This is a genomic window from Paenibacillus sp. MCAF9 (assembly GCF_052114265.1).
In the GTDB taxonomy this organism is placed as follows: Bacteria; Bacillota; Bacilli; order Paenibacillales; family Paenibacillaceae; genus Pristimantibacillus.
Map to the genome: position 1 here is coordinate 1 of NZ_JBFREL010000027.1, position 57,671 is coordinate 57,671.

General features: G+C 43.7%; 43 protein-coding genes and 1 riboswitch (1 of these 44 running past the window's edge). Of the genes, 9 read left to right on the top strand and 34 right to left on the bottom strand.

The features are described 5' to 3' along the window. Positions 1-174: 174 nt before the first annotated feature. From AB4Z45_RS26030 to AB4Z45_RS26075, 10 genes are all read right to left on the bottom strand, one after another. Complete coding sequence (locus AB4Z45_RS26030) at positions 175-1,131, bottom strand: alpha/beta fold hydrolase (protein WP_441912488.1); 957 nt, start codon at positions 1,129-1,131, stop codon at positions 175-177. A 145-nt stretch (positions 1,132-1,276) separates the two neighbouring features. Beyond that, positions 1,277-3,619, bottom strand: coding sequence for an FtsX-like permease family protein (locus tag AB4Z45_RS26035; RefSeq protein ID WP_441912489.1), 2,343 nt, complete (start codon positions 3,617-3,619; stop codon positions 1,277-1,279). A gap of 1 nt (position 3,620) precedes the next feature. Continuing rightward, a complete protein-coding gene (locus AB4Z45_RS26040) occupies positions 3,621-4,382 on the bottom strand; it encodes an ABC transporter ATP-binding protein (RefSeq protein WP_076270674.1) in 762 nt (253 codons plus the stop codon). 144 nt (positions 4,383-4,526) lie between these two features. Further along, positions 4,527-5,786 carry a HAMP domain-containing sensor histidine kinase gene (locus tag AB4Z45_RS26045; protein ID WP_441912490.1) on the bottom strand — a complete coding sequence of 420 codons (1,260 nt, stop codon included), beginning with the start codon at positions 5,784-5,786 and terminating at the stop codon, positions 4,527-4,529. After that, positions 5,783-6,466 (bottom strand): response regulator transcription factor, encoded by a 684-nt coding sequence (locus tag AB4Z45_RS26050; protein WP_441912491.1) that lies wholly within the window; start codon positions 6,464-6,466, stop codon positions 5,783-5,785. Before AB4Z45_RS26050 ends, AB4Z45_RS26045 begins: the two co-directional genes overlap by 4 nt. Positions 6,467-6,623: 157 nt before the next feature. Then, positions 6,624-7,439 carry an MBL fold metallo-hydrolase gene (locus AB4Z45_RS26055; RefSeq protein WP_441912492.1) on the bottom strand — a complete coding sequence of 272 codons (816 nt, stop codon included), beginning with the start codon at positions 7,437-7,439 and terminating at the stop codon, positions 6,624-6,626. A 13-nt stretch (positions 7,440-7,452) separates the two neighbouring features. After that, positions 7,453-7,965 (bottom strand): TlpA family protein disulfide reductase, encoded by a 513-nt coding sequence (locus AB4Z45_RS26060; protein WP_441912493.1) that lies wholly within the window; start codon positions 7,963-7,965, stop codon positions 7,453-7,455. A gap of 171 nt (positions 7,966-8,136) precedes the next feature. Then, entirely contained in the window at positions 8,137-8,670 is a 534-nt protein-coding gene (locus AB4Z45_RS26065) for a DUF1854 domain-containing protein (protein WP_441912494.1), read from the bottom strand. Continuing rightward, positions 8,667-10,859 carry an ABC transporter ATP-binding protein gene (locus AB4Z45_RS26070; RefSeq protein ID WP_441912495.1) on the bottom strand — a complete coding sequence of 731 codons (2,193 nt, stop codon included), beginning with the start codon at positions 10,857-10,859 and terminating at the stop codon, positions 8,667-8,669. The genes AB4Z45_RS26065 and AB4Z45_RS26070 overlap by 4 nt, the downstream gene beginning before the upstream one ends. A 178-nt stretch (positions 10,860-11,037) precedes the next feature. After that, entirely contained in the window at positions 11,038-12,246 is a 1,209-nt protein-coding gene (locus tag AB4Z45_RS26075; RefSeq protein ID WP_441912496.1) for an MFS transporter, read from the bottom strand. A gap of 196 nt (positions 12,247-12,442) precedes the next feature. Here AB4Z45_RS26075 and AB4Z45_RS26080 point away from each other — a divergent pair, with 196 nt between their 5' ends. Both AB4Z45_RS26080 and AB4Z45_RS26085 read left to right on the top strand, forming a co-directional pair. Further along, positions 12,443-13,039, top strand: coding sequence for a TetR/AcrR family transcriptional regulator (locus tag AB4Z45_RS26080; protein WP_441912497.1), 597 nt, complete (start codon positions 12,443-12,445; stop codon positions 13,037-13,039). 131 nt (positions 13,040-13,170) lie between these two features. Continuing rightward, positions 13,171-15,081, top strand: coding sequence for a beta-N-acetylhexosaminidase (locus tag AB4Z45_RS26085; RefSeq protein WP_441912498.1), 1,911 nt, complete (start codon positions 13,171-13,173; stop codon positions 15,079-15,081). 117 nt (positions 15,082-15,198) lie between these two features. Here AB4Z45_RS26085 and AB4Z45_RS26090 read toward each other — a convergent pair whose 3' ends face one another. The 10 genes from AB4Z45_RS26090 to AB4Z45_RS26135 all read right to left on the bottom strand — a co-directional run bounded on the left by AB4Z45_RS26090 (position 15,199) and on the right by AB4Z45_RS26135 (position 33,017). Next, positions 15,199-16,713 carry a CehA/McbA family metallohydrolase gene (locus AB4Z45_RS26090; protein ID WP_441912499.1) on the bottom strand — a complete coding sequence of 505 codons (1,515 nt, stop codon included), beginning with the start codon at positions 16,711-16,713 and terminating at the stop codon, positions 15,199-15,201. Positions 16,714-16,905: 192 nt separating this feature from the next. Then, positions 16,906-18,024, bottom strand: coding sequence for a glycoside hydrolase family 88 protein (locus AB4Z45_RS26095; protein WP_441912500.1), 1,119 nt, complete (start codon positions 18,022-18,024; stop codon positions 16,906-16,908). Positions 18,025-18,042: 18 nt separating this feature from the next. Continuing rightward, the gene (locus tag AB4Z45_RS26100; protein ID WP_441912501.1) at positions 18,043-19,449 is read right to left on the bottom strand and encodes an S-layer homology domain-containing protein; all 1,407 of its coding nucleotides are present in this window, start codon (positions 19,447-19,449) and stop codon (positions 18,043-18,045) included. Positions 19,450-19,461: 12 nt separating this feature from the next. Further along, the gene (locus tag AB4Z45_RS26105; protein WP_441912502.1) at positions 19,462-23,325 is read right to left on the bottom strand and encodes a polysaccharide lyase family 8 super-sandwich domain-containing protein; all 3,864 of its coding nucleotides are present in this window, start codon (positions 23,323-23,325) and stop codon (positions 19,462-19,464) included. A gap of 56 nt (positions 23,326-23,381) precedes the next feature. Beyond that, a complete protein-coding gene (locus tag AB4Z45_RS26110; protein ID WP_441912503.1) occupies positions 23,382-25,145 on the bottom strand; it encodes a glycoside hydrolase family 35 protein in 1,764 nt (587 codons plus the stop codon). A 48-nt stretch (positions 25,146-25,193) separates the two neighbouring features. Then, entirely contained in the window at positions 25,194-26,864 is a 1,671-nt protein-coding gene (locus tag AB4Z45_RS26115; RefSeq protein WP_441912504.1) for a DUF4091 domain-containing protein, read from the bottom strand. An 84-nt stretch (positions 26,865-26,948) separates the two neighbouring features. Then, positions 26,949-28,463 (bottom strand): extracellular solute-binding protein, encoded by a 1,515-nt coding sequence (locus AB4Z45_RS26120; protein ID WP_441912505.1) that lies wholly within the window; start codon positions 28,461-28,463, stop codon positions 26,949-26,951. 54 nt (positions 28,464-28,517) lie between these two features. Next, entirely contained in the window at positions 28,518-29,399 is an 882-nt protein-coding gene (locus tag AB4Z45_RS26125; protein WP_441912506.1) for a carbohydrate ABC transporter permease, read from the bottom strand. Next, positions 29,399-30,388 carry an ABC transporter permease gene (locus AB4Z45_RS26130; RefSeq protein ID WP_441912507.1) on the bottom strand — a complete coding sequence of 330 codons (990 nt, stop codon included), beginning with the start codon at positions 30,386-30,388 and terminating at the stop codon, positions 29,399-29,401. Before AB4Z45_RS26130 ends, AB4Z45_RS26125 begins: the two co-directional genes overlap by 1 nt. Positions 30,389-30,707: 319 nt before the next feature. Then, on the bottom strand, positions 30,708-33,017 hold the full coding sequence (locus AB4Z45_RS26135) for a helix-turn-helix domain-containing protein (RefSeq protein WP_441912508.1): 2,310 nt from the start codon (positions 33,015-33,017) through the stop codon (positions 30,708-30,710). Between the two features lie 264 nt (positions 33,018-33,281). Here AB4Z45_RS26135 and AB4Z45_RS26140 point away from each other — a divergent pair, with 264 nt between their 5' ends. Then, positions 33,282-33,932 (top strand): GDSL-type esterase/lipase family protein, encoded by a 651-nt coding sequence (locus AB4Z45_RS26140; protein ID WP_441912509.1) that lies wholly within the window; start codon positions 33,282-33,284, stop codon positions 33,930-33,932. A gap of 108 nt (positions 33,933-34,040) precedes the next feature. On the opposite strand, the gene AB4Z45_RS26145 is transcribed toward AB4Z45_RS26140, so the two are convergent. From AB4Z45_RS26145 to AB4Z45_RS26155, 3 genes are all read right to left on the bottom strand, one after another. Next, positions 34,041-35,765, bottom strand: coding sequence for a methyl-accepting chemotaxis protein (locus AB4Z45_RS26145; RefSeq protein ID WP_441912510.1), 1,725 nt, complete (start codon positions 35,763-35,765; stop codon positions 34,041-34,043). Beyond that, entirely contained in the window at positions 35,746-37,434 is a 1,689-nt protein-coding gene (locus AB4Z45_RS26150) for a pyridoxal phosphate-dependent decarboxylase family protein (RefSeq protein ID WP_441912511.1), read from the bottom strand. Before AB4Z45_RS26150 ends, AB4Z45_RS26145 begins: the two co-directional genes overlap by 20 nt. A 94-nt stretch (positions 37,435-37,528) precedes the next feature. After that, positions 37,529-37,614, bottom strand: a riboswitch (cyclic di-GMP riboswitch). Positions 37,615-37,848: 234 nt separating this feature from the next. Further along, on the bottom strand, positions 37,849-38,211 hold the full coding sequence (locus tag AB4Z45_RS26155; protein WP_441912512.1) for a DUF423 domain-containing protein: 363 nt from the start codon (positions 38,209-38,211) through the stop codon (positions 37,849-37,851). Positions 38,212-38,406: 195 nt separating this feature from the next. Between AB4Z45_RS26155 and AB4Z45_RS26160 the strand changes: the two genes are divergently transcribed. Beyond that, on the top strand, positions 38,407-39,687 hold the full coding sequence (locus tag AB4Z45_RS26160) for an MFS transporter (RefSeq protein WP_441912513.1): 1,281 nt from the start codon (positions 38,407-38,409) through the stop codon (positions 39,685-39,687). 119 nt (positions 39,688-39,806) lie between these two features. Here the strand turns inward: AB4Z45_RS26160 and AB4Z45_RS26165 are convergent, their stop codons facing one another. The 6 genes from AB4Z45_RS26165 to AB4Z45_RS26190 all read right to left on the bottom strand — a co-directional run bounded on the left by AB4Z45_RS26165 (position 39,807) and on the right by AB4Z45_RS26190 (position 48,283). Beyond that, positions 39,807-41,393: an ABC transporter substrate-binding protein gene (locus tag AB4Z45_RS26165; RefSeq protein ID WP_441912514.1), complete on the bottom strand. Its 1,587-nt coding sequence runs from the start codon at positions 41,391-41,393 to the stop codon at positions 39,807-39,809. A gap of 47 nt (positions 41,394-41,440) precedes the next feature. Next, entirely contained in the window at positions 41,441-42,373 is a 933-nt protein-coding gene (locus AB4Z45_RS26170; RefSeq protein ID WP_076270694.1) for a carbohydrate ABC transporter permease, read from the bottom strand. Between the two features lie 14 nt (positions 42,374-42,387). Continuing rightward, positions 42,388-43,308, bottom strand: a complete 921-nt coding sequence (locus AB4Z45_RS26175) for an ABC transporter permease (RefSeq protein ID WP_339206112.1) — start codon at positions 43,306-43,308, stop codon at positions 42,388-42,390. A 165-nt stretch (positions 43,309-43,473) separates the two neighbouring features. Further along, entirely contained in the window at positions 43,474-45,048 is a 1,575-nt protein-coding gene (locus AB4Z45_RS26180; RefSeq protein WP_441912515.1) for a response regulator, read from the bottom strand. A 28-nt stretch (positions 45,049-45,076) separates the two neighbouring features. Continuing rightward, on the bottom strand, positions 45,077-46,816 hold the full coding sequence (locus AB4Z45_RS26185; RefSeq protein ID WP_441912516.1) for a sensor histidine kinase: 1,740 nt from the start codon (positions 46,814-46,816) through the stop codon (positions 45,077-45,079). Between the two features lie 252 nt (positions 46,817-47,068). Then, complete coding sequence (locus tag AB4Z45_RS26190) at positions 47,069-48,283, bottom strand: MFS transporter (RefSeq protein WP_441912517.1); 1,215 nt, start codon at positions 48,281-48,283, stop codon at positions 47,069-47,071. 257 nt (positions 48,284-48,540) lie between these two features. Here AB4Z45_RS26190 and AB4Z45_RS26195 point away from each other — a divergent pair, with 257 nt between their 5' ends. Beyond that, complete coding sequence (locus AB4Z45_RS26195) at positions 48,541-49,170, top strand: YfbR-like 5'-deoxynucleotidase (protein WP_441912518.1); 630 nt, start codon at positions 48,541-48,543, stop codon at positions 49,168-49,170. 220 nt (positions 49,171-49,390) lie between these two features. Here the strand turns inward: AB4Z45_RS26195 and AB4Z45_RS26200 are convergent, their stop codons facing one another. From AB4Z45_RS26200 to AB4Z45_RS26215, 4 genes are all read right to left on the bottom strand, one after another. Then, positions 49,391-50,377: an NAD(P)H-binding protein gene (locus AB4Z45_RS26200; RefSeq protein ID WP_441912519.1), complete on the bottom strand. Its 987-nt coding sequence runs from the start codon at positions 50,375-50,377 to the stop codon at positions 49,391-49,393. Positions 50,378-50,610: 233 nt separating this feature from the next. Then, positions 50,611-51,129: a TetR/AcrR family transcriptional regulator gene (locus AB4Z45_RS26205; protein WP_441912520.1), complete on the bottom strand. Its 519-nt coding sequence runs from the start codon at positions 51,127-51,129 to the stop codon at positions 50,611-50,613. A 249-nt stretch (positions 51,130-51,378) separates the two neighbouring features. Beyond that, positions 51,379-51,600, bottom strand: a complete 222-nt coding sequence (locus AB4Z45_RS26210) for a hypothetical protein (RefSeq protein ID WP_441912521.1) — start codon at positions 51,598-51,600, stop codon at positions 51,379-51,381. Then, complete coding sequence (locus tag AB4Z45_RS26215) at positions 51,597-51,752, bottom strand: hypothetical protein (protein WP_441912522.1); 156 nt, start codon at positions 51,750-51,752, stop codon at positions 51,597-51,599. Before AB4Z45_RS26215 ends, AB4Z45_RS26210 begins: the two co-directional genes overlap by 4 nt. Before the next feature lie 118 nt (positions 51,753-51,870). Between AB4Z45_RS26215 and AB4Z45_RS26220 the strand changes: the two genes are divergently transcribed. Further along, the gene (locus AB4Z45_RS26220; RefSeq protein ID WP_441912523.1) at positions 51,871-53,799 is read left to right on the top strand and encodes an ABC transporter substrate-binding protein; all 1,929 of its coding nucleotides are present in this window, start codon (positions 51,871-51,873) and stop codon (positions 53,797-53,799) included. Positions 53,800-53,877: 78 nt separating this feature from the next. Here AB4Z45_RS26220 and AB4Z45_RS26225 read toward each other — a convergent pair whose 3' ends face one another. Then, on the bottom strand, positions 53,878-54,726 hold the full coding sequence (locus tag AB4Z45_RS26225) for a helix-turn-helix transcriptional regulator (protein ID WP_339206102.1): 849 nt from the start codon (positions 54,724-54,726) through the stop codon (positions 53,878-53,880). 247 nt (positions 54,727-54,973) lie between these two features. Between AB4Z45_RS26225 and AB4Z45_RS26230 the strand changes: the two genes are divergently transcribed. From AB4Z45_RS26230 to AB4Z45_RS26240, 3 genes are all read left to right on the top strand, one after another. Continuing rightward, a complete protein-coding gene (locus tag AB4Z45_RS26230) occupies positions 54,974-56,353 on the top strand; it encodes an ABC transporter substrate-binding protein (protein ID WP_441912524.1) in 1,380 nt (459 codons plus the stop codon). A 79-nt stretch (positions 56,354-56,432) separates the two neighbouring features. Continuing rightward, positions 56,433-57,332, top strand: a complete 900-nt coding sequence (locus AB4Z45_RS26235; protein WP_441912525.1) for a carbohydrate ABC transporter permease — start codon at positions 56,433-56,435, stop codon at positions 57,330-57,332. Positions 57,333-57,348: 16 nt separating this feature from the next. Beyond that, positions 57,349-57,671: the 5' end (the start) of a carbohydrate ABC transporter permease gene (locus AB4Z45_RS26240; RefSeq protein ID WP_076270706.1), read on the top strand. It continues 535 nt past the right edge of the window; 323 of the gene's 858 nt are visible here — the first part of the coding sequence; it begins with the start codon at positions 57,349-57,351; its stop codon lies off the right edge, out of view.

The following is a 57,671-nucleotide window of genomic DNA, read 5'->3' on the forward strand; positions in this document are numbered from 1 at the left end:
AAGTCTTTGCATCAGGGAAACATCCCGGGAAACATCCCCGTTTTCAAATGAAAGGACTTCAAATTCCACTGTATAGTGGAGCTTGAGGTCCTTTTTCTCGATGAAAATAAGTTCTAAGTAGTGCTCAAAAAATCGCAAAATGACTTTTGAGACAGCCCCTTTATTTCATTCCTATTAGTTCAAGAAAAATTGAATCGTACGATCCGATGAACCAGGCAAATGCTCATGCCCAAAGTCCGGATAGATGACTAACTGCTTAGGAGCAGTTATTTTGTTATAAGCTGCAAACTGTGTGGAAGGCGGACAAATGGTATCCATGAGGCCAACAAACATCAATACTTCGCCGCGAATTCGGTTTGCAAGAAATTGAATATCGATATAACCCAGCTTCTCAAAAATTTCATCCTCGCGCTCATGCAGCGGATCAAAATAACGGAAAAAGGTGCGAAGCTCCTGATACGCGTCCTTCGCCAAATCCATCTCCCACGTGCGTTTATAATCGCAAAGGAATGGGAACACAGGAGCAAGCTTCTTTACTCTCGGTTCAAGCGCCGCACAAGCAATCGTAAGCGCTCCGCCCTGCGAACCGCCAGCTGCATAAACACGTTCTGGATCAACCTCAGGCAAGCCCAGTGCGATGCCCGCCAATTGTGCAGTATCCAAATAGATATGACGGAACAACAGATTGTCCGGATGGTCATCTAATCCCCGAATAATATGACCCTGATGTGTATTTCCCTTCACATTGCCGGAATCCTCAGACTCCCCGCCTTGACCACGGCAATCCATAGCTAGAACGGAGAAGCCTAATGCGGCATAAGCCAGCTTGTCACTCCAATCGCCTGCATTTCCCGTATAGCCATGGAATAATACGACTGCCGGATGCGGCTCTGCCATATGTTTTGGCCGAACATATTTTGCATGGATACGAGCCCCGCGAACGCCCGTAAAGTAGAGATCGAAGCATTCCGCGTTCGGAGTCTGAAATGAGCTTGGAACGAGCTTAATTTGCGGATCTACAGCACGCATCTCAGCGATCGCACGATCCCAATAAGCATCAAAATCAGCAGGACGAGGATTAATTCCTTGGTACTCTTTTAACTTCTCAAGCGGCATGTCAACTAACGGCATTTACACTCATTCCTCTCAAATATAATCGATTTATTAAAGTAGGCGTTTAGCGTATGGTAGCATACAAATGACACCTGCAACAACACAAAAAAGCGACCTCGAAAGGCCGCCTGCAAAAGCTTTGATTAAAGCAATATCTTTATTCTCACTCTGTAATTAATTCATAGGCAGAAATTCCTTTGATCCGCCGCGACACAAGAATGGAAACAACATAAGACAACATAACAATTCCGAAACAAAGCGCAATAACAAGGGGCAATTTAATAATGAACTGAACGTTGTGAATTCCTGCTCCAGAGAGGAGCAAGGTCAGCATGGAATTGGTATACAGGCTGCCCAGCACACCGCCTATAACTACCCCTATAATGACAATTGGTACAAAGCTGAGCATGATTTGCGTCATTAGCTGGCTCGTCGTATATCCTGTTGCTTTAAATATTCCGAGCTCCCTCTTGCGCTTCAGAATCATCGTTTTAATAACAAGATAAAGAATGAGAACGACAACCAATACAGTGATCGCGAGAACAAGCACCATAACAGCAAACACCGCGGAAATATAAACGCTGCTTTGGCTGTTTATCGTCTCATCTACATCAACAAATTCCTCTACTGAGCTTCCGTATTGTACTTTACTATTTTTGATAAAGCTTGCATTATCGATACCATTTAAATAAACGTTGAGCATCTTGCCTGTATAATCTGGAATGAGGTGCCGAACACCATCCAAAGTCACAGATGATATTTGCCCCATATTGCTAATAGACTGGCTCAGACCGGTAATTAAAAAAGAATAACTGGCTTCCCCTAAATCTACTTTGACCGTATCCCCAATGTTTTTTTCAAGCAGCTGCGATACTGCCCACGAAACGACAATTTCGTTATCATATTGCGGATATCGTCCCTCATACACCATTTGGTTTTCCAACCCGCTGTAATCATCCGAAATCGTCATAGCAAACGGTTTATCGTCAACTTTCGCTATTAAATAGTCCAGTAATACCGTTTTTTCAACACCATCCATTTGCTTAATGGATGCAAACAGCGCCTCACTATCTACGTCCTCTTTAGCCTGAACATTGACATTCGAGGTTTCTGCACCAACGAGGTGAATAAAGGCTGTTTTATCTGTTGCTATATTGTAATAAAGAACGATAGCAAAAACAGAGGCAAAGGTAACGGCGGCAACGATAAATGTAATCATAATGTTCTGCCTGATGTTCATCACGATGGTTTTGCAAGCAAGCACAAAGCTTAATCCACCCTTGGCTTGATCTAGTGGGAAGCGATTTTTCTTAAAGCTATGAGTCACAATGCCTCCCCGCAGCGCCGCTATGGGATGCAGCTTTCTAATACGAATTGAAGCGAGAAGGGTTACGGTTACGACCAGCACAACTACAATTAGAATACTGGCTAAATTAATTACAGCATTAAAGCTTTGATTCCATAGCAGTCCAGACAGCGTAGAAATAATGCCTCCGAATACAGGCATAACGGTGTAAGTGACCGCCACCCCCATAATGCTTGCCAATAAGGTAATGATCATAAACTGCATCATAATAGATAAAATAATTTGCTGGCTCGTATAGCCCACTGCTTTCAGAACACCAATATTAACAAGGCCATCCTCAATACTATTAGTGACACGGAACTTAATAACAAGCAATGACACCACAACAATAACCGCTGCAAAAGCAACCATAATCATAGCGACCAGATTGATCGTCATCGTACTTATACCCTTCATCGTCATAACGTCTAATGAAGAATAAAAGGAGCTTGCCTCATTATGGGAAAAGGGAAATTGCTCTTCGTAATCTTTAAGCAGTTGAATCGATTGCTCGCTGTTTTTTAACTTGGCAGATAAGAAGGTGCCTTCCTCTTTGGGGCTGAGCTGGCTGAGCAGCTGCTCAAATTCCTTATCCGGCAAAAAATACTTCATCAACGTTATGTTGGTGGTGCCAAGCATCGTTGTCTCAAAAAAACCTGCAACCCGGTAACGATATTCCTTGTCCTGATAGGTAAAGACGAAGCTGTCAGCCAGCTTATACCCGCCGCTTACTTTAAAGCTGTAAGGGAGGTATATATCCGGCTCAGAGCTCAAGGCTATCTGCTCAATTAGTTTTAATGGTGCAATCGTGCGATCAGTATCCGCATTAAGGATAACAGCGGCATGGCTCATGTCACTATCCCCATAACGAAATTTGGCTGAACTCATCAACACCATGTTTTCGAGCTCATACTCACTCACATCAGAATAGTTTTTCAAAAAGTCGCCCTTGGCATTCGTATAGCTTGCACTGTCCATGATGATGTTTAAGTGAGGATCATGTAGTTCCGCCACCTTATCATCAAAAAACGTATTAATTTTGAAAATAACCGTCATTCCCACATTAAGCAGCAGCGCTGCGATAAATATCAAAATAAAAAGGGAAAATGCCGCGCTTTTGCCTTTTCTGATGTTGGCCCAGGCTAGGTTGACGATGTTCATCTCACCACCCCATTTCAGCCAAAAATGCTTTTAGCTGCTCATGCCGTTTATGGTTATTTTCCACATGGAACGGACTAAGCTGCAAATCCCCGAAAATAACGCCATCACGCAGGTAAAGGATTCTATTCCCTCTTAATGCGGTTTTCATATCATGTGTAACCATAACAATGCTTTGTCCGCTCTTATTAACCTCCGTCATGACATCCAGCACACTGTCGCTAGCAGCGGAATTAAGCGCGCCGGTTGGTTCATCTGCAAACACAATTTTGGGATCATTGATCAACGCGCGCACGATGCCAGCACGCTGCGCTTCTCCTCCGGAGAGCTGCTCCGGAAATTTACCCCATGAGGTTTCATTTAATCCCACTTGGGCAAGCAGTTTTTTTGCTTTGGCTACGATAGCCCGCTTGTTTTTGCTAACGAGCAGACCGCTTGCCAGCGCATTGTCCAGCACGCTCATATTGTCGAGCAAATAAACCTTTTGGAATACAAAGCCGCAATTGTTCCTTCGGAAAATCGCCAGCTGATCGTTATTTAGCTTCGAAATCTTTTTCTCCTCAAAATAAATTTCGCCTAATGTCGGTTTATCCATTCCAGAAAGCGCGTAGAGCAGGGTCGATTTGCCCGAACCCGAGCTTCCCATAATAACGGTAAAGTCACCCTCCATTAAACTAATGTCGAGGTTTTTTAGCACATGCTGCTGATTTCCCCCGCTTGAGAACGTTTTGCACAATTTTTCGGTTCTTAACATTTGGCTTGGCATAAATTAAATCTCCTTTATACTGCAGTTGTATGATAGCTTTGCTCTAGCCCTAAGCAAAAAAGACTGTAATGTAGCTTACAGTCCTATCATACAAAACCAATTCTTAGTTAAGCTTTGTTCAATCCTTAGCCAATTCTTAATTCTTTAAGCCAACTTAATTTTTAACGTCACGCTAAAACCATCTTCACGGTTATGGCAGGTTATATCGCCCTGCATGCTTTGCATCAAGTACTCGGATATGTATAGCCCAAGCCCTGATCCACTTCGTCCCTCTGCATTATTTCCTCGATAAAATTTATTGAACAAGAGCGGCAATTCATCCGGATGAATACCTTTCCCATAATCCATAATGCTTATTTCTAAATAGCTGTGTTTTATTGCGGATAAAATGGTAACAGAGGTGCCCGCATACTTGTAAGAGTTGCTCAAAATATTATCAAATACCTGCTGTAAACGCGATACATCCGTTAAGATTAGGCATGCAGGAACAGGCGCATAGCTGATTTGATCATCATAATTTACGTTAGCGATGATACCGTTTAAAACGCTGCTTTCTTCCTCCGTCACCGTTACTTTCAGCTCATTAAGCTCCTCTAACGTCGCCGTAAACATATCGCTCACCAATAGGTTGATCTGCTCTGCCTTTGAATAAATTGTCGTTAATTGCTTCGTAACTTTCTCATTGTCAGCTCGAAGCAGCATCAATTCGCTCACCGCTTTAATCGAGGCGACTGGTGTCTTAATGTCATGACTTAAGCTGGCTACAAGCTCCTTCTTGCTGCGGTTTGCCTCATATTCACTTTGCCTTGCTAGAGCCAGTTCCTCGCGCATAATGTCGAAGCTTTCTGTAAAAGCGCCAAACGGGTTGTTTTGACCCATTTTCAAAGGAATATCCAGATTCCCTCTCGCCACGTTAACTGCAAAGCTTTGCAGTTTATGAAATGGTTTGAAAACCTTATAATTTAAAAATAAAACATAGATGACACTCAGCAGCGCAAACATGGTAAAAGTGATAAAGAGCACGATAATAAGCTGCCGTTTCATTTGCTGAATTACTTTTTTATCATCGTTTAGCACAATAAGCTTGCCAACTAAAGTACCCTCTACCACGACATCTGCTATCGTATCTCTGTTTTTAATGGCATCATTAATGGTAGGAGATTGCCCCTCGAATGTTTGAAAGCGTACTTGGCCATGAGTATCGATAACGCTGAATGGCTGCTTTATCGTGCTGAAATCCGCTTGATCGATTTGCCCCCAGTGGCTCTCAAGCTTTTTTAGCACCTCATTTATAGCTACCATATCCACTTCGGTATCCGTCTTGCTATTCATAACGAGCCAAGAAGCTGCACTGCCTGTTGCAAATACAAAGAGGATAGTGATGAACAGCCACTTTATTCTCATAGCTTGTGATCTTCCAGGACGTATCCCGTCCCCCATACCGTTTTAATATATTGCGGCTGGTTGGGATTCGGTTCGACTTTCTCGCGCAAATGGCGAATATGTACATTAAGAGTTCCGTCTCCGGCAAAGGAGTCACCCCATACCTTGTCAAACAGCTCTTCTTTTGAAATGACTCTGTTTTTATTTTTCACCAAGTAACAGAGCAATTTATATTCCATCGTTTTGAGCTTCATATCTACACCGTTCACACGAACGCGGCAAAGATTGCAATCAATTTTCACTTCACCAAAGTCCAGCATTTCGGAAGGGCTTTGATTCCCGTATCTTTTGAGGACAGCCTTCACTTTCGCAAGCAGTACACTAAGCGTATAGGGCTTCTGGATATAATCGTCGCCGCCTATGTTAAGGGCTATAAGAATATCGTCATCACTGGACCGGGCGCTAATAAACAGAATCGGAATTTGTGTCGTTTGTCTAAGCTTCTTGCATAAATCAAACCCGGAGGTATGACCAAGATTAATGTCGAGAAGGATAAGCGATGTTTCATTTTCCCGTAAAAAGAGCTCACATTCCTCCGCACTTGTCACGTACGCCGATTTGACCTCAAACATATTAAAATATTCACTCGTCGTTTCTGCAAGAACCGTCTCGTCATCCACAATTAAGCAATCATAGTTCATATGCGTTCTCCATTAGTTGATAGAATAGTAAACATCAGTCACTTCCATAATATACTATGAAAAAGGAAGTTTAAACGTAAATAAACCAAAAACACCCTATCGCGCAGCACGCAAGCGGCTCCTCGTTAGGATGTTTTAATGTTCGTTGATTATGGTTTTACTGATATTCACGTTGTATAATCGATACATTTTCCTTGTGGCAATATTCCGTAAAAGTGGATAAGAAGGCATGCTCACGGTAGAGCGCAGCAAGAGCAGTCTCGTTATTTGCCATAACCGCCTCACAAAGGCGATTAAGATAATCCGATGCCATAGCCAAGCGTCTCTTCATCTCTAACGAGTCGGCTGTCGCTTTTCCGTGACCCGGTATAAGCAAGCGAACGGAATGCGTTGCAAAAATACGGCCAGCCTTCTCAAGGGTATGATTATACGCCTTCGCACTTTGATAAATAAAAGGCAGCTCGAAATCGGATAAATAGTCTCCTGCAATCATGATTCCTAACGGCTCGACGATCGTTATTAATCCATCCTCCGTATGACCCGGCGCAAGATAGAAAGTCATTGTCATATCTCCTACGTGCAGCTGCTGTCCATCCTCTTTAATTATGATATCAAGGTTCGGGAATGCGATAGGATAATTTCTTACAATATAGTTTTTACGATCAAAATCTCGAATCATTTCAAGCTTCTCTTCTTTTTGCGGATGATGCTGCAGCCCGGTACTGCCGATGGTTGTGGCATCAGGGAACGCTTGATAACCAATAATATGATCGAAATCTCCGTCAGTAAATAATAGATACAGAGCTCGATCACCTTTGATCTTATTTACATACTCTTTAATCGCCTCAACTTCTCCCGCAAGCCAGTTCGGATCTACGATGAGTACCATTTCCTCCGTCTGAATGACCGTCGCTGTCGTTTGATATAACTCACTTTGGAACACGGTTACATGTTCATTTTTATATTGAATCAAAAGTATCTCTCCTTTAGGTCTCGCCGAGAAGCTTCTTAAACGAAGCTTCTATTTCATCTTGGTCAAGCGATCCGATAATGTAATCAATGATTTCCCCGTCCGTATTCACAAAGCACAGAGCTGGGAAGCCATCTCCGCCATAGTACTTGTATACATCCCCCGTTTTATCCAGGAGGACCGGGTATGTAATTTGATGCTGCTCCACATAGCTTTTTACCTCTGATAATTCATCACGATTCGTAACATTTATACCGTATACATTAATTCTATCCTTATACTTTTCATGCAAAGCGACCATTTTTGGGGCATCCTCATTACAGTAAGGGCACCATGAAGTAAAAATGGATAAAACCGTTGGTTTCTCCGCAAAATCAACCGCCACTTCTTCCCCTGTGCTGAGCTCCGTCAAGGCGATGCTTGATAATTCGGTTTTGAGTTTGTTGAGATAGCTATACCCAAGATAGACCATCAAGCTAAACGCCGTAATAATAATTGTGCCTGTCGTTATTTTAACTACTTTGTTCATTTCCTCATGTTCCTTCCATTGATCATTGGAATAATGGTTGAATGTGGATATTCATTCTATCTTACGATGATTTTCACATGCAATCTACTTTTTTCTACACGAGCATCATAAGACAATACAAAAGTGCCGCCCTCTTTTTTAAAAAAGAGAGACAGCACTGTTTTCATTGCCTTATAAGACGTCCTTCAACTGACCGCGACTGTGGCCGTTTAACCTCTTCCAATCACGAACTTCACATCTTTTGCCGTTGATGTCGGTCAGAATAATTCGATTATTACTCGGGTATTGCATATGCTCATGCAAGTTCCGCATGACGATGCGGGTCGGTCCCAAATTCGTTTGCAGCTCCCAAATCCACATGTCGGCTTTTTGCTTAATGGAATCAATATGAGTTACAAGCGGAAGGAAATACCGAAGCTTCAGCTCCTTATCCATTTCGGTTCGGCTTTCTTTATCCAGCTGCTCAATATCCTGAATAACGCCGATCTCTTCACCCTTTGCATCGCGGACGGAAATATACTGGGTCGTGTATTGGAAAGGAAATATACGAAAGAGTATGATTTCTTCATAGGCCTTTCCTTCTAATACACCTTGAAAAACGCCGCCTTGGCTGCGGGAAAATGAGACCGCATTGGGTTCCAATAGATTAATCTCAAAAGGGTCCTTTGTGTTTATTTCAACACCAATGTCATTGGAATCAATCATGCATTTTCAACCCCCTTGATCTTGGACATTTCCTTTTGCGCCTCAACCAGCTTGTAGTATGCACCCTCGGAAGCCAGCAGCTCCTCATGTGTTCCTACTTCAACAATTTTGCCGTGATCCAGCACGACAAGCCGGTCTGCATTGCGCAAAGTCGACAATCGATGGGCAATCGCGAATGTTGTTCTTCCTTTAACCAGACGCGATATCGCTTCTTGAATTTGACGCTCCGTCACCGTATCTACGGAGGCTGTTGCTTCGTCCAGAATTAGAATTCGCGGATCATGAATAATGGCGCGAGCAATAGATACCCGCTGCTTTTCTCCACCAGATAGCTTGTGGCCGCGTTCACCAACTCTCGTGTCGTAGCCATCCGGCAGCTGAACGATGAAATCATGTGCATTAGCGATTTTGGCTGCGCGCATAATTTCCAGCTCTGTAGCGTCCGGTTTAGAGTAGGCAATATTTTCTGCTATCGTCCCGTCAAACAGAAACGTCTCCTGCAGCACGACGCCAATCTGCTTACGCAGGTCGTTCTGGCTAATATTGCGGATGTTCGTGCCGTCGATCGTAATCGTACCCTCATCCGAATCATAAAATCGGCAAATCATGTTAATAAACGTCGATTTTCCGGCACCGGAATGTCCGACTAATCCGATCATCTCGCCTGCAGCTACCTTTAAGTCTACGCTTTTGAGCACAGGGTGATGCTTTTCGTATCCATAAGTCACCTTTTTGAATTCAACCTCGCCTTTTACGCGGCCAATCTGTGCTGGGTTTACAGTATCGGGCACATCAGACGGGGTATCCATAATTTCAAATACGCGGTCGGCTGCCGAAATCGCATGCGTTGCCCAGTTGATCATTTGGCTTACCCACTGCAATGGTCCAAGAAGCATGCCCAAATAGGTAACTAGAGCGATCAAGGTACCGATAGATAGATTGCCCTGAAGCACGGTTTTGCCGCCAAAATACCAAATCAATAAGGTACCCGCTCCAGCGACTAAAGCGAAGACGGGGAACATGCCCTGCCACAGACCTTCAATTCGAATATTATGCCGAACAAGCTCCTTATTCGCTGCCGTATAACGTGACATTTCCGTCTTTTCCTGACCAAATGCCTTAACCACACGAATACCTTGCAAAGAATCCCCAACTAAAGCATTTAATCTGAAAATAGACCTCCACTGCTGATACCACCGCCGACCGATCATCGGCCATAATACACTGGACAAAATAATCATAAGCGGCATAGGCAGCATGGCGAGCAGCGTTAATTTCCAATCAAAGCTAAACATGATGATGAAAATCGCAATGACACGCAGCGACTCACCAGAGACCCATATGACACCATCGGTCATGAATTGCCGCATCGCCTCTGAATCATTGTTTACCCGTCCAATGAACTGCGAGGATTGCCTTCGGTCAAAGAAGGATAACGACAATCTCATCAAGGCATTATAGACATCGTGCCGAAGATCGCCCATTAATTTGGAACCGATCCACACGCCAATAATACCGCGCACGGTCTGCATGAGAGTGACTACCAGTGAGGTCGCTGCAAGGCCGATAACAATCCACAAAAGCGTGGAGCCCATATCCTTTGGAGTCAGCACATCATCCACAATCATTTTGGTCAAAAATGGCGGGATAAGCTCAACCAATGTTGTGAAAATCAACATAATCGCTGCCGCAACCATTTGCAGCTTGTAAGGCTTCGCGTAGCTCAGCATTCGAAACAGAACCTTGCCGTTGTTTTTACAAACGGGGCAAGCTTGAGAATCGTCCGGCAGCGGATTGCGGCATTTTGGACAGTTTCTCGGGAATTCTTTCTCAGAAACCGTTGGCCGCTCTTCGCCTTTTGCCACTGCGCCCATTAATTTAGAAGCGTATCCAAATATAGAAGTAAGCGATGCTGTGTAGCGTATAAGGATAATCGGACCGTTCTTGGTATCCGCTAGCAATGAGCCGCCGCCTACTCCGCCAACAGCCCGGGCATCTGTAATATCCGAAAATGCGAGTTTAGTCACCATTATCCCATCCGAACGCCACACCGATACTTCCTTTTCAGTCAGGACCAGCCATTCTTCCCCAAACTGACCATCATTCATTAAATCTGATACGGCATGAAACAGCGTTTTCTCTCTAAGTTGTGCTTCTATCGCTTTAGGAAGCTTATTCATAAAGGTCATATTGTTCCCCCTTTCGTTACCAACCTATTTACTCACATATCTCCATATGGGTAAAGATGGAAAATGACTATAACTGTTTATTACTGCCAGGCTGTCTTTATTACAGTACAAACAAAAGCCCACAACCTTATTTGGTCGTGGGTTAGTATTCATACTATAGCTCTAAGCATATAAACACTTATTGCTCAGAGCTCCTTACTGCGTAATTATATGCTGTCATCAGCGATTTATAACCAAAAGCCACAATAATCAGAGCGAGAATTCCTGCTGCTATTGCTACCGCGAATCCCGTTCGCGCACCAAAGTGATCCACCACCCAGCCGGCAACGGATGATCCTAAAGCAACCCCGATTCCCATGCCTGTAATTGCCCAAGTTATTCCTTCCGTCACTTTGGATTCGGGCACAATTTTCTCCACCAAGCCCATCGTAACAATAATAGTAGGAGCTACCGATATCCCAGCAAAAAATACAGCTACTGCTAGCTTCGTTATATTATCTACAAACAATAGCGGAAGCATCGTTGCCATGGTGACCGCGGCAGCCCACAAAAACTGGCGATAAAGTGGAGTTCTCAGCCTAAGTGCACCATAAACCAAGCCAGCTAAGCACGAGCCTAAAGCATAAACGGAAAGCACAATGCTAGCAGCTGCAGTATTTCCTTGATTTTCTGCAAAAGCTACACTAACAATATCCACGGTGCCAAAAATAGTGCCTAACGCAATGAGCGCAAACACCAACACCCGCAATGAGCCAATCATAATAACCGATCCTTTATGATCTGTATGCAGAGGACGGACAGCAGGTTCTGTACTCTTTTGCATCGTAAACAGGATAACCCCTATGGCTAAAAAAACGATGGCTAGCAGCGGACCCGCTTCGGGAAACAGCATAACGCTTAAACCGACCGAAATGATTGGGCCAATGATAAAGCAAAGCTCATCCATCACAGATTCAAAAGCAAACGCCGTTTGCAGCCTCGGGGAGCCCCGGTACAGCTCAGCCCAGCGTGCACGAACCATTGCCGGCATACTAGGCATGCAGCCTGCAATTAAGGCAAACAGGAATAGCGTCCAATCCGGCGCTTCATATCTTGTGCATAGCAGCAAGAAAACGATAGATACTACACTAATCCCTGTAAATGGGAGCAGGATACGGGATTGCCCCAACCGATCTACCATACGGGAAATTTGTGGAGCCATTAAAGCCGTTGATAAAGCAAAGGTAGCTGCTACAGCACCTGCTAGCCAGTATTCGCCACGCAGCTGCGACAACATGGTCACGATGCCAATGCCCATCATCGATATAGGCATACGAGCAACAAAACCTGCAGCTGAAAACCCTTTTGCTCCGGCAGCTTTAAATATCTCGCGGTACGAATTAGCCATGATGCACCTCCAAGCAGTAAACGATTCGTACTACACTGTTCATTCCTTTTCTCCCCTCATATGAAAAACTTTTTATTAAGACTCTGTTTGATTTGGGAGTCGAAATATGATTTGACATACGACATGTATGTGAATAATATAAATACATACGGCGCGTATGTCAATGACTAAAAAAAGAATGCAAGCAGGAGGAAACATGGCTCGCAAAACGAGATCAGAAATGATTGCAGAAACTCGAATCAAACTAGTGAATGCCGCTAGAGAAGCATTTGGCACGATTGGGTATGCAAACACATCGATGGATGAGCTTACAGCTTCAGCGGGGTTAACGCGCGGTGCGTTATATCATCATTTTGGCGACAAAAAAGGGTTATTAGAAGCAGTTGTCAACGAAATAGATGCTGAAATGGATAGCAGATTAGCCGAAATTTCAGATACAGCCGAAGGAAATTGGGAAGGGTTCGTCGGTCGCTGCCACGCATATCTTGCCATGGCGATTGAGCCGGAAATTCAGCGAATCGTTCTTAGAGATGCACCCTCGGCTCTTGGAAATGCTTATTCGCAATCATCTCAGTCCCAATGTCTCGCAACGATGGCTGATATGCTTCATCGTTTAATGATAGATCAAGTTATAAAAACGACAGATCATGAAGCTTTAGCGCGGTTATTAAATGGAGCGCTAATTAATACTGCGTTTTGGCTGGCCAACGCCGAAAACGCCGAGGATGGCTTGAGTAAGGCTTTGCAGAGTCTTTCCCTCGTGTTAAACGGCTTGCTTCTGAAAGATCGTTGATAACATATAAAAGCGTGATGCACCTCAAATGTGCGAATGAAGTCTAATTGCTTTCATCAAATGGTTGGAATAGCATTAAATTATATGTGGTTATCATCTTCACAAAATCCGAAATGCTGGAGGAAGATCATATGAAGTTACGTTTCGAGGGGCATTATGCGGAGCTAATGCCTGGTGTACAGCTGCTCATAAAGGAGCTGGGAATTGATTTGCAAGAGGACGGGCTGCCCGTTCATATCGAACCATCCGAAGGTGAACTGGAAGTTGGCCTTGAACAGGACAAGGCTTATATTCGTTATGGACAAAAACATCAATTTTTCCGCGGACTTGGCTTGCTCATTCAACATAGCCGCAAGAGCAGCACATTCCATGTTCGTGAGAAGCAGCAGTTCGATCAAATTGGACCTATGTTTGATCTTTCCCGCAATGCGGTGCTTACTTTAGACGGCTTTAAATCCATGCTGAATAAGATGGCTTTAATGGGAATGAACACGGTCATGCTATACATGGAGGATACATACGAAATTGAAGGCGAACCGTATTTTGGCTACATGCGGGGCCGTTATACGCATGCGGAGCTGAAGGAAATTGACGATTATGCCGACCAATTCGGTATCGAAGCTTTCCCAAGCATACAAACACTCGCGCATCTGGAGGAATTTCTAAAATGGGAGCCCATCAAGCATTACCGCGATACAAAAGGCGCCTTGCTCGTCGGTGACGAACGGACAGATAAGCTAATCGAAAAAATGATTGATGCTGCCAGCTCGCCGTTCCGCAGCCGCAAGCTTCATATCGGAATGGACGAAGCAGAGGAACTTGGCCGCGGCAAATATTTGGACTTGAATGGCTACGAAAGCCGCTTTAATATTATGACTTCACATTTGGAGAAGGTACTCGAGGTCGCTCGCAGCCGCGGCTTGAAACCAATGATGTGGAGCGATATGTTCCTCAAGCTCGCTTCCGGGAATGGCGATGAATATTACGATAAAGATACTTCCATTCCAGAGGAGATGGCAAGCCGCATTCCCAAAGATGTCGATATGGTGTATTGGGATTATGTACATTTGGAAGCTGAGGATTACGAGAGGGTTATCGCTAATCATCGACCGCTCGGCTGTAATTTAGTATTCGCAGGAGCCGTTTGGATTTTCAACACATTCGGCGTGAATTACGGCTTATCGCTGAACGCTTCAGATGTTGCGCTGCAAGTGTGCAAACAGCAAGGCATCCGTGAAGTATATGCGACCATGTGGGGCGACGACGGCAATGAGGGAAATCCATTCGCAGCGTTGCTTGGTCTGCAGCTTTATGCGGAGCACGCTTACTCCGAACAAAAGCCAACGCAAGAACAGCTGGCGGAACGAGTTAAGTTTTGTACTGGAATAGAAGCAGAAGCTTTCATGCAGTTGAAGGATCTCGACGAAATTCCAGGATCAGAGCCAAACAACAGCAAGCAAAGCAACCCTTCAAAGTTTCTACTATACCAAGATGTGCTGCTCGGGATGTTCGACAAGCAAATTGAAGGGCTGGATYTGGACAGTCACTATGCTAACTTAGAGCTGCAAATTCATAATAAACGCGATAAGGATGCTTCGCTTGATTATTTGTTCGAGGTGCCTGAGAAGCTGTGCGCCGTATTGAAGCTAAAGAGCGAAATCGGCATTACACTTAAGCAAGCTTATGATTCAAAGGATAATAATAAACTGAGACACATAGCCATGAATGAGCTGACCGCTATTGCAGAAGCAGTACGTGAGCTTCGAATAGCACATCGCTCGCAGTGGCTGCGCATGTTCAAGCCATTTGGTTGGGAAGTCATCGACATCCGTTATGGCGGAGTTATTAGTCGCTTGGATACTGCGTCCGTTAGAATTTTGGACTATGTGGAGGGACGAATTGCGAGGATCGAAGAGCTGGAACAGGAACGGTTGGTGTACAGCACAGTAAACCGCTTCAACCACAAAGGAGTAGGCTGGTGCAGCTATTATTATCGGATGGCATCGCCAAACGTTTTTTTCCATGTTTTGAACCCTTTTTAAGTGATGTGAACGAATCATTAGACTTAAAGCCCGTGAAACGACGCTGTCTACAAACATCGCCGTCACGGGCTTGTTTATTATGAAATGTATAAGTGCCAGCGTTTACGAAAGGCTGCCTTAACCCTCTTGTATCAAATTAGCGCTTGCCAAGAGCTCATTGTAAGTTGTAATCTGCGGCTCCTTAGAACCGTAATAGAATGGGTTCGTAAAGGCGAGCAGCATTCCCGCTTCATCGCGAATATCAAAGCGATACCAGTTATATGCGCCTTCTTCCCAAGGTATATTCCATTCCAGCGCCGCTGGCGCTTCTCCCGCAGCCGCCGCAGAAACTTCCTTCACGGATTCAGCAATACCATTGTGAATTAAGGTTACTCGAGCGAACACATCACTCGCTACACTTAATGTGCAGTTTACTTCATGGGATGCAGCCTCGCTTTTCCCCAAACTAAACGCATCAGACAAATTACAGCCGAATCGGTAATCGTGGCCGCTGACTTGAATCGACGCTTCAATCACGGGTCCGCGCGACACATAAACATGCCCATTTTTCACGCCTTCTAATACGTTGTCTGCACTTAAATCATTACACCACACATACGTGGAAGGGTCGCCAATTAAAGAAGGAATGGGGCTATCTTCATATTTATCTGTAGGCAGCATATGTGAGTCAGAACCGCCAATTCCCGTAATCCGATATCCATCATTCCAGCTTGCCGTCCATAGCTGCAATGCCTTCTCTGTAGCGACAGTGTTCGGAGAAAAGGTCGGATCATTCCATATTTCCATGGAGTGTAATCCCTTTAGCTGCGTCTCCCCATATAGCCATGCCCAAGGTGCCAGCATCGGATGATTTATGGAGCAGACCGCTCCAAGCTCCGCTGCTTCCTTCATCAATCGATCCATTCCATGCTGCGTCGTCAAGCCGCCGTCTTGTGCAGTCGCTCTCCAATCGATCCATTTCCTTAGACCAAGTGCATTCCAGTGCCCGTCACTAGCTGTGACCTCCACGCCGGGAATGACAAGTGCATTTCCTTTCGCCCATGATGTAGACAGTACATTGTGATCCGTCGCTACAAAGAAATCCAGACCCTGCTTTGCCGTTTGCTCACGGTTCATAAGCTGTGTCATTTTGCCATCGGACAATATGGTATGTGTGTGGAAATCACCTTTGTAATAGCGGCCCCCCGTCTTCCACACCTTCGCCCAGTCGTAGTTGTCCATCGTGACGCCAGCATTCAAGTTGCCAGTGCTCCAATATTCACGCTCGCCCTGCATCTGTGTCGATTCATATTCCGCCGGCAGAGCGCCATGTCCGAACTCCCATTCTGCTTCGAACATTCTGCCCTCTTCATTTGAAACCTCAAGCGTCCATACGCCTTGAACAATGGAACCCGGCATCGCTATGGGACTCGTAAATTCTACCTGTTTATGAACGACGATCAGCCGCTCGTTTCCACCATCTAGGAAGCAGAAGCGAATATTGTTCTCCGCATCGAATAAATGCAATCTTCCCCATGAATTTTCCTTCTCATACGTAAAGCGAATCGCAAGCCAGTCGTACTCTTCTTCAACTGCAATCGGAAAATAGCTGTTATTCTGCTCCAGCTTAACGGAAATTTTCCCTTTATTCATAGTTATTCACCTTCCATATCCTACTTTTATTCGTGTAATTCTGTAACTATCCAAGCGTGCCTATTAATGCCCGATTCCGCTTAAACCCGCCTATGCGAATCATGCCAAAAATAATAATCATTAAACCTGCCCATCCAAAAATAGAAAGGGACTCACTACAATTTTAAAATAGAGCCTGCTCTCTTACTCCATTTACTCGTACCAGTAACCTTTTATTCCTTTTTCCATCCGCATAAGTGCCTCAAGGTAAAAGTAGTCCCCCCAGATCATAAAATCATCCGGCGCTATATTGCCTCTTACATAATAAGAGCCATGCTTTAATAACCCTTCTGCCTCTTCTCCCATCGTGGAGTAATGACGAACAAGTGAGGTCATCGACAAATTCAGCTTCCGTTCAAATTCAGCGCGATCTGGATCGTTATCATCCAGATGGCTCATTAATTCCAGCAAGCCCGCGGCTGTAATCGCAGAGGCAGAGCTGTCACGGTACGTCCCTTCCTCGACCTGTACATCAAAGTCCCAGTAAGCTACATCATCCTCTGGCAGCTTTGAGAGGAAATAGGCTGCCATCCGTTTTGCTGTATCCAAATACGCCTTATTCCCGGTGTAGCGATAGGCAAGTGCAAAGCCATAAATACCCCATGCTTGACCGCGGGACCATGTCGATCCGTTCGTGTACCCTTGATGTGTTGCGCCGCCTAGCGCCTCACCGGTTTCTTCATTAAAGAGGAAGGTATGATAGGAGCTGTCGTCACCTCGCACAAGGTAGCGGCGGCTTTGATCTGCCTGCTTATTGGCAACCCTATAATAACGCTCATCGCCTGTTTGTTGATAAGCCCAGAATAACAATGGAAGATTCAAGAGGCAATCAATAATCATGCGCCCGCCATGCTTCTCGTCTCCAGCCAGTCCCCAAGCCTGAATGTATTGCCCTTTCTCTCTAAAGCGGCGCAAAAGCACATCTGCCGCCTGTAATGTCAGCTCTCTTGCTTCCTCATCCCGCTCCAAAATCCACTGTGCTTGCGAGGATAAGGTGTATAAGAAACCAATGTCATGATGATCGAGCACAATATGCTTTTCCATACGATGCTTGAAGCTCTTTACCGTGAGCCGAGCAGCGTCACGGTAAGCTTCATCTCCGGAATACTCGTAGCATAACCACAGCATTCCACTCCAAAATCCGTTTGTCCAATCTTCATTGTCATTGCGTTCATACTTGCCGTTGACACTGACATGCGGGAAGCGAACCCCAAAACGCTGGATGTTCTTTTTTGTCTTCTCCATTGCATCTTCAATTGCCGATTTCCACATGTCCTTCAATCCTCTCAGCTATCGATTTATCTGATCCAGCATTCTCTTCACGACAGCGGCTGCTTCCGCACGAGTCGCTAAAGCCGCAGGGTTAAACCTTTGCTGCTTGTCCCCTTGCAGCAATCTATTATTTACCGCTGCTGCTGCTTCCTTTACACTCCATGGCGCAATATTTTGGGAATCCGTAAACATATTAAGCTGAGCAGAATCTGCCCCCGTCATCCAGTCTGGTTGAATCTTACTCATGACGCGAGCAATCAGCACCGCCAATTCTTGGCGCGTAATGGTTTGCTCTGGCTTAAACGAGCCGTCTGCATAACCATTCATCAGTCCCGCCTCATGCACTCGAATAATATCATTCTCGTACCAACTGCCCTGCATGCCGCTTGCATCGGTGTACGTTAGATCTGAACCTTTCACACCAAGATCCAGCATACGAGCGATTATAGCAGCCATCTCTGCGCGAGTAATTTCCGCCTGAGGCGCGAAGGTATCTGCATTTTTTCCTTGCATAATAAACTTAGATGCCAAGTATTGTGCATCATCCTTGACCCAGTGCTTCCCAAGATCGGCAAATGTCTTGTTTGCTTCAACCAACAGGTAGGTTTCTCCTGGCAGGCCGTCAAAGGTTGCTTCTACACCGCTCCCAGCCGCTTTTAGCTTCATTGGAACTGGAACAAGCGCTTTGCGCTCCTTGTCATAACGCAGCCCCGCCAAATGAGCCGGATTTGCTTTCGTTTCTATCGTCCATTTCATTTCTAGCTTTCCAGCATTAATCAAGCTGCCGTACATTCGCTGCAAGGAGCCCGCCTCCACTACAACTTGGTCAGCGATATGAACGAGTGAAGCACCTAATTTTTTGGCATGGTCTGTAATCGTTGTAACTGCGTCTTCAGCAATAGGCTCCATTCCGACTCGCACACCATTTGCCTCTTGAAGATTAGCCATCTGCTTTAGTGGAAAAGTAATAAACATATTGGACCCGCTCACAATTAGCATAGCTTCACGGTTCCACTCCAGCAGCTTCGAAATGGCAGCGGAGGAGAGCTGAACGCTCTGGGCTCCATTCGGTATTGAAACTAAAATCTGCCCAGCCGCCAATTGCTCGTCTGTACTGACCATTTTTAATTCACTGCCAAGCATGCCTTGAACCCGTTCTTTTATCGTTATCTCATTTGAACCTGAACCTCCAGGTGCCGGGCTCGGCGTTGGATCAGGAGTCGGTGTTGGTGTTGGTGTCGGATCAGGCTTTGGCTCCGGATCTGGTTTTAATTCCGCCGCCTCAATTACAATAGTCGCCGTCGCTTGATACCCTCCATCGACAGAAGCTGCAATAATCTCCGCCTTGCCGGGCAGCACGCCTGTAACAACGGCTTGTCCATTATTAACTTGCATCGTTGCTAAGGCACGATGCTCATCGCTCATCGTCCAAACGATTTATTTGTTTTTTGCATGATCTGGTTTCACAGCCGCTTCAAGCTTCACTTGCTTACCCTGCTTTAGCGTTGCTTCCGGTGGTGTAACAGTGATCTCCGTCACCTTTGCACCCTCTAATGCCTTCATTTTCACTTCCATATATGGTGCAAACGCGGCGTTTTCTTTACTCTTAATCTGTGTATTCAAGCCTTTCACGCCTGGCTGCTCAATCAATGCTAAACTTAAACGCTGATCACGCAGCAGCTCCGCTTTTACGGTGTCTGCCAGCTCGTATTCACGCCATTTATCAACCTTTTGGAAAGCAATTGTGGAGATGGCATCACCATAAGCCGGTTGATTGCCCCACACCATCTCGGTCTCTTTCCAAGAATCGTCCTCAACGCGGTGAACACCGATCAAATTAGAATCGTATTTGGCATCGCCATCATTTATTTTTCCGTAGACCTTCAGCTTTACTGACTCCATATCACCAGAGATGCTGCTGAGGTCAAACTTCATGAAGGATCGTTGTGTATATCCCTCGCCATATTCACGCACTTCAACATAATCTTTGGAGCCATTATTCACATTGGCATGATTTGCTCCACTACGAACGAAGGTATCCTCCATCACCGGAATTTTAAAGGTTTTACCTTCTTCCGGCTGCATGGCTTCCATATTGATCGTTTGGCTCGGATCAACCTTCAACGTAATCGTATGGACTTTTCCTGCTGCTCCTTGCGTATGGATTGCCAAGCGAGTATACGGGAAAGTTTGTACGACTTGAATGCTCGGATCTTGTGCAATGATCTGCAATCCTATTTTACCGAGGTCAACCGTTACCATGCCCTGCTTCTGTGTAGGTTCAGCAATCGCAAGGGTAAGCTCACTGCCTTTTTCCTTCATCATCATGGAAATAGGTTTATCGGTCTTTACATACTGGAAAGCAGACGCCTCCCAGAAATTCAAACCTGTAACCTGCCGCTTCGTTTCTTTTACAGCATGAACCTTCTCCGTTTTAGCCAGTACTTGGATGTCTGGATTCGCTTCATATGCCGCCGTTTGCTCCGGCGTCTTGCCCGGGAGCAGCACATATTCATAAGTGCCAGCTGTCGGCAATATGCCATGCTCAATGGCAAGGCTTAAATAATTGCGCTTCACTACATCCGCTGGGCCGCCCTTATTAATTTCGCTCCAAGCTCCCTCGCGCGCTTCACGTTTGCCTGTCACTTTTTCACCCGAAGGGAATACGTATCCAATATCAGAACCGGCCGCGTTGCCCTCCATATGAGCCCATTTCACATCCGTCATTTGCTCCTGCCAGCCTAAGCTTGTTGGCATTTCATGACCGTTCACAATAAGCTTATTGGTACCCGCTTCGGTTAGCTGACGGTTCTCAACGATCGTTTCAGTCATGCTCGCCGTGTTGTTAACAATATCAGAGCCTATTGCAACCATTTCATCATCGAACAAGAACCATGATTTTTTTCCTTGCAAGGAGCTCCCTGTATTGCCTGCAAGCGAGAATTCCATACCTACAGCCCCATAGTAATCATCGATTACTGAGCCGCCAACCCAGTCCTTTCCATTCATATAATTGCCCCATTCTGCGGGCTCTCTGTAAGAACGATCCGTTGTTGTTCCGGGCAGCCTATAGCTATCAATCGTTGGCCAATAATGATCACTAAACTGCTTCAAGTCGCTATTGTACACATTTGTCATTCCGATTCCGGTGTACCAGCCCTTCTTATTCTCGCCATTGCCATATTCAAACGCTGCAATGCGATCCGAGAACATACTGATAGATAGCCCGAAGTCAGGACGAAGCTGAACCGCACGATCCATACCTGCGAACATTTGCGTATGCACCAGCTCGCCGCGAGGAGCAACGCTGTCATCCTGCATTAATTGCTTTAATAAATGAAGCTCATATAACGGCAATCCATCGTAATAGTTTTCAAATGTCGTGTCAGAACGTACCCATTCCTTCACCATACTTTTGGTTTCCTCTGCTATGGCAGGCGGGGCGGACTGAGCCAGTCGCAGCAATGTCATGATAATGGAGCGACCTGTAATATGATCAGAGTCGGCCGCACGAGAAATGCTTCTACCTTTAACTGAATCCAGAATCGCACCTTTATATAAAAGCGGTTCAAAAGAATTTTTTACCCAGCTATAAACATTGCTTGCATTCGGGTCTGAAATCGCCCACTCTGAATCTGCAAAAATATAAAATAAATCTGCCATACGTCCGAGCAATACCGCACCATAACCGCCGGTATACGCTATACTTGTATGTTGAACGAGGGAACCATCCTCATAAAGCCCATCCCCCTTCTTCACATACAAGAACTCATCCGCAATCGAATCGCGTCCCTGCATGACTTTAGCGGCATGTTGACCTACAATGCCACGCAGCGTCACAACGAGTGCTTTATCAAGCAGGTTTGCTCCTGTTTCAACCGTCGCTGAGTTCGCTACACGTTTCTTTGGGTCGGGCACGAACTTATCAATCGCTTCAATATATTTCGCAATCAAATCTGGCGGCATTGCATCATACATGAGCGACAGGATATTCATAATTTCCTGCGGTGTTCCGATCTCCCAATCCCACCAGTTTCCTGTAATCTTCTTGCTGGAATTGTATTGATACTTCAGCATCCATTCCATCGCCTGAATAATATCGTTTTTCAAGTCTTCATTTTGAAAAAGAGATGAGCCTTTCATCGAATAAGCCAACGAGAGATCTCGAATAATGCCGTACGCCCAGGAAATGCGCCACGAATCATTTTGAGTTTTGCTGATGACGTCTTCCCATAATGCCTCCGCATCAGCAGCTTTATTCAGCTTGTCCCATCTTCCGGTACCTTCTTTATTCGTCATTCGGTTTACTAAGGCTTCAACATTTGCAGCAAGCTCAGGATCATTCATATCGATCCCTTCTCCGCCAACCAGCTTTGCCGCCCATTTTTTGCGAAGCGTTTCATACGCTTTTTTCTGTGCTTCCGATTCTACCGTAACGAAGCTTTGTGCGGATACTCTACGATCGCTCGTCGCAGCTGTAATCACCGCCGTACCGTAATCATGAGCCGTTACTTCGCCATTTTGAACCGTTGCTACTAGCGAATTGGAGGAGCTCCAAATCAGTTCATTCATCGGTGCATTCGCAGGTGAAACAGTAGGAATCAGCTGGACTTTTTGCTCCTTATCCATGTTTACGTTTTGTGGGCTAAGCGCAATGGACGTAATATCTTTGAATGGAGTGAGCGTTACATCGTCAATCCATATAGTCCCTGTACCCGTCTCAAAAAATATTTCAACCTTAAAGCTAGCAATTTGCGGCTTATCTGAAACCTGCAGCAGCAGTTCATAAGAGGTCCAATCCGTTGTCCCTCTTACATAAGGAAGATAAGGACCGTCTTCAATCTTTTTCCCATCAGCACCGCAATACTGCGTACGAATATATACGCCTTTACTCACATTTTCCGGCAGCACTTGATTCGTCTTCATCCAAGCCTGCAGCTTATAGGTCTGCCCTGGTGTAATCGGAACAAGCGGATCAGGAACGACGTCTGTTCTAGCAAGCTTATCGTGCTTCACTTGCACTGATCGTGCTCCCGTGTGATAGACAGCCTCCGTAACGGATACATTCTGATTGCCTTCCATTGCGCGCCATACGCCCCAGCCCGTTGGTCTTCCTCCATCCTGCCAACCTTTATCCGGAATTAAGTCGCCTTCCTCAAAGCCGCCATTAGCAATCAAATTGACCATTATATTCGGACTCGCAACCGCTTGATCGCCAAGCATAGGCAGCCCTGCAAACAAAAGCTGAAATGCCATACAGCATACCACTACAATTGAAATAGACCTCTTCCTGATCTTCATGAATGAACCCTCTCCAATCTCCAGTTCATGATGGTATTACTTTGCAATACTTTGCACTACCCCAAATCAGGTGTATCTTGAAGCGTCACCTGCAGCGTCTTCGCTCCATGCAGCTCGAACACTACAATTTCATTTGCACCGGTACGAAGCAGCGAACCTGGAACATAAAGCGTCTTCTGCGGCCCTGCTTCCCAGTAACGTCCGAGGTTAAAGCCATTTACGAATACAATTCCTTTGGTCCAGCCTTCAAGTGCCAGGAAGGTATCTGCAATATCCGACTCCTGCTCAATGTGGAAGGAGCCTTGGTAGAAGGTTGGTCCATTTATGTCTTGTACTCGCTCTTCAGCAGCAGGCGCTTGCTCAAGTTGAGCAAGATTATGAAGCGGCAGCGAATGAATCGTCCAATCAAATAGAAATTGGAAGCCTAATCTCACCCCTTCAGTAATCCCTTTATAATCTCGCAAATACGGTCCATAGTTGGTTCTGCCCATATTCTCGACTAGAATACGAAGCTCTGCCCCGCCCTCCGGCACATCGAACTCGATTGGCTGTGGGTCCCAGCGCTCTATAACACCCTTATACTCTCCATCTAAAAATACGAGCGCGCGATCGTGAACCTCCTGCAAGACAAGTGAACAATGTAGTCTTGGGCCCGAAACCTTTGTTGTATATAAAATAAATCCATAATCCTGTCCGAGCTTCTCCATCGGTTCAGGGCAAGTGCGCTGCACCGGTGTCGACAGCAGCGGCAGCACATCGAACAGCGGCGCAACCGGCTTCATCTGAACAGCGCCATATGCCATTTTGCGAACAGGCTCCGGAAGCGGCATTAACGCCGTGCCAAAATGCTTTGCGATAAGCTCCCTTAACAGGACGTATTTCTCCGTAATATCCCCCCACTCCGTTAGTGGACTATCATAGTCGTAGCTCGTTACCGTCGGCTCATATTTCCCGTGGTTGTTGGCCCCACTATAGAATCCGAAATTCGTACCTCCATGGAACATATAGAAGTTAACCGATCCGCCAGCATTCAGCATATCCTCAAACACTTGCACCGCTTCCTGTGCATCCCGCGTATGATGCGGCTTGTTCCAGTGATCGAACCAACCATTCCAATACTCCATGCACATGAGCGGCTTGTCCGGCTGGACTTGCTTTAAGCTGTTAAAAGCTTCCTCTGTTCTCGAACCAAAGTTTACGGTTTCAAGAACACCAGGAATCATCCCGCCCTGCAGCATAAAATCTTCCGGGCCATCTGAGGTAAACAGCAGAACGTCCATTCCGCGCGAAATCATGCTTTCCTTGATATGCTCAAGATACTTTAGATCATTGCCATAGCTGCCGTACTCATTCTCAATTTGCATTGCAATAATTGGACCGCCGTTTGTACATAACAAAGGCTTCAGCATCGGCAGCAGCACATCATAATAAGCATCTACTTTTGATAAAAATAACTCGTCATAGCAGCGCAAGCGCATTTCATCCTCAGCAAGCAGCCAAGCCGGCATGCCGCCGAACTCCCACTCCGCACAAATGTAAGGGCTTGGACGTACAATGACATGCAATTCCAGCTCTGCTGCTATCTCGATAAACGCTACAATATCCGCCATTCCCGTGAAACAGAACTTACCTTCCTGCGGCTCGTGCATATTCCATGCGACATACGTTTCAACTGTATTAAAACCGCAGGCTTTCAGCTTAAGCAATCGATCCTTCCAATACTCCGGAATAACACGGAAATAATGAATCGCCCCCGACAAAATCGTTATTGGTTTATCCTCATAAAGAAATTGATTACCTTGCACTTTGAATGATGCCATGTCACTTACTCCTCTGCTTATGAACTTGGTGTATTTAACTTGCCATGTCTACTTCGAATTTGCATGCTCGCCAATTAGACGGTTAATTTCCTCACGCTTGCGGATATACCATTCCGTCTCACGCGGATATGCTTCAAAGGATAGTTCCTGCGCTAAGCCATCTTCGAGCAAAGCAATTACCGCTTCTCGTGAGGTACTCCGCTCTAGAAGCTCAAGCGCTCGCAGATCCTGCAGCGCTTCTGTAAGCACCTCCAGCCTGATTGACTCAATTGGCCCTTCAGCACCTGGATATACGAGAAATGCATCCCCCGCTGGAAAACCGCCGCCTGCATCGGTCACTTGGAACGGATTAATCGGATACTTCGAGAACTGCGCATACCAGAAGTTGTAGCCCCAATGCAAGAAACCTGCAAGCTTCAGCTTGTACAGCTGCATGCCTAATACACGATTGCGTGATGACGGCATATGGAGAAAGCGATTAGACACAAGCTTGTATTGGGCGCAGCAATAATACGACCATAATCCCTCTACCCCGTGTTCAAGAAACGGCTGAATCGCATTGCTAGCCGGAATGGGATGCTTAATTAGGCCACTTTCATAAAATTCATACTCTGAGAGTGCATCAATGATCGGAAATCCTTCCAAAATCGGTCCAATAAGCTCACTCGCTGCGCGATAGGTGCCCATGTCCGCAAGGTTTGGCTCATCCGACAGATGGAAATAAACCCGCTTCTCTAAACCGTTTTCTTTTATAAATGACACTAACTCGTGCAAAAATAACGTAAGAAATTCCGTGTACTCTGAATTCTTGGAATCCGTATCCCAGCCAAACAGCTGCTTCTCCTGACCATCAACTGTGGCGACTACCTTCGGTGCATGCTTGGCACCCCATTGCGTAAAGAGATGAGAGAACTCAAAATATTTCACGCCGCTGCGGTCACATAGTGCAATCCAGCGCTTTAATTTTTCAAAAGTAAATCGGTAATCATTTCCCACGCGTTCAACTTGAACGAGCTGCACGGTTGGGCGGTCTCCCCCAATTTCCGTGTCTAACGGAGGGGTAAACAAAGGGGTCAAAATCATATTCATTCCATGTTTCACAGCGGTTTGGATATATTGCTCAATCAAATGCCAATGGTACTCGCTAAATACGTCCGTCTTATAGTAGGTAGCCAAGCAGTCAACATGGAACCATTCGGTATGGATAAGCGACTGCTCCGGCAGTGCTGCCGCAATTACCTCCAGCGTAAATGTTTCCTCGCCTACTTGCTCGCCGCTATCATTGATGAGATAAATACGAATATCAAATAAACCTGCATTCGCATCCATCGGAACCTCGACAGTTATCCATAGAGAACGCCATTGGCTTGGATAACCGGTTAAACCGCGGCTTGCATCAAATGGGATTAACGCATCTGGATACAAGCCGGGCGTGCTTCTCAGCACATATTCATCCGCATCATGATAGCTCACCATATTGGCGGGTACCAGCTCTACCGTTCGTACGGTTAATGCTTGCTCAAGCTCGGATTCCACCCGAACCTGCAGCTGCCGCATAAGTACATCTGCCCGATATGCAACCTGGAACGAATAGGATTCACCAAGCAGTGCCGAGCCTCTAGTTACCGCAGCTGCATGCAGTTCTTCATCGGCAAATACTTTGATTAATGAACTGATACATCTCGTTTCCAGCTGCAAGGCTCCATTTAACTTTTCCACTTCATATTCCCCCTACATGATCTAATAAAAAAGATAAGCCCGGTAAACTCGACTGACCTATTCGAACTTACCGGGCTTATTTACTTACTTGCTTGCTAACGCTTTGTAAGAATCACTTGTTTCTTTCAGATGCTGCTGGAAGCTGGCGTCGGCTTTAAGCCCGCTAATAAACTTGTCCCAGTCCTCCATGCTTGCTTTGCGGATGACAACGTTTGTGTACATATCAACAAACTTCTTCTGCCAATCGCCGCCTTTTTCCATCCACACTTCAGTCGTTGGCAGCCCTGCAGCAGGATTCTTAATTGAGGATGCTGAGATGGTATCTACCAGCTGGCGGTTGTAATCTCTAACTTCTGCTGGCATGCCAGGTCCTTCAGCACGTTGATATTTGTTGAAATAACCGGAAATCCATTGCGCAGTCGTCGCTGTACCATAAGCTTTTTTCTTGCCTTCATCGGTTTGAACGATTGAACCATCTTCCGATACGGTATAGTCCTTGTCTTTAATACCATAGGTAACGAGATTGTAGCCTTCTTCAGTCGCCGTTTCGTTATAAACCTCAAGGATTTTCTTCAGCTTGTCTTCGCTTACCTTTTTGCTGACTAGGAACAATCCATAGTAGCCATATGCTTGTTCATTGTACTTTTTGCCGTCTGTGGCAGCTGGAATTTCATACGCCTTCAATTCTGCTTCAGGCTTCATTTTTTGCAGCTCTTGTCCGAAAATAAACGCTTCGTTAATATTGCCGAAGGAGATGCCCGCTTTGCCTTGAATCATCATTTCTTTTACTTGGCTTGGCTTCATTACTGGCAAGTCCGGCGTAATAAGACCATCGCCATACGCCTTGCTCCAGAATTCAAGCGCTTCTCTTGCTTTAGCTGTCAGCCAATATGGCTCAAGACCGCCTTCAGCCGTTTCCTTCCACGCTGTGCCTGCGCCAAACATCGTCATCATATAAGGACTGACACTCGCTTGCACCATACCAAAGGTATCGTTTTTACCGTTGCCGTCCGGATCATTTTTTGTAAAAGCTTCTAACACTTTGTAGAGCTCATCCATCGTCGTTGGTGCTTTCAATCCCACTTTATCAAGCCAATCTTGACGAATAATGAGAGATTCATGTCCATCCAATGGGCGAACACGCGGAATACCGTAGGATTTGCCCTTGAACTTAATGTTCTCAATGGCATTCTCCGGATAACCTGCTAGGTTCGGATAATCCTGCAAGAAAGGAGTCAAATCCCAGAATGCACCCTGCTCAATTGCGGTTGAAAATGCAGGATCATTGATATCCTCGATAAGAATGACATCCGGCAAGCTTTTTGAAGCAAGCAAAGCATTCAGCTTCTCTTTATAGCTATTAATCGGATAAAAATCGATGCTCAGCTTTACGTTTAGTTTTTCATTGAGCTGCTGAACACTTTCGAGATCACTGCTAGGAGATTCACCATAAGTCATCGTGCCGATATTAATATCAACCGGCTTTTGTTTACCCTCTTTGTTGCCGGCCGATTTAGCTTCGCCACCATTCGAACAGCCAATTAAACTTGTCGTAAGAACGAGCGTCAAAAGCGTCATGCCAAAGCTTCTTTTTTTCATTACTAAAACCCTCCCTTATTTGTAGTAAACCCCTATATAATGGTCGTTTGTCCGTTAACCCTTTACGGAACCAACCAGCATACCTTTTACAAAATACTTCTGCAGGAACGGATAAACCATAATGATAGGCAGAGACGCAACGACTACCGCCGCCATCTTGATCGTCTCTGGAGGGAGCATTTGCTCACTCTGCAGCATTGCCGCTACGGATGGGTCAGCTATATTGGTTGAAGCTTGAATCAGCATCATCTGCAGCACAACCTGCATCGGACGAAGTTCATCCGAGTTAATGTACAATACGCCGTTGAAGTACGTATTCCAGAAGCCTACTGCAAAGAATAACCCAAACGCAGCGACTGCTGGCATTGAGATAGGAAACATAATTCGAAAGAAAACCCCAATATCATTGCATCCATCGATCTTCGCTGCTTCCTCCAGCTCCTCCGGCAATTCCTGATAGAAATTTCTCATCAAAAATACGTACCAAGCGCTCGTAATAGCCGGTAAAATCAACGCCCACACGGTATCAATAAGTCCCAAGCTTTCAACCAAAAGGAAGTTCGGAATCATACCCGGGTTGAACAGCATCGTCATTAGAATCGCAACGAGGAAAAACTTTTTACCGAAAAATCGTCTCCGCGACAAGGCATAAGCCAAAGCGCTTGTAACGATAATACCGATTGCCGAACCCACAACAGCCAAGAAGCCGCTGACCCCTAATGAACGCATAAACATTGGGGTCGATAAAATGTACTTATAAGAGGAAAGGCTCCACTTCTCTGGAATTATAATTAACGACTTTCTCAAATACTCCGAAGGGTCTGTAAAGGAAACAACAATGACATATAGGAAAGGCAGCAGCGTGATGAGTCCAATTAGACCAAGCGCCGTATAAATAATGCCGTCTGTCACTTTATAACCGAGGGACTTATGCATTAGTACAGACCCTCCTCACCGAATTTTTTTGCTAAACGATTGGCTGTAACGACAAGGATAAGACCAACCACCGATTTAAATATGCCCACGACCGTCGCATAACTGAAACGACCATTTTGAATGCCTGTTCGGTATACATACGTATCGAATACATCAGCCACATGTGAAACGGGAGAACTCATCATCAAGTAAATTTGTTCAAACCCTACCTCCATTACTTGTCCAAGCCGCAAAATGAGCAATACAATAATTGTGCTCTTAATGCACGGTAGCGTAACATTCACGATTTGCTTCCAACGGTTTGCACCATCAATTTGCGCCGCCTCATACAAGTCTTGATTAATACCCGCAATGGCAGCGAGGAAAATAATTGTGCCCCAGCCTGCTTCTTTCCAAATACTCTGTGCAGTCAACAAACCCCAGAAGTAATTCGGCTCCGTCAAGAAACCGATCGGCTTGCCGCCTAATTCGACAATAATCTTGTTAATAATACCATCGCTTTGTCCGAGGATTATAAAGCAAATCCCTGCAATAATGACCCAAGACAAAAAGTGCGGTAAATAAATAATCGTTTGAATCGTTTTCTTAAATACCCGATTGTGAACCTCATTAATGAGAATAGCGAGAACAATGGGAATCGGGAAAAAGAAAACGATGTTCAGCAAGCTAATCGCCATCGTATTTCTAAATAAAAGCAGGAAGTCTGGATTCGAGAAAAACTCATTAAAATATTTGAATCCGACCCACTCGCTTTGCCAGAAGCCTAAGTATGGGGAATAGTTTTTAAAGGCTAACGCCAGGCCCCATATGGGCAAGTACTTGAAAATAAGAAAGAAGAGAATACCCGGAAGCGCTAATACGTACAAATATTTTTCTCGACCTAAAATGACTTTAAATTGAGACCATTTTGAATCTCTCGTTTTTTGCCACTTAGGTTCATGTCCTTGTGATAAACTTGCGTTCGCTAATTCAGGATTAGATTGCGGCAAGGGTTTCACCACCTCCAACAATTTTGTTTAAACTTGGCTGCTCATATGGTTTCATGTCTGCATCTTACAAGCCGAAGCTTCCGCCGGGCAATGACCAATTCTTATTCGCTCAGAACGACTGAGCAATAATTGAGAATCCCTTGCTGCTGCTGGGTTTGTGGCTGCTTCGAGTCTCATTAATTAATCTCTTTAACCCCTGCCAGATTATAAATTCGCACCCCATAAAATCAAAAAAAGGCTTGCAAGATGGAGAGGTTACAATTCTCTCACTCTTAGCAAAGCCTTTTTGATATAAGCCTATTCGATTTTGTAGGGCAATTTACTTGCGATGCATTTCTCGATATTGTCCCGGAGGCAATCCAACCTGCTTCTTAAATACACGAATGAAATTTTTAGGGTTGTAGCCTACCTGCTCTGCTATTTCATTCACCATCAAATCTGTTGCTTCCAGCAGCTCCTTAGCCTTCTCTACACGAACTTGTGTGAGGTACTCAATAAAGGAGATGTCCATTGTTCGCTTAAACAGCTTGCTTAAATATTGAGGAGTCAGATTGCAAATCTGTGCACACTGATCCAGAGAAATATCAAGATTATAATTTGCCGCAATATAGTCTGTAACTTTTTCGATAAGCTGCTCATACTCTTGATTCCGCTTGCCGCTCACGGACATCATGATGGGTTCAAATATACGATCTATCAGCCACTCATTAATGGAATGAATCGTTGTACATGATCTCATATCGAAATTGAGCTCACTAGCGGTTCTTCCAAACAGCTGCTCTGGACTCATGTTCATTAAATAGACGGTTCGTAAAGTCGTAGACAGCAATTGATCGTACGACATCCTAATAAGCTCGGGATTATGCACAGCAGATTGCACTTTATCGGAAAAAGCATTAAGCAAACGCTTTGTTTCAGCGAGATCACCAACCTGCAATGAATCGATAAGATGGTTCTCGATCTCTGCTGGATAACGATACATCATTGAAACCGCAAGCCCTTTGCTCTCAATAATCTGATTGCCGCCATTAATCATCCGCGAATAAATGGCAAGCTGCGCTTCACGATATAAATCGGGCAATTCCTCTACCTGCGAGGCTGCACGACTTAACCCAATCGTTGCTGGAGATTGCAGAAAATGAGTGATCTGCTGTCGTATTTTTTCAATGCCAAACTTCAGATGGTTTGACCATGCATTCATTTCTTCATCTTCAGTCCACAGCCAAACCACTACTTGATCATTTAATCCATTAATGACCAAGCCTTCTAGCTGCTGCTGCTCCAGCAATTCTGTCGTCATATTTTTTATAATAAACAGAATTAAATCTTTATCCGACTCTTGAAACTTGCCTGCGTCCGATAGGTGATCATATGAAATAATAAAGACAGCTGCGCATTGTGTCTCTGGAATAGCGTATCTGCGCAGAAGCTCATGCAAATGTTCACGTCGTTCATGACTAAATTGCCCTTCCAGTAGCCTTAAAGCAAACAACTCCCGAATAAGGGGAAACTGCTGATTGATTTGGCCTTCCAGCTGACTCGCCTTACTGTTAATTTCCTTCCACCGCTGCTGCACATAATTAAATTCGTCTGTCCCCATATCCGCTTGTTGATTATCACTAATATGAGAGACCAGCTTCCGGATCGGACTATATACCCTTTTCGTGCCGATCATCGCGAGCGCAATTCCCGCAGCAAGAACGACAAGCACGATGCCAATCGTTATGCCTGCAATCTTCCTTGCGCTGCTGTAAAGCTCCGCTGTTGGAATCATATCCACAAACAGCAGCTTCTTGATTGGAGATACCATAGAAGTAACTAAGTACTCCCGGCCCTGCCATTGATATATAAATTCTTGCTTGCCCTCATGTGCAACCGTTATCAGCTCAAACAAATCTTTAGGCACTTCAGATCCATTCATATGGAATACGAGCTGGCCGCCTTCATCGATTACAAACATATGCTGGCTCTTGTATTTCACAAATTTTGCAGTTAGAGATTCAAACGCTTTATTATCAATAATGACTTGAATAATACCGATCGGATCTTTTGTATGTAAAGGAATTGTACTCGTTAAGGTAATACCAGAATCGTACACTTGACCGCCTTGAAAATAACCAGCCTGCCAAACTAATTGCTGATTGTTTTCCAGCAGCTTCTCATACTTTTCCCGTTCCACTGCCGACTCCATTTTTTTGCCACCATAAGTAGACGAAATTAAGTAATTCTCGTCCAATGTATATAGCGAAATATCCTTAACAAGTGGGTTTCCGTTCATAAAAGCCAACATGTTCTGATAGATACTCGAATAAAAGCCGGAATAATTGGTACGTTTCATTTCCTTCAAGTCTGAAGTGAAGAACGAGCTCAGCTCCAGCTGAATTAAGTTATTCTCTACTCTTTCAAGCCCATTATCGATGGTCTCTGAAGCGTAGCTTAAGACCTGAGTAATGTCTTGGCTGGCATTATCTTTAGCCGTTTTGGAAGTTAAAATATAGCTGGTGATTCCAAGGATAATGATAGGAATGATTGATGATAATAACGTAAAAACAATCATTTTGCGATAAAATGATGGATACTTCAGAAAGCTTTTTCGATTAATTATTCGGTTACCTTCTATAAGCTTCATTCTGTCGACTCCTATGTTGATAGACTTTGCTCCTCAGCACAGCGTACAAATCATTTGAAATGAAGTCAATAATTATTAATGAATTTATCCAATTTACATGCTGCTGAACAAATGTCCACGCAAACAGCATAGCATTGCAATACTATAACTATAGAGATGCACTAGTGAATTAGAAGAATAAACGACTGTTGATTGTCAGTGTCAAACCTTTACTAGCCTATTTGCATTTTCTATATAATTAAGAATAGGGTGGGTGATATCGTTATGCTCTATACAGCTCTCGGAGATTCTATTACCTATGGGGAGAATGCCTCCTCACTCGCAAAAGCATATCCCCAACTAGCCGTTGCCGCTTTAAATTCACGCTCCCGTTCCCGCAGAGCAACTGGATATGTATTAGCTCGTCCGGGCTGGACCAGTCATGATCTATTAAACGCAGTCATCTGGAAGGGTTCGGCTGCTATTAGCAAATCCGATGTTGTTTCTGTTTGGATTGGAGGGGTAGATTTAGCAAACGCTGCTTTGTCTTCGATTAAGAACCAACAGCAAATAGCTATAAAACCGATCTTAACTCCCTACAGGCAAAATTTACGAGCCATTCTCGCTCATATAAAAAGCGTGAGTAACGCCCGTATTATTTGCTGCACGCAATATAATCCGTTTCCAAATAGTTCTCTAGCAGTTGCTGCTATCGACCAATTAAATTACACGACGATAGAGGTTGCCCAAAGCTATCATGCACAAATCGCTCCCGCTCATAGATGGTTTGAAGGAAAACAAGCCTCGCTAATCTATGGCTACCGTAATGGCAGATTAGAAGATGCATTAAGCGGTACTCTGCCTATCCATCCCAATGACCGTGGCCATCAAGTGATCGCAAACGGATTAATCCCCTATCTTGCTTCTCGGAAGTAGTCATCATGCATCACTCACAAAGGTTAATGATGGCTGCCACCGGTATAATTAAAGCGGGCTGGAGATATATAATCCCCAACCCGCTTCCTGTATACCGTTATTTCTATTTTATAATTTGTACTGTTTAACCGATTCATTAAGATCAACAGAAAGAGTCGAAAGTTGAACAATGACTGCTGATATTTCCTGCATGGAAGCACTTTGCTGCTGCGCAGCCGCAGCAACCTCTTCTGTCCCTGCAGCCTGTTCTTGTGTAATTCCGGATATTTGCTGCATAGAATCTGTTATTTTCATAAAGGATTCATCAACCTTGTCTAATGCACTGAACATATGGCTTGTATGCTCGGTAAACTCCGAAACCCCTCCATAAATTCCTTTGAAGTTATCATAAGTTCCTTGAATCCACGAATGCCCTTGTTCAACAGCCTTGCTGCCTTCCTCAATACATTTCATTACTAATAAACTATTTGTTTGAGTACTGGAAACAAGCTCTGCTACAGAAAGCGCCGCTTCAGCAGATTGTGCTGCAAGTTTTTTCACCTCACCGGCTACAACAGCAAAACCTCTGCCAACCTCTCCTGCACGAGCCGCTTCTATGGAAGCATTTAAAGCTAACAAATTCGTTTGATTGGATATTTCTGAAATGATAGTAATGATTTCATTTATTTCATTGGATCGTTGTCCTAATGTTATAGCAGCTTCTTGGGATTGCTGCATAGCTTGTTTGATGACAGTCATTTGTTCGAGAGTACGTCCTACTAAATCCTGTCCTTGCTCGGATTGGATATGAACGTCTGTAGCAATGACTTGAATCTCCTTCATACCGCTTGAGACATCTTTAATCTCGACATCGATATGATTAATATTTGTATGGCTGTGGGTGACGCTTTGCACAATTTCGTTAATGCCTTCTGTCATTCGGTTCGTTGATTCCGCAACTTGCTGCGCGCTGTTCGTTGATTCATTTACTGACTGTTTTAGATGCTGGCTTGTATCGGATATAAGATTAGATGAAGCAATGACTTGTTGAATTAATTGACTAAGACTATTAATCATTAAGCTAAATGATATCGATAATTTTCCGATTTCGTCCTTGCTATTAATAGCAAATGTCGTTTTCATATCGCCCGCAGCAATTTTGTTGGCTGCTACCATTAATTTGCGGAGCGGATTCGTAATAACTTTACTTATAACAATGGCAATTAAACTACCCACCACAAGTACGATGAGAGAAATAATAATCGTTGTTAAATTAGAGCTTGATGTTGTTTTTGGGACAACTGAAGCATCTAAATCTATCCCAAGAATACCATAGGCTTGACCAGACTCATCTGAGAGTGGGACAAATATAGATTTATGCGTTCCATACTCATCTTTGTAAATAGGGCTGATTACAGTTTTTTTTGAATCGATGGCTTGTTTCATTTCATCTGTAAATGGGTAAGGAGTGTTAAAATCATCTGGTACTCCTGATAGTACAAGAATACGCTCGTTATTCTGACTATTTGATAATATAAAAATATTTTCTAAGCTATGTACGTCTTGTAATTTTTCGAGTTCTTTCTTAATAATTGCATAATTAGGATCGTCTGTTGTTTGCAATTGCTTTTCTGAACCAGGGATTGCAGATAATGTATTGCTTGCAATTTGTATATCGGTTATAAGACGTTTATCGAATTGTTCTAATAGTTTCTCAGATAAATTCTGCTGGGTCATATAGCTGGATACTGCAAAGGCTGCACAGGTTATCACTTGCAATAAGAGAATACTGAGAGCAATTTTTACAGAAAGATGTTCTTTGTACCAATTAAAACTAAGTATAGATTTCTTCATGAGTGTACTCCTTTTTACTAATTCGCATATATTCCACGTAGGTTTCATCGATTTTTGCTTTTAGATAAGCGACGATTTTATCCACATCGGTTACTTGTGTATGCGGCGAAATAACAAATAATTTACTCGCATACAATGCTATTCTTTTGTTATCCAAGGTTGGGACATAAAGATGTTTTTTGGTATCGCCAAAGAACATTTCTCCGCGGTCTCTTCCAAGAATCTCAAACAATAGCTCATTTAATTTATTAATCTCTTCTACTTCAGCATAGCTCATGGAGCCGGCATATTCTTTTTCATAACCATTTTGTTTATCCTCATAAAGTCTAAAGAGTGTGACAATACCAGGGTTTAGATGATTTACAATAACGGCTTCAGGTATTTCTCTTTGCAAGGTCTTTCTGAATGTGACATTCACCTCAACAAATTGGGCAAGCAGCTTTTGATAGCCTTCTATTCCAAACGCTAATAGCGCGCTATAAATACTGATGGAACTTCCCATTCTTGAGCATTCAAGAGTATAGCTGGTGTGATATTGTCCATATCCACGGTGTCCAACATAAGGAGTTTCATCTGGATCCAAATCAAGAAGCTTTAAATCAGCAGCATTTTTTACTAAAAATAAGCTCGTTGAATAAGGCGTCTGTCCCAGTTTTTGAAAATCGAAACAAAGCGAGTCTGCTTTCATGAGATGCTGCATTCTCTCTTGAATCAACTTTAGAGCAACAAGCGTATCACTCTCAATGCTTAAAGGGTTTCCTTCAAAATCGTAATCATTATAAAATGCAAAAAAGCCACCTAAAGCTGAGTCGGCATGAATATGCGGTCTTTGAATGTTATGCTTCTGCGAGAGCAGCTCTGTCATTTTATAAATGTCATCTATGTTATCAATACCCATTGCATCAGTCGTACCCGTAGTAGCAACGACGTATATTGGGATGCCTCCGTGCATAATGACGTTTTCCATCTTTTCTTTCAAATCATTTACATCCATTGATGAATCTTCATTTGTTCTGATTTTAATTAAATGTTTGCTCCCTAGACCTGTAGCCTCAACTGATTTATAAAGGCTGTAATGGGCCGCTTCCGAACAAAAGGCATATAAATTTTGTGGAACCCCGTTTTGAGCTGCAGTAGGACAGGCTTTATTTATTGCCAGCCTTAAACCAGTGAATATAGCTCCTTGACCGCCCCATGTCGTATATCCGCCGCTTTCAGAAGGATTATAGCCTACGAGATCTGACATCATCGCCACGACTTTCACTTCAGCTTCCGCAGCCGCCGGACCATACACATCCCATAAATTATTGCCATTAACCATAAACGCTGCAATCATGCCAAGTACACCTGGAATACTAGCCATAGGTAAAATGTTTGTTAAAAAGTATTTTGTATGGTAAGGATGAGCATGAAGCAATTTTAAGAGTTCTTTATTGACTTCTTCTAATGGATTTCCCATTGCGGGAATTCTGCTTACCTCCGCTAGTTCTTTATAGAAATGAGGACCACGTTCTTTTTCTCCTTTAAGAAATACCGATTCCGGATCTTTTAATTCATCAACACCACTTACAATCTGTTCAATTAAATCTAACATGTAATTTCGTTGCGTTATGTTGCCGTCTTCACTTGGAAATAAACTTTTAATATTAGGCTGGTCTTTCCTATTCATGCTGTACCACTCTCCACCATTCATTTTTCTCTCTATTTTTTACAATCAAAAAGGCATACCTAAAAATAACCATAGGTATACCTTCTGCATATTAATTCGCAACTGGCTGACATTTCTTTGAAAGAAGTAGTCCCTATAGCTTTGCGTCACCACCTTTCGATGGTTTTGCCAATATTTAATTTGGACAAATTTTCAAACTTATTAGCAAACATTTACATCTATCGAAATCATTTTACTATTTTATTTTTCGGAGATCAATATAATTTTTGGTTAATTATGTCTTAAACTAATAGAGTTGCACCTATATTTTCAAAATCTTCATACTTTTCCATCACTATTTCATGTAAACATAAATAAATTCTTTACAATGGTCATAGAAGATAGATATTAAATATTAAAAGCTCAACAATTTCCCTAAAGAACACCTACAGCGACAAGCACCCAACCAATCATAAAAGAAAGCCCGCCTAGCGGTGTAATTGGACCAAAAAACCGAGCTTTAGCAACACTAAGTACATATAGGCTTCCCGAGAACAATATAATTCCCGCTACCAAAAACCAACCGCCCGTAATGATCATTTGAGCACCCGGATACTGACCCGCGAGCAGTCCAATCAGAATTAAACCTAATGCATGTGCGATGTGATACTGTACGCCGACCTCATAAACCTTCAGCTTGTCCGGTGTGATCTTACTTTTCAGTGCATGTGCGCCGAAAGCTCCAATTGCGACCGCGAGCACCATGAGAATACATCCGAGCATAATAAATGTTTGCATATCAACATCTCTCCTCATTTTATGAATTTGCAAGTTAAGCATATCATGATTGAACGGAGCAGGGAATTACTAGCAATACTCCAATACCATATATAAAATTACAATTTCAATTTTTTTCTCTACATAATAATTTCCGATTGATTTACTGTTGCCAGAGGAGTAATGTAGTTTGGTATAGCATCAGGAGGCATCTACGTGAAATTCATTCAATCTACCGCCACAGAGTGGCAGGGCTGGTCCCGCAATATTCGTTTATTTTTTCTAGCAAACATGTTATATCAAATCGGTACGGGCATGTTCTCGGTACTCTACAATTTGTACATTCACGAGCTCGGTTACCCCGATGCCATGAGCGGAAAAATTGTCAGTATGCAATCACTCGCAACAGCGTTATGTTTCATTCCCATTGGTTTATTCGGCGATCGCGCCAGCCGCAAGCGCTTGCTCGTCATTGGCGCTCTTTGCAGCGGTGTGGTACTCGCTGGACGCTCATTATTTGAAACAGAAAGCAGCTTACTTACAATGGCCGTTCTGACCGGCTTATTTGCTGCCATCTTTCAGGTGCTTGCCATTCCCTTTCTTGCCACAAACGTAGCTAAAGCAGATCGACTGCGCATTTTCAGTATTTTTTCAGCATTTGTTCTCGCTTCTCAGGTCGGCGGCAGCCTTGGCGGAGGCGTCATTGCAGATATTATGCAGGCGGCAGGACTAAGTAAGCTGCTCTCTTTCAAAATCGTTTTACTTGCAGGCAGTATAGCGACAATTGCAGCATTTCTACCTTTGCAAGCCATTAGGGAATCTGCGCGCAGCCAGAAGGAAAGTGTTGAAGCAACTAACGAGCAGCCTGCTTCGAACCAAACAGCTCACCCTAATAAAGAAATGTCATTTATTATTAAATTCGCCTCCATACAGCTTTTGATTGGTATCGGATCGGGCCTTGTTGTTCCTTATTTGAATTTGTATTTCACCAATCGGTTCTCGATATCGCTTAGTGCGATGAGCTTATTGCTTTCATTAGGTCAAGTCATGACCATAATCTCTATGCTCATTGGCCCGTCGCTTGCCAATCGAGTTGGACAAGTGAAAGCGATCGTTATTTTCCAAACCTTATCGCTGCCATTCCTGCTATTAACGGGTTTTACAAACCTGTTGCTCGTCGCTTCTATAAGCTTTCTATTCAGACAAGCGCTTATGAATGCGGCCAATCCGCTGCAATCGGCTATTTTGATCGACCGGGTTTCTGCAAAAAAACAAAGCCTAGCCAACTCCTGTATGCAGACTGCTTTTATGCTTGGATGGGCTACGATGGGACCCATTCATTCTCATCTCATTGCTACTTATGGCTACTACTGGGGATACGCCATCACGTTCAGCATAACTGGAGCACTGTATGTCACGGCATCTATGCTATTTTTTATGTTGTTTCGCGAGAAAAAAACGGCTGCCGCAGCAAAAACGCAATCAGCGTCTATTTGACGCAACAGCAGCTTTGACCGTTAGATATGAGTAGCTTATAAGATGAAAGCTTATAAAATCTTATATTTTAAACAGAAAATCAGCCCTCAGATACAATCTGGGGGCTGATTTTTTTTCAATTATTTTCGCGCTGCAAGGAATGCATCGACTTGGCTTTGTACCTCTGCAATGATCTTATCGATTCCAGCAGCCTTGATTTTTTTCTGCAAATCTTCCAAGCCTTTATCTACATCTTTAATCGCACCGTATTCGAGTGGAATCGCATAACGGAGCATGACGTTGCTCACATTAGCCACTTCTGTTTTCACTTTGCTGTTGTCGAATACAAAGGTTTCAAGCGGGTAGTGATATACCGTTGCTTCCCATGCTTTGCTCATGGCAGATGCCTCTTCTGGGAATGCCGCATCCGTACGATTGAGCGGCGAGTTAAAGCTCCAGTTGGAGAAGCCCGTATAATTGGCAGTCTTGTCTGTCGACTTAAGTTTATCGTCGCCATCAGCTACATAGTTCACGCCATCAATACCGTACATCATGAGATTATGAAGTTCTTTATCATTTTGCATCAAGTTAATGAACATCAGTGCACGTTCTGGATTTTTCGAAGTCGCATGAACCGATGTTCCGTTTTGCGTAGCAACGGCTTGAGACTTTTTCTTAGCAGGCGTAATATCGGCAAGCGCAGCTTGATATGGAGAGTTTTCTCTTTCCATCGCCGCCTTCAAGGAACCTAGCGTACCCATATTATGAGTAATCGACGCCGTTTTTCCTTCTTTAAAATCCTGCTGGTGATCGTTTTTGTTGTTTAATACGTTTTTTGACCAAGCATTTTGATCTGCAAGATCCTTATAGTAGTAGAGCAGCTGCTTGAACTCTTCTGTTTCATACACATTGAAGATTTTGCCCGTCTCATCTGTCAGCTTAAATCCGATAGGAAGATCGAAATCAAGCATATTCCACTCACTTTGCTGCTTAAGCAAAATACGATCTAAATTGTGGAGCTTCCAATCACCTGTTTCTGGCGTAAAGGGTACAATACCCTTCTCATTTTCAGAAACCGCCTTTAAGTAATTCGCGTAAGCTTCAGGACTGTCGATCGCAGGAAGATTATATTTCACACGCAAATCTTCGCGGTACAAGATGAGCTTCTCAACGGACTCCCCGCTGTTCTGAGGAACCATGTACAGCTTGCCGTCTACCTTTGCTTGATCCCAGCTGGATTTCGGCATGATTTCCCAAGTTTCCGGCATGTATTTAGACAGCATCTCATCTGTTAGCTCTAAAAATCCGCCCTTCAACGCCTGATCATTATATCCAGCCCAGTTCGCGGAATAAATTAAGTCAAATTCTTCGTTGGCTGCTAGTTTTAGTGGATACTTTTGAGCCCAATCGGACCAATCTAGAAATTCGCCCTCAATTGTCGCATTAATTTTTTCCTTCAGCTTCTTATTAATTTCAGCAAACACCGTATCATAATCTACCGGCTTCGGACCTACAAAAATCATTTTAAGCTTAACTTCCTTGGAAGTATCGATCCCCTCTTCTGCAGCGGCAGGCTGCTCAGTAGCAGGCTGTTCCGTAGCGGTCTCGGTTCCTTCATTCGCTGGTTTCGGAGATGTTACTTCTTTGTTGCTGTTGCCTGAGCATGCACTCAAAATGAAAACGAATGTTAGTACAAATGCCAGCCAAAGCGATTTTTTCTTAAACATGCTGGAGACCCCCAATTCATATATTGATAAACCAGGATTGCCTGGAACTATCCTTTTACAGCGCCAATCGTTAAACCTCTAACAAAATATTTTTGAACGAATGGATAAGCGATTAGAATGGGTCCGCTTGCTACGATCGTCATCGCCATCTTTAAACCCTCTGTCGGAAGGCTTGTCGTAACAACCGCGCCTGATCCCATCATTGCCTTGCGCATGCCGTCCATATTGCCTAACATTTTGTACAAATAGTACTGAAGCGGCATTAATTTCTCATTCGAAATAAATAACAGCGCATTATACCAATCATTCCAGTATCCGAGTGCCAAGAACAAACCTATTGTAGCCAAAGCTGGCTTGGACAGTGGAAGAATAAGTCGCATAAAGATTAGAAAATCGCCTGCGCCATCTATTTTTGCTGATTCCGTAATCGCTTCCGGTATACCGCTCATGAATGACTTCATCACGATAATGTAGAAAACATTGAACAACAGCGGGACAATTAAAGCTAGCGCGGTATCCTTCATATGGAGATAGTTGACGATGAGCAAATACCAAGGAACAAGTCCGCCGCTGAACAAAGTGGTGAAGAAGAAATAAAACGAAAAGTGATTACGCCATTTGAAATCCTTTCTACTTAGACAATAAGCAGTCATCGACGTTAGAAACAAACCAGCTATCGTGCCAATCGCGGTAACAGCTATTGTTACGATGTAAGCATTAATCATTTGATCCGGGTATTTGAAAAGTATTTTGTAAGCTTCCAATGAGAATTCGCTTGGGAAAAGCTGAAACCCGTCTACAACAATTTTGCTCTCATCCGTTAGGGATGACGATAAAATCAAAATAAATGGAACGATGCATAACAAGGCCAGCATCACAAGCGCGGTATAGCCAATCGCATAAAATAACCGTTGATCCACTTTTTTTATTTTAGCAGCCTTGACTGCTTTCTTATTTAAACTCAAGCCGGATGCATTCATGTCTTGACCCCCATTCAGAATAAAGCGCGATCCTTATCATATTTACGAACAGCATAGTTGACTAGCATGATTGTCGTGAAGCCAAGTATAGACTGATACACGCCTGCCGCTGCTGACATTCCGATCTCGTTGGTTGTGATAAGTGACCTAAATACGAAGGTATCGATGACATCTGTGGAGGAGAACAACACCCCGTTATTGCCAACCATGTTGTAGAACATGCCGAAATCGCCGCGGAAGATGTTGCCGACTGCCAATAAGACTAAAATAATAATGGTCGGATACAGATTCGGAATCGTGACTCGCATCATTCTTTGGAAAATATTAGCCCCATCAATTTCTGCAGCTTCATACATTTCCGTGTCAATGCTCGTAATAGCGGCCAAGTACATTACCGTACCATAACCAAGCATCTTCCAAGCGGAGACAAATACAAGTATAAACGGCCAATATTCAGGTGTATTATAAATGTCGACCGGCTCCATCCCAAAGCTCTTCAGCAGGACGTTCACCGTACCAATGTCGCTATTCAATAAGTTGTAGGCAATCGCTCCAACTACGACCCAAGAAATGAAGTATGGGAGAAAAATAACCGTTTGCGTAATTTTACGGAACCATTTGCCGCCAACTTCAAACAAAAATATGGCCGCGAACATTTGCAGTAAGTTGTTTACGACAATAAAAGCTATGTTGTACAATGCCGTATTTCTCGTTACCCGCCAAGCATCGCCCGATTCGAAGAAAAAGCGAATGTTGTCGAGGCCATTCCACGGACTTCCAAACACACCGCCCGCATAATCATAATGCTTAAAAGCAAGAATGATGCCGACCATCGGAATGTAGGCAAACAGGAGATAAAATAGAACGGCAGGCGCCAGCATGAAAAGGATTACTTTATACTTGTTCAGATCATTCCAAAATCGATGTCGAATCATCAACACTGCCCCTCTCTTCTCTATGTACACATATTATAAAAAGCAGCGGCAAATAAATTAATTATGTGAAACAACTAAAACCAATACTAAATCAACGATTTGAATATCTTTTGCAAAAAAAATAGCCCAACGCCTGCTTTCGACTTGAGCCTTAAATTATTTTCTTTAAATTTTATGCTTTTTTCGATATTCTCCAGGCGACAGCCCCATCGCATGCTTAAATTGTCTATTGAAATAAATAATATTTTTATAGCCGACCTGCTCGGCAATTTCATAAATCTTCTTTGCCGGGTCCTTTAATAGCTCGCACACCCGCTCCATTCGCAATTGATTGAGATAATCACTGAATAGTATGTTCGTCTCTGTTTTAAATAGCTGTCCCAAATAATTTGGTGTGAAATCGAAGTGGGCAGCAACCTCATTGAGCGTTATTTTCTGGTCCAATCGCTGCTCGATATAGGCTGTAATTTGATCAATCAGCTTGCGTTTCTGCCGCTGTTTCTTTAAATACAGCAGTTCAGATAGTTCAAAGAACCGTCTCCTTAGCCAAGAGAGGATATCATGCACCGTTTCAAATTCAAACAAAATAATCGGATGATGAGATTCCCATTTCAGCATTTCGTACATATGTTCATTCATTTGCTGCAAATCAGCATGAAGCTTGGAGGTAATACGAATAATGAGATCATAAATATCGTTTTTCTGGGTCAACGGTTTTTCACCGTTTAAGAGCTGAAGCAAACAGTCGTCAATGGTCGTCAGGTCATACTCCAGCATCGCTCGAAGCATAACATCAACAACCTCTTCAAAATTTGATGCGGCTGATTGTTTGGGGCTCCACTGGAAAGCGCCTTGAATGATTCGATTTTTGCCCATGATCCATTTGATGCTTAATCCTGCTTTCGCCTGCCGATAGGAGTCATGAAGCTTAGCAATATCATTCGTGTACATGCCCATTCCAATCGTAATGGAGCAAGAGAACGTCTCATTAAATTGCCGAACGAGTTGTTCCAGCAGCGTCGTCATGTATTCCTCTTGAACAGCAGCCAGCAGAACATAATGGTAGTCATAGCTTGTCATCATACTGCCCAAGTTGTTGTCCAAGGCAAAATTGCGAATAAAGAGGGTGATCTGATTCATAAACAATCGCCTCTCTTCCTCACTTTTCTCCTTAAGCTTCCATGCGAGATCATCAATCTCAATAATCGAGACAGAAGCCCCTTGCTGCAGCAGAGGCGATAAAATCGTATGAATATGTGCTTCAACCTGACCTGGCGTTGCTTCATTAAACCACCTAAGCAGCAGCTCCTGATTTACTAGCGATAAGGTTTCAGACAAGGCCATATTCTGCTGTCGTTCGTTCTCAATCTTAGAGCAAATGAGAATGAGCATGTCGTTGAGCTCACTATCATCTACAGGCTTAAGCAAATAACCGCTGGCATTCAGTTGAATGGCCTCTTTGGCATAACTGAAATCCTGATGTCCGCTTATAAAAATAATATGAACTTGAGGATTAATTTCCTTTGCCTTGCGAGCAAACTCCATTCCAGACATGATCGGCATTCGAATGTCGGACAAAATAAGATCGATGCGCTTCTGTTCCATTATCTTCAAAGCCGCAAATCCACTGATTGCCGTTCCTACATCTTGGAGGGATAGCTGTTCATTGCCTGCTACCCGGCGCCTTAACCACTCCAAATCAATTGCTTCATCATCTACCAATAGGATGCTGATATCCATGTCGGCACTCTCCTCCTCTGGCGCATCATTATGATAGCGGTTCCAAATCTTCAATGATTTCTTCATCGATCGGAAGAATAATTTGCACCGTCGTTCCTGCTCCATATATGCTGCCGATATGAATGCCAAAGTCATTACCGTATCTTAGCTTTATGCGTTCCTCCACATTTTTCAGACCGTATCGGTCCGAGTGGATCGTGCTCGCCAGCATTCTTTTCAACGTTTCCGGTCTCATGCCGATTCCGTTATCAATAATTTTCAGCTCAATATGGTTCCCGAGACGTTTCCCTGTAATACGAATAGCGATCGTTTCTCCAAACCAAGCATGTTTGAAAATATTTTCGACAAACGGCTGAAGAATCAGCTTAATAACCGGGATATGTGCGATCTCAGGCTCAATATCGAAATACACCTTAAAGGTATCTGCATACTTCACTCTTTGAATGTCTAGATAGGATTCCACCTGTTCAAGCTCTTTCTCAAGCGTGATATAGACATTGCCTCCATTTAGCGTAAGCCGATAAAACTTGGACAGCGCCTGCACCATCTTTGTTACTTTATCTACTTCCCCTAAGTTAGCCAAGCTGCCGATCGTTGAGAGCGTATTGTATAAAAAATGAGGGCTAATTTGCGCTTGGAGCACATCAAGCTCTGCCTGTTTTTTCTGAATGCCCTGCACATATACATTTTTGATGAGGTCCTGAATGCTGGTTGCCATCTGATTAAAAGAATCTGCAATATGAACAAATTCATCATTTCCTGTAAAACCAATCCGCTTATAAAAATTCCCTTCTTGAAACGATTGCACGAGCGTTACAATACGCTTCATCTTTTTCCCTGACAGACGGGCAACAATCACTCCGATAAACGCCATAACCAAGAAACTGATGAAGCAAACGGTACTTATCGCTTTTTTCATTCTGGTTGCATCTTTATTTAGATAGGAATGAGGAACCAACGTCTCGATCACAAAATTTGTTCCTGGAATCTCTTCCCTAACACTCAAATATGATTTCATGCTAGCCTTCTCATCTATGCTTCCTCGTTCATATAGATTAAGTCCAGAAGCCATATCAATTAATCGCAGGCTGATGCCCTCTTCGATTGGGAATGTATCGAAATTGCCTAACAATTCATCGAAACGAGCCGTAACGCGCAAATAGCCGATCGTAGACGAAATGCCGCTGGATGTGACTAATCTACGGAAATGAGAGATGTTGTTTAGTTTCTGGTCCGAATCGACCTGAATCCATAGATGGTCTTGGAATGTAGAGGAAATGGATTTAAACCATTCCGTATTCTCTATACTGTGATGAGATAACACATAATAATCACGCCTGCCAATCGGGGTGGCCATATCATCGCCCGAAACTTCAAGCATATTTTCGTTTACCGTATAGAGCGCCAGTCTAATATTGTTTCCATACAGCAGGAGAGGCGCCTTCATTTGCGGAATAATATCATCCCTCATTTTCAGCATCATATCGAGCTGGTCCCCTTCAAACTGAAGAGCGTTCTGAAAAGTAATACTGCTGAAAAGTGTACTGGACATTCGCTGGATCTCATCCAGCTGATATTCAATATTGCTCCTCGTCTGCTTCATAGCCGTACGAATATTCGTTTCCGCCATCTCTGTTCTCGACTCAATGAGCATCGTATAGGAGATGTATCCAATGACAGCGTCGGTCAGCAGCACAAGAATAAGATACGGAATCATCATTTTGTACGTAAACGGAATATACATTTTATTCGGAATGAATCTCTTCATTTTCTCCCGCCTTTAGCCCGTTCTACCCATAAATTAAAATGATAGTCTCATATTATTGTAATAAAAATCCATATAATTAATAAAGATATTACAGTATGCCTTCATTAAATACAATCGGTTGCAGAACGATAATAATAGAAAAATACAGGCTAATATCGCATAATGCCAAAAAAACCACAACACGATACGGTTGTGGTTTTTAAGTTCATTCTTCATTTTTTTCTTGCATTAAGCCTCACCTAATGGAGAGACTTATTTCGCTGCTATTACTACATGCAATCTTTTCAAAAAGTTGTTTAATTTTTCGGTACACAAGAGCATAGCAATCGCAAAAATAATAATAAACCATGGAAAAATACTAATCGTTGTATTGGTTGCAAGCAATCCTAGAAAAGGGGGCACTAGCGTACTGCCCGTATAGGCAGCAGCCATCTGAAAGCCCATAATAGACTGTGCGTTCTTTTTCCCGAATCGCGCAGGTGTTTCATGCAGCATACACGGAAATATCGGAGCTAATCCAAGCCCTACAATCATAAATCCGACAAGCGAGACGATAGTTGGTAACGGCAGCACTAGCACTACTGTTCCGATTAATGCGATCAGCTGGCCGTACCTAATCAGCATGCGACTGCTCATTTTAAATGTTATAAATCCAGTAATCATTCGACCAACTGTAATTCCGACAAAGAACCATGACACCCATTGCGCAGCTGTCGCTGCAGGCAAATCTTTAATATTTACAAGAAAGCTGCTTCCCCATAATCCCATGCTCGCTTCAATGCCGCAGTAAAATAAAAAGGTTAGCATCGCTAATTTGACCCCTTTTATTTGCCATGGCTTCTTATTTTCGGCGGCCTGCTCCAACTTCTGATCATGCAGCTCATTGTGAGCTTCAGCATTTATGACATGACTGCTTTTTGCAACTTTATCCCATAAAGGAAGAGAAACAAATAAAATGACGACTAAAATAAACTGAATCGCTGCAACCGTGAGATAACCGTCTCTCCAAAGGTTTTGCCCTGAGATAGACGAAGCCATAATAATTGGACCTAGCGTAGCTCCTACTCCCCAAAAACAGTGCAGCCAGCTCATATGATGAGCTTTGTAATGGGTAGCCACATAGTTGTTTAATCCAGCATCTACACTGCCCGCGCCAATACCTAACGGAATCGCAAAAATAATTAACCAAATAATTGAAGGAGACCATGAAAAACCAAGTAAAGCTCCTGCTGTCAGAATACAGCTCACAAGCGTTACCTTCCCCGTGCCAAAACGGTGCAGTACGGTACCACTTATCAAGCTCGAAACGATCGTGCTTGCTGCAATCACCATGGAAATGCTCCCAGCCGTTCCTAATGACGCATTCAAATCCATTCTCATCACAGGCCATGCCGATCCGAGCAAGGAATCCGGCAAACCTAAACTAATAAAAGCCAAATAAATAATAATTAAAAAGAACGTTGCCATCGTTATCTAATCTCCTTGGTGTTCGTCATCCATTTGTTTAAGAAGGCTTCTGCCGACTTATTAAAGATCTTTAATAAGTCATTTTGATAATAGCAGGATTACCTCGTACTGACAAGAGAATAAATCAGTGCTTGCCCTATTAGTTATTACATATATTACCTGATTCATTTTATCGTCCATTAACAAATGAGCTTTATACTAACTCTAATGCCTCGCATTGTACATCATCTTTGGGAAAAAGAAAGGAATAACATGCTATGGGAATTCATACGTACTTTCAATCGCTTAACGATCTCGAACGTATCATTCGTTGTCCAGGTAAATTTAAGTTTGAAGAGCACAGCGTATCCGCTCATTCTTGGAAGGTTGTTCAATACGCCAAAACATTAGCAGATATTGAAGAAACGAACGGCGTCACAATAAATTGGAAGAAGCTTTACGAAATTACGAGCAGCCATGATTATGGTGAAATATTTATTGGCGACATTAAAACACCAGTTAAGCATTACTCCTTAGAACTGCGTGGCATGCTGCAAAAGGTTGAGGAAGGCATGATCGCTCTTTTTATCGAGGAAAATATTCCTGAGGAATTTAAGCCTATTTTCCGCAGACAACTGCGTGAGGGCAAGGATGATTCCGTGGAAGGCCTAATTCTTGAAGTAGCTGATAAGCTTGATCAAGTTTACGAGGCGCTTACGGAATTGCAAAGAGGCAACACCGAAAAGGAATTTGTCGTTATGTACCGTGAAGCGCTCGTCAAAATCAAAAAAATAAAGCTGCATTGTGTAGATTATTTTTTAGAGCACATTTTACCAGACATCGTGAAAGAAAGCTCCAATTGTCCTGTCGATATTCAAAAGATTACAAAGGAAGCCTTAGAGCTGTAGCTGTAGCTTCAACTCCTGCTAAATCCCGTAATAAACCTCAGCAATACATCACCTTTTATATGCCTGTAGTCAAAGCTTGCAAAATGGCAACACGCCTCATTTATCACTAATCTTCCCTCCTTTTTTTAAATCAAACCCACTTTCCTTTCTGTTTTTAACTAAATACCGCGAACTGTGGTTATATAACACCACAATTCGCCGTATTTCATTCCGTACTTTTTTAGCCTCTACGCGATATTGCCTCTTTTACTTCATTCCGTTTCATAAGTGTATTAATTGTAGCCTTAATCCCTATCTCGTATGGTGTGGCAGGGATCGGTCCGACAAGCCGCTTATATTTTTCACCGCTTAACAAGAATGGTTCCTCAGTTAAATACAGCATCTCAACGACCTCTTTCATAACTGGGGAAAATAGACCGAGCAGTGATAAGCCCATTTTACCAAGCGGTATGACTGGTTTTGACGTACCTGCTGCCCTCTGCGCTATCTCTACAAAATCGCGGCCAGAGATGACGCCTGATGCTGGGATATGCCAGTTCTGCTCATAAGCATCCTCCCTAATGGCCAGCTCTACGATCATAATTGCCGCATCCGGCAAATAAACAAACTCACGAGCAACCTTCATCGTTCCAATAAATACGGAAGGTTTGCCAGCCGCAATTCCCTCTAAAGTGGATCCCAAATAGGATGCTTGGTTAGCAGATGGGCCATAATAGTCTGGTAAACGAACAATCATTTTATGCGCCTTATTCCACCGTGGGCTAAACACCATTTGCTCGTACTGCAGTCGAACCTTTCCTTTTTTAGTGTGCGGATTTTTAGGATGATCCTCAGTTGCCTGATTAGTCGTTTTTCTCCCATAAGGATAAATGCCATCCACAACGACGATTTTTGCACCAAGCTGATTAGCGGCCTCCATAACTGCCTCTCCCATAGGGATCAGCTTCGTATGCATGTCATTGTACGGCACATTCGCGCAGCTAAAAATAACCTCATGACCTTCGCATGCTGATATCAGCTCTTTGGTATTAAGAACATCTCCAACTTTAAGCGATAAATGCTCAGGATTACCCAAATCCATCGCAAGCTGTTTCAGCTTTTGATGAGACCGCCCGAATGCCGTAGTCTCGATTCCTCTCTTTAGAAGCTCCTCAACAATGGGAGCACCAGTACCTCCGGTAGCACCTAATACAATAGCTTTTTTCATTATTATTCACTCCTCAAATTTGTGATTGATCAATCACTAACAAACTGGCGTACGGACAATGCATTGACTTCAAAAACAAACAACAAATCAATTGTCTTGGCTAACTTCTAACACGGTCTGTATTTAGCTAGCCATGTCAGCCCTAATATGCCATTTTAAAGGTAATTTTGTTGATGTAAGTTGTTTATTGATTGATCAATTACATCAATATATTAAAGAGCCAAAAATCAGCTCTAATACATTAACTCCGGCAAGGATAGCGCCATCGAGACATTACACAGCATGCCTCTAGCCAAAAATATAACCGTTTTATCCTTCGGATTCTCAAGCCCAGCTTGCTGGAATGCGTTTAACACTAACTGCTGCACTTCACGGTATCCATTTCGCATAACCTCGACAATCGCTTCGTCTTTTATCGTCTGAGCCTGCATTAGAAGCAGCGTTTCATTCTGATACGATTTCATGACTTCTATATAAGCTTCAACAAGCTCCTTCTCAAGCTGATCAGGTCCCGCTGTCTCAATCACGCTGCCAAATGCATCTACGATGCGTGTCCATGAAACCTCCAAAGCTTCTTTCAACAGAATTTCCTTCGTTGCAAAAAAACGAAAAACATACGGCTGTGATATTTGAGCACGTTCAGCAACCTTTGCTGTTGTCGCGCGATAATATCCAATTTCAGCGAAAACTTCAATCGCAGCAGCAATAATATCTGTACGGCGATTAACGGACGCTGCTGTATTTTTTTCCATTGTATCTTCCACCTTTAAGTACTCACTTGTTAGTAATTGATCAATCACTAACTGAATTGATCATAACTTATCGCTTGAAGGAATGCAATAGCTTTTTAGCCATGCTGCAATTTAAACACATGAGTTCAATCAATTGAAATCGAAAAAACGAAGACAACAACTGCATATCCACTGTTATCTTCGTTTTTGAATATCCCATTATTGCTGCACCTTATTCCACAGGCCACAGGCAACCCACATTAACTACAATCACTTACCAACTAACCATTCTGCTATTTCTTCAGTCTGGAGTAGGATCGCTATGGGGTCCCAGTACCATGACCGGTCGCTTCCCCATATATACACCCTATCGTTCTTGACCGCATCAAGCGTATTCCAAATCGGATCAGCCTTGAGATCTACAAGGGTATGCGAATCGGAAGTCAGTATGTTCCTTACCGAGCAGCTTGCCGAAATAGGTAATTTCCTCATGAACGGTTTTCAACGATGCATAAGGTATGATAACCGTAGGTGCGTACGGAGTAGGCAGTTAACGATTCTTCGGCTTTCATATTGATGTGACGGACATCAAAAATGGTGCAAAAAGCATGATTCCATGACACCAAATGATCATGCAATTCCATTTTCAGAAACCTGCTTTCTCTATACGCGCTTAATGGGGTACGATATGATTATATATTATAAATGATATGTATTCTCACTAGTAAAATAATTCTATGTAATCCGTCACGGGGTGTGGTTATGGAATGGCATGAGACCATCACAATATGGAGCCAAATGCCGGTTAAAGTGCTTGATATTCGGCATTTGGCAATGAAGACAGGTGAGGAATTGCAAGCTTACCGCCTTCCAGCAAATGCTTTTATCTTCACTAACCAAGGTGAGGCTAAAATAAGTCTTGATAGAATGGCTGTCGAATCCGCTAATTCCCAGCTGCTGCACGGCGGCAAAGGCGCTACGCTGAATATCAGCTGTCTGAGCCGTCCTTTTGACTACTATCTTATTTTATATAAACCTATGCGCGGCTTATCTACTCAATCTACGCAAAGACAAGCTGAGCAGCATGCTCCATTTGGGCAGCAGTATACATTTAAAGCGAAACACCCCTTATCTTTGCTTGCTCTGCTAGAGTCTATGCAGCAGTATTGGAAGCTGAGTGAAGAGCTGGACCGGCTGCAGGTGACAGGCCTCTTCTACCAATTCGTGCATGAGCAGTTCCGCCAGTTGCGTATCGCTGATACTGAAGCTGCCTCGCCTGATCTGGCTGTACAGATCGCTAGTTATATTCATGCGCATTATCACGAAACGATCTCGATGGAGATGATCGCGAATATATTTCATTACAGTACACACTACCTCTCCAGGGTGTTTAAACGAAAATATGGATGCAGCCCTATGGAGTATCTCGTTCAGACACGTATGAATCAAGCTAAGTTTTTGCTAAATGAAACAGAGGTGACCATTCGTGATATCGCCTACAGTGTCGGATATGCAGATATGTATTATTTTAGCCGCCTTTTCAAAAAGCAGACTGGCGAGACACCAGCTCAGTTCAAAAAGCATAACCTCGGTTTAAAAAGTTCAGTTCGCACAAATTTTATGCCCGAATCGTTCATTGCTCCCTCCCTAGAAGAAGGTTATATTGTTAACAGTGATAATCATTATCAACAAGATACTTGGAGAGTGGATGAAATGAGTTTTGGTTTTAAGCCTTCTTTTGCTGTAACGCTATTGTTTAGCCTATCGTTGCTGCTTGCTGCTTGTGGTGGTTCAGATTCAAATGTGCAGCAGTCTACAGAGGGCAATAATAAGCAGCAAAGTGAAAGTACAGATACATTGCCGGCAGATACTAGGGTTTATAAGGATGCATTAGGGCGAGAAGTGACTATCCCTGTTAAGCCGAGCAAGGCTGTCGTCATTACATACGGTGGTTATTTGCTGCCGCTAGGACTAGAGCCAGTTGGGGTCGATCAAGGTACACTTGAACAATATCCAGACACCATGACAGAGGCCGAAAGCATTGGTGATGGACTTGGCAATGCAGAGGCCATATCTGCCCTGCAACCAGACATCATTATACTGCCAGACTATCATAGCGCTGAAATCTACGAAACTTATCAGAAAATAGCTCCAACGGTTGCCGTAGCATGGGGCGGCGATCCAGATGTCATCAATACGCTCCGAGCGATGGGCGATGTCATGAACCGGAAGCCAGAGGCGGAAGCATGGATTTCTAAATTCGAGGAGAAGCTTGAGCGTATCCGAGATGAGATCAATATTAATATTAAAGAAGGTACAACCGCCATCACGTTCATTCTTTATAAGGGCGAGGTTCTATTGGGAGGCAAAGGCGGTACTTTGGGCAAGCTGATCTATGAGGATTTAGGATTCCAAATGCCAGAGCAATTTGAGAAATTTGCCGACGGGGGCGCTGCGTTGTCGATGGAATCTTTGGCTGATCGGCCTGCCGACTATTTCTTCACACAAATGAAGGATGATGAGCTGGAAGAGATGACAAAGCTATTCCAAGAGCCTCTCTATAAAGCTATTCCCGCAGTAAAAAATAATCGTGTCTTAAACATAACCCGTAATAAATGGAATTATGGTCCTGACCTCGTGGATGAAGCGGTAGATGCGTTAATCGCACAGGTAGAACAGTCGCAGAAATAAGGTTGAACTATAACTAGCTTAATCTAAAAAAGCCAACAACCGCGCATGATTTGCGTCGGTGTTGGCTTTTTTTTTGGGTTAATTCAATTCAAACTTATAAGCTTGACGGTATTTAAGCGGTGAATGGCCGGTAATATCTTTGAAAATACGTCCAAAATGCGTCATGCTCTCAAAGCCGACCTTTTCAGCAATATCAGCTATTTTCAAGGTGCTCCCCGTTAAGAGCTGGCGTGCCTCCTTGATTCGAACATTGTTCAAGTACTCTGTGAAGGTGAAGCCTGTGTTCTCCCGAAACATTTTGCAAAAGTAAGAGGAGCTGATGAAAAACCTGCTGGATATGCCCTGAATCGTTTGGTTTTCATGATAATGCTGGTTCAAATAATCGACGATTTCAAAAATCTTTTTATTGATCGGATTGCTTCCGTCATGTTCAGCTGCAGGCAGCGTTGACGTCTTGCGGTAAAGGAAAATAAGCAGCTCGAACAGCAGTGTTTTTAAATAATATTCATAGCCGGGAGGCTGCTTTATAAATTCCGCAATCATTTTATCGAAAAGCTTCTCGATCATGCTTTGTTCTTGGCCGTTTAAGGGCATGAAATTTTTGCCGCTTGAAAAGCTGGATAGCACATGAAAGCTGTCATTGTAAGGAAACATATCCTCAAGGAATTCCTCTTGAAACAACAGCGTAATCCGCTCAAATGATTCTCTGCTTGAATTGACCAGCTTATGAATCTCATTCACATTGATGATCAATAACGCGCCGCCAACCACCTGATAGCTTTTATCCTCGATAAAGTAGCTGATATCACCAGAGACGAGATAGAAGATTTCATAGCCATTATGATAATGACGTGATGGCATGCTTGTGTCAGTTTTTCTCTCGCGACTAATATCAAACTTCGCAGCTTCATAAAAATTCGACTCCATAAACATTACACCACCATGTAAAGTAATGAGTTTATATTCAAAGTAATATACGTAGAAAAACGATAAATTAGATAAGATATGTGCTTATAATTCATATTATCATATGCTATATTGGTTAGCAATAAGGCATAACAACAGTGGGTGATGCATAATAGAACATGCTTTTAGAGCGAAATTACAATAATTAAAGTTAGTTTTATTAACATTTTGTAAATGTAGGTTCAAAAAAACGAATACGGGGGTTGTCATGAAAAATCTAATAACGAAAAATCGTTTAGTGATGAGTGCACTTCTTTTGTTTTCTCTTTCTACCACGTTGTCTGCTTGCGGCGGTGAAGCCGGTTCAAAAACTAACAGCAACGGAGGGGTAAAGAACAACGGCAAGGATAAGGTTGAGATCGTTTGGGTGATGGCAGCAGACCCGGACAAAAAGGCATGGCAGGACGCGATGGTTTCGACCTTCGAAGAAAGCCATCCGAATGTAAAAGTGCGGCTTGAGAATATCCCGTACGATCAATTCGATCAAAAGCTGACGACCTTGATTGCCAGCGGCAATGCACCGGATGTTTGGAATCCCAATCAGGCGGATAGCGGATTTGCTACTTATATGAAGATGGGCGCATTGAAGGACCTTACTCCTTATATTGAGAAAGGGGCTCCCGAGCTCGATACCATGGACCCTAACCTGCTCGATATTTATAAAATCAACGGTAAAAATTACGGTATCCCGCTCGTAAGCAACGCTACTTATCTTTATTACAACAAGGACTTATTCGATGCTGCTGGCCTTTCTTACCCGACGACCGACTGGGATGATAAGTCCTGGAATTTCGATGCGATGCTCGAAACCGCACAAAAGCTGTCCCATGACGTAGGTGACGCTCGCAAGCAGGTTTTTGGTTTCTCCAGTGCATTAAGCGCAAATGCAATGACGTGGCTATTCGGAGGAGATCTATTCAAGCCCGAAGCTTATACATCCGGCGTAATGGGTGAGCCTGATCTAATGAAGCCGATTAACGTCGAAGCACTGCAATACAATGTGGATTTAATCAATAAATACAAAGTAGCGCCGGACGCAGAGACAGTAGCCGCATCCGCGCAGCTGGGCGATCCTTTCCTTACCGGCAAAGTAGGAATGTACATTTCCGGCGGCTGGGGACTCGGCTCCTACAAGCAAGCGGATTTCAAATGGGGCGTTGCGGCTGTTCCCTATCATGATGGACGCAAGGTTACCCTTTATGTTGACCCTTGGAGCATCTCGGCAACAAGCAAGCATCCCGACGAAGCATGGGAATTTGTCCGGCATTTAGCTAATCCAGCTGAAGGCGGCGGTGCCTACCGTTACATGAATGAAGTAGGGAGAACGCCGGCAGACGCAAGCCTATTCAAGCTTTGGTATGACAAAATGGGTGCAGAAATCGGCATGGATCCTGAGGCATTCAAGCAGGTACACGAAGGCTCGATCAAGTATGGCCGGGAAGCTGAAAACCATTTGATCGTCAAATTCAATACGGTTCTAGAAACGATGAACCAATCGCTCTATCTGGTATGGGGAGGCAAGAAGAGCATAGCCGACGGTTTGAAAGTGTTGAATGATAACCTCCTATCGTTGAATTTGAATCAATAGCAGCCAGAGCTTTAATTAAATTTCAGCCGAGCGGATTCCCTTCATTAGAAGGCGTCCGCCGGCCCAACGGAGGTAGCCCATGAGAAAGCTTTCGCTGGCCATGAAGCGCGAGGAACGGTCGTTTTGGTTTTTCATAGCCCCTTGGTTTATCGGCTTTATATGCTTCACCGGGGGACCGATTCTCGTCTCGCTGCTGCTCAGCTTCACTGATTACAATGTCATCTCGTCCCCGACATTTGCAGGAACAAGAAATTACAGCACGCTGTTCGGAGACCGGCTGTTTTACAAGTCATTGTCCGTGACTCTCTATTACAGCGTTATGGCCGTACCGTTTACGATACTGACATCTTTGATTGTTGCCGTTCTCCTTAATCAAAAAATAAAGGGGCAATCGCTCCTTCGCACGCTTTATTACGCACCAAGCATCATATCTGGTGTAGCCGTCTCCTTTTTGTGGTCATGGCTGCTTAACCCGCAGTTCGGTGTCGTGAACTCTGTCCTTTATGATTGGTTTGGCATTCAAGGACCAGGTTGGTTTACGAGCCCGGGTACGGTCGTTCCATCCATGGTACTCATGCAATTGACGGCATCAGGCAGCACGATGGTGATCTTTCTTGCCGCGCTGCAATCGCTGCCGGCAGATCTGTTTGAAGCCGCATCTATGGAAGGGGCGAGCGGTTTCGCAAAGTTCCGTAAAATTACGATTCCGCTTATTTCACCTGTCATTTTATTTAATACCATCATTAGCATGATCGGATCGCTGCAAATCTTTACAGAAGCCTACGTTATTACGAAGGGAGGGCCGGACTGGAACTCCTATTTCTACGTGTATTATTTATTTGATACTGCATTCAAGCAGTTCCGGATGGGGTATGCCTCCGCTCAGGCATGGATATTATTCCTGCTTATTTTCGCGCTGACTCTCGTATCGCTGTGGGGCTCCAAAAAATTCGTCCACTATGAATATGACTCGAAGTAAAGGAGGTTCCTTTATTATGAAGCGAAAAAAATCGTACAATCACGGCGATCTGCGTCTGATGGACAAAACAATCATCTACATCCTTCTATACGGAGGCGTTCTATTATTCGCATTTCCGCTGTTTTGGATGCTCTCCACTTCGCTTAAGACCATCGGCGAAATTCATCGCGTTCCGATGACGTGGTTTCCAGCCCATTTGCAGTGGATCAACTTTAAGCAGATTTTCATCGATGCCCCTATGGCTCGTTTCCTATGGAACTCGGTATGGTACTCAGCCGTGACGGTAGGTGCAGTCGTATTCTCCTCGTCGATGGCCGCATTCGCTTTTGCAAGATTGCG

What these genes read in the sequence shown, in the direction of transcription:
- AB4Z45_RS26135 (WP_441912508.1), bottom strand. Translation starts at nt 33,017, where the DNA reads ATGAAGCTTATAGAAGGTAACCGAATAATTAATCGAAAAAGCTTTCTG.
- AB4Z45_RS26190 (WP_441912517.1), bottom strand. Translation starts at nt 48,283, where the DNA reads ATGGCAACGTTCTTTTTAATTATTATTTATTTGGCTTTTATTAGTTTA.
- AB4Z45_RS26100 (WP_441912501.1), bottom strand. Translation starts at nt 19,449, where the DNA reads ATGAGCGATGAGCATCGTGCCTTAGCAACGATGCAAGTTAATAATGGA.
- AB4Z45_RS26170 (WP_076270694.1), bottom strand. Translation starts at nt 42,373, where the DNA reads ATGAATGCATCCGGCTTGAGTTTAAATAAGAAAGCAGTCAAGGCTGCT.
- AB4Z45_RS26175 (WP_339206112.1), bottom strand. Translation starts at nt 43,308, where the DNA reads ATGATTCGACATCGATTTTGGAATGATCTGAACAAGTATAAAGTAATC.
- AB4Z45_RS26155 (WP_441912512.1), bottom strand. Translation starts at nt 38,211, where the DNA reads ATGCAAACATTTATTATGCTCGGATGTATTCTCATGGTGCTCGCGGTC.
- AB4Z45_RS26105 (WP_441912502.1), bottom strand. Translation starts at nt 23,325, where the DNA reads ATGAAGATCAGGAAGAGGTCTATTTCAATTGTAGTGGTATGCTGTATG.
- AB4Z45_RS26090 (WP_441912499.1), bottom strand. Translation starts at nt 16,713, where the DNA reads ATGAATAAAGGGAAAATTTCCGTTAAGCTGGAGCAGAATAACAGCTAT.
- AB4Z45_RS26150 (WP_441912511.1), bottom strand. Translation starts at nt 37,434, where the DNA reads ATGAATAGGAAAGACCAGCCTAATATTAAAAGTTTATTTCCAAGTGAA.
- AB4Z45_RS26230 (WP_441912524.1), top strand. Translation starts at nt 54,974, where the DNA reads ATGAAAAATCTAATAACGAAAAATCGTTTAGTGATGAGTGCACTTCTT.
- AB4Z45_RS26065 (WP_441912494.1), bottom strand. Translation starts at nt 8,670, where the DNA reads ATGATTGATTCCAATGACATTGGTGTTGAAATAAACACAAAGGACCCT.
- AB4Z45_RS26210 (WP_441912521.1), bottom strand. Translation starts at nt 51,600, where the DNA reads ATGAGGAAATTACCTATTTCGGCAAGCTGCTCGGTAAGGAACATACTG.
- AB4Z45_RS26215 (WP_441912522.1), bottom strand. Translation starts at nt 51,752, where the DNA reads ATGGAATTGCATGATCATTTGGTGTCATGGAATCATGCTTTTTGCACC.
- AB4Z45_RS26180 (WP_441912515.1), bottom strand. Translation starts at nt 45,048, where the DNA reads ATGGATATCAGCATCCTATTGGTAGATGATGAAGCAATTGATTTGGAG.
- AB4Z45_RS26165 (WP_441912514.1), bottom strand. Translation starts at nt 41,393, where the DNA reads ATGTTTAAGAAAAAATCGCTTTGGCTGGCATTTGTACTAACATTCGTT.
- AB4Z45_RS26120 (WP_441912505.1), bottom strand. Translation starts at nt 28,463, where the DNA reads ATGAAAAAAAGAAGCTTTGGCATGACGCTTTTGACGCTCGTTCTTACG.
- AB4Z45_RS26145 (WP_441912510.1), bottom strand. Translation starts at nt 35,765, where the DNA reads ATGAAGAAATCTATACTTAGTTTTAATTGGTACAAAGAACATCTTTCT.
- AB4Z45_RS26235 (WP_441912525.1), top strand. Translation starts at nt 56,433, where the DNA reads ATGAGAAAGCTTTCGCTGGCCATGAAGCGCGAGGAACGGTCGTTTTGG.
- AB4Z45_RS26030 (WP_441912488.1), bottom strand. Translation starts at nt 1,131, where the DNA reads ATGCCGTTAGTTGACATGCCGCTTGAGAAGTTAAAAGAGTACCAAGGA.
- AB4Z45_RS26225 (WP_339206102.1), bottom strand. Translation starts at nt 54,726, where the DNA reads ATGGAGTCGAATTTTTATGAAGCTGCGAAGTTTGATATTAGTCGCGAG.
- AB4Z45_RS26045 (WP_441912490.1), bottom strand. Translation starts at nt 5,786, where the DNA reads ATGAGAATAAAGTGGCTGTTCATCACTATCCTCTTTGTATTTGCAACA.
- AB4Z45_RS26220 (WP_441912523.1), top strand. Translation starts at nt 51,871, where the DNA reads ATGGAATGGCATGAGACCATCACAATATGGAGCCAAATGCCGGTTAAA.
- AB4Z45_RS26195 (WP_441912518.1), top strand. Translation starts at nt 48,541, where the DNA reads ATGGGAATTCATACGTACTTTCAATCGCTTAACGATCTCGAACGTATC.
- AB4Z45_RS26185 (WP_441912516.1), bottom strand. Translation starts at nt 46,816, where the DNA reads ATGAAGAGATTCATTCCGAATAAAATGTATATTCCGTTTACGTACAAA.
- AB4Z45_RS26095 (WP_441912500.1), bottom strand. Translation starts at nt 18,024, where the DNA reads ATGTGGAAATCGGCAATTGAAGATGCAATGGAGAAGACAAAAAAGAAC.
- AB4Z45_RS26200 (WP_441912519.1), bottom strand. Translation starts at nt 50,377, where the DNA reads ATGAAAAAAGCTATTGTATTAGGTGCTACCGGAGGTACTGGTGCTCCC.
- AB4Z45_RS26070 (WP_441912495.1), bottom strand. Translation starts at nt 10,859, where the DNA reads ATGACCTTTATGAATAAGCTTCCTAAAGCGATAGAAGCACAACTTAGA.
- AB4Z45_RS26205 (WP_441912520.1), bottom strand. Translation starts at nt 51,129, where the DNA reads ATGGAAAAAAATACAGCAGCGTCCGTTAATCGCCGTACAGATATTATT.
- AB4Z45_RS26110 (WP_441912503.1), bottom strand. Translation starts at nt 25,145, where the DNA reads ATGGCATCATTCAAAGTGCAAGGTAATCAATTTCTTTATGAGGATAAA.
- AB4Z45_RS26075 (WP_441912496.1), bottom strand. Translation starts at nt 12,246, where the DNA reads ATGGCTAATTCGTACCGCGAGATATTTAAAGCTGCCGGAGCAAAAGGG.
- AB4Z45_RS26080 (WP_441912497.1), top strand. Translation starts at nt 12,443, where the DNA reads ATGGCTCGCAAAACGAGATCAGAAATGATTGCAGAAACTCGAATCAAA.
- AB4Z45_RS26050 (WP_441912491.1), bottom strand. Translation starts at nt 6,466, where the DNA reads ATGAACTATGATTGCTTAATTGTGGATGACGAGACGGTTCTTGCAGAA.
- AB4Z45_RS26060 (WP_441912493.1), bottom strand. Translation starts at nt 7,965, where the DNA reads ATGAACAAAGTAGTTAAAATAACGACAGGCACAATTATTATTACGGCG.
- AB4Z45_RS26035 (WP_441912489.1), bottom strand. Translation starts at nt 3,619, where the DNA reads ATGAACATCGTCAACCTAGCCTGGGCCAACATCAGAAAAGGCAAAAGC.
- AB4Z45_RS26125 (WP_441912506.1), bottom strand. Translation starts at nt 29,399, where the DNA reads ATGCATAAGTCCCTCGGTTATAAAGTGACAGACGGCATTATTTATACG.
- AB4Z45_RS26040 (WP_076270674.1), bottom strand. Translation starts at nt 4,382, where the DNA reads ATGCCAAGCCAAATGTTAAGAACCGAAAAATTGTGCAAAACGTTCTCA.
- AB4Z45_RS26140 (WP_441912509.1), top strand. Translation starts at nt 33,282, where the DNA reads ATGCTCTATACAGCTCTCGGAGATTCTATTACCTATGGGGAGAATGCC.